The organism is Rhodocyclus gracilis (assembly GCF_009617575.1).
Classification (GTDB): domain Bacteria; phylum Pseudomonadota; class Gammaproteobacteria; order Burkholderiales; family Rhodocyclaceae; genus Rhodocyclus; species Rhodocyclus gracilis.
Genome location: NZ_WIXJ01000003.1, coordinates 169,501 through 227,171, shown reverse-complemented (window position 1 = coordinate 227,171; position 57,671 = coordinate 169,501). Strand labels below are relative to the sequence as shown.

The window sequence follows — 57,671 nt, the reverse complement described above, 5'->3', positions numbered from 1 at the left end:
GCCCGGCGTCGACGTCGGCTCCCATTGCTGCACCCACTCGGCCAGTGGCGCCGACGTCAGCCCATCGAGAACGCTACTGATCTCGAAGACGACAAACAGCACCAGCGCGAACACCGCGAGGCTACCCAGCAAGCCCCAATGCGGGCTGAGAAAAAGCTGATCGAGCCAGCGCCGCCAGCGCACGCCCTGATCGGGGCCACGCGCACTGGTGACCGCCTCGAAGAGCAGCGCCGCGCGAAAATGCCGGTCGGCGTGCAACTCGTCGGACAAGGGGCGCGGCAAAGAGGCGTCGGCCTCGGCGCGAATCGCCCGCAGGGGCGCTTCCAGCGCAGGAAAATGGGCGTGCAGCTCGGGCAGGAAGTAGTCGTCGTTCTCCGCCAGTTGCGCCACCAGCAAGGCGGGCGGCATCTGGAACGCCGCTTCGACCTCCGGCTGTCCGACCAGCTGGCTGATGCGGGCCAGGCTGTCGAGCAAGTGCTTGCTCGGCGCCTGCGGCAAAGGACAGCGCGGCTCGCGGGCCGCCGCCACCGCCTCCTCGAAGAGCGCGGCAATGCCCTTGCCCATCGGCGCAACCGTCGGCACCACCGGCACGCCGAGCCGTTCGCTGAGCAGGCGCACGTTGATGAACAGCCCTTTGCGCCGCGCCTCGTCGAGGTGATTGAGGGCGATCACCATCGGCCGCCCGAGCAGGCTTAGCTCCTGACTGAGTTCGAGATCGAGTTCGAGGTTGGTCGCATCGACCACCTGAATGATGACGTCGGGCGCCGGAAAGGCGCTGAGCGGTTGCTCGCCCTCATGACGAGCGATCAGCGGCCACTGGTCGCCCCACAGCAGGTACATGAGGACGACGCGGTCTTCTTCGCGCAGATGTTGCAGCGAACGGATCGACGGCAGGTCGACCAGGGAAATCTGATCGAGGCCCACCTCGACGACGCACTCCTGATAGGCGCCGCCGAGCCCCGCCAGACGCTCATGCCGCGCTGCCGGACTGGCGGCCGCTTCAAAGAGGGTGGTCTTGCCGGTACGGTGCCGGCCCACCAGCGCCACGCGCGGACGACGCTCGCCACGGAGCAGCGGACCACGCAGCGGAATGCTAGCGATTTTCGTTTGGGAGGCTTTTTTCACTCCCCGAAGCTTAATCGAAAGCGCGGCACTCCGCCGGCTTTCGTGCACATGTCAGCCGCCGGCGGACCGCCATGGATGCGCCATGGACACTCTACAGTCCTGCCTCAGTAGAGCAGGAAGGGACGGCGGCGCGCCTCCCAGGACTGCTCGTCGGCAAGCGCCAGCACCTCCAGATCGGCCGGCGTCGCCGTCGGCGAATCGACCCATTCGCGCAGCAGCGGGCTGCCGTTGATGAGGTCAATCGCCAGCCGGTCATGCTCGTACTCGTAGGCGAAATCGCGCCACAACGGATAGTCGGGCGTAAGCCGCCGCAGTGCCTTGAAGGCCAGCGCCTGCAGCCGCCAGGGGCGGAAGGCGGCGTGCACGTAGAAGGCCGGATCGTCGACGTGAATCTGCACGCCCTGGCACAGCTGGCCGGCATGTTTGTGAAAGGTCGGCTCGAAGCAGCAGGGACGCAGCACAGCGCCCGCCAGCCAATGTTCGGCGCCATCCGCGGCCAGCCGGCGCATCTCCGCCAGCAGCGCCGTCGCGTCGATGTCCGGAGCACCGAAGAGTTCGAGCGGCCGGGTCGTGCCGCGCCCTTCCGAGAGCGTCGTGCCTTCGAGCATGACGGTACCGGGATAGGCGCGCGCCATGAAGAGACTGGGGGCATTCGGGCTGGGGTTGATCCAGCTGCGCTCGCCCAGCGGCCAGCCAAAGCCGGGCGCGGCGTCGGCTTGCCAGCCGTTCATCGTCACCACGTGCAACTCGAGGTCGAGCCCGAGTTCGGCAACGAACCAGCGCGCCAGCTCGCCCAACGTCAGGCCGTGGCGCATCGGCAGGGCACCGGCGCCGACGAAGCTCTCCCATCCGTCGCGCAGGAGAAGTCCTTCGACCGGCCGCCCGACCGGATTGGGGCGATCGAGCACCCATACCGCCTTGCCATGCCGGGCGGCCGCCTCGAGCACGTAGCGCAGCGTCGTGACGAAGGTGTAGATACGGCAACCGAGATCCTGCAGATCGACAAGCAGGACATCGAAACTCGCCATCATCGCCGGCGTTGGCCGACGCACCTCACCGTAGAGGCTAAAGACGGGAATGCCATGACGCGGATCGACGTAATCCGGCGACTCGACCATGTTGTCCTGCTTGTCGCCGCGCAAGCCATGTTGCGGGCCAAAGGCCGCCGTCAGCTGCAGATCGGGCAACACCGCCAGCACGTCGAGCGCGTGCGTGAGATCCCGCGTCACCGACGCCGGGTGCGCCAGCAGCGCCAGGCGGCGCCCCGCCAATGGGCGGCGCAAGGAAGGATCAGAGAGAAGACGTTCGAGACCGTTCTGCATGAGGCACTCTTCGGCAATCGGCGCTCAGGGCGCCAGAACAAGGGCGAAACCGCGGCGGTCGTGAAAGTCGGCCTGCGCGCCGGCTTGCGCGAGCGCCAACCACGCCACCTCACCGCCCCGACCGAGCACGACGGCCGTCAAGCCCAGATGCAGCGCGCCCTCACCGACCGGCACGGCGGCCGCCGGCAGAGTGACACGCAGCACCAGCCGCGCATCGGCATCGGCATCGGCATCGGCATCGGCATCGGCATCGGCATCGGCATCGGCATCGGCATCGGCATCGGCATCGGTTGCGGTTGCGGTTGCGGTTGCGGTTGCGGTTGCGGTTGCGGTTGCGGTTGCGGTTGCGGTTGCGGCAATAGTATGGGCCGGGCCGGCAACAGTCTCCGCCCAGCGCCACCAGTCGCATGTCGGTGCAGGCAAAGGCGCTGCTGCAGCGTCGCGCTGCCGGTAACGAAAGAAGCGCCAGGCCGCCCATTGGCCGCTCGGGGAAAAGTTGTATTCGTGGTAAGCGTCCGCCCCGGCACGCGCGACGAAAAGCTCAAAGCAGGTGAAGGCCCAGAGCCTGTCAGCGGGCAGGCGCTCGCCCGGCGCCGGAATCGCCAGGCCGCAGGCGGCAGCGCGCGTGGCGCCAAGGCGAAACTCGGCCTGAAGTCCGCCGTCGTCGCTGCGGCACGCAGAGGCCGACACCCGTGCGCCAAACAGCACGCTGGTCGGATGCGGCGAAAGCACGTGGCGCTGTACGCCCGGCGACGGCGTCTCAGTCACCGCGGGCGACGGCGCTCGCCTCGGCGCCTGCGGCGACGAGCCAGTTGGCCAGTCGCGCATAGTCGCTGATCGGCAGTTCTTCGGCGCGCCGAGTCGGATCGATGCCCAGCGCGGCGAAAGCGGCGTCGGGGATAACCGCTTTCAAGGTGTTGCGCAGCATCTTGCGGCGCTGTGCAAAGGCGGCCGCGACAACGCGGGCAAAGACCGCTTCGTCGACGGCCTGCCGTTCGCTCGCCGGGCGGGGGATCAGGCGCACCACCGCCGAGTGCACCTTCGGCGGCGGGTCGAAGGCTTCCGGCGGCGCGTCGAGCAACCAGTCGATGACAAAGCGATAACCGAGCATCACCGACAAACGCCCGTAATCGCTGCTACCGGGTTCCGCTACCATGCGCTCGACGACTTCGCGCTGCAGCATGAAATGCATGTCGCGCACGCTCTCGGCGGCGTCGGCCAGATGAAAGAGCAGAGGCGTCGAGATGTTGTAAGGCAGATTGCCGACAACCTTCAGCCGCACGCCGGTCGGGCGTGGCAGGGAGGCAAAATCAAAGGCGAGCGCATCGCCCTCGTGCACACTGAGACGCTCCGCCGGGAAACGCCGGCGCATGCGCGCGACGAGATCGCGGTCGATTTCGACGACGTGCAGATGATCGAGGCGGTCGAGCAGGGGTGCGGTCAGGGCGCCGAGGCCGGGGCCGATTTCGACGACGCAGTCGCCCGCCTGCGGCGCGACGGCGTTGATGATGTCGCCAATCAGGCCGCGGTCGACGAGGAAGTTCTGCCCGAAACGCTTGCGGGCGCGGTGGCCGTTCATGCGGATTCCCCGACATTGGCCACCGCAGGAGACAAAGCGGCAGCGCGCCGGCTCATCTCGATGGCCTGCTCGACGGCAACGAAGAGGCTGCCAGGATCGGCCGTGCCGCGCCCGGCGAGATCGAGCGCCGTACCGTGATCGACCGAGGTGCGAATGACGGGCAAGCCCAGAGTGACGTTGATGCCGGCGCCAAAGCTCGCGTACTTGAGCGCCGTCAACCCCTGATCGTGGTACATGGCAAGAACGCAGTCGCCGCGCGCGAGTTGCGGCGGCGTGAAGAGCGTGTCGGCGGGCAAGGGGCCGATCAGCGTCATGCCCTCGGCGCGCAGGGCGTCGAGCGTCGGCGTGATGACCTCGATCTCCTCGCGCCCCAGACAGCCGTCCTCGCCCGCATGCGGGTTGAGGCCGGCGACAAGGATGCGCGGCTGCGCGATGCCAAATTTTCGGCGCATGTCAGCGTGAAGGATGTGCAACGTCTCGCGCAATGAAGCGGCGGTAATCGCCGCCGGCACGTCTTTCAGCGGCAGGTGCGTCGTCGCCAGCGCGACGCGCAAGCCGCCACCGGCAAGCATCATCACGACGCGCGGCACGCCGCAGGCCGCAGCAAGATATTCCGTGTGGCCGGTGAAGGGGATGCCGGCCGCGTTGATGACCGCCTTATGCACCGGCGCCGTCACCATCGCCGTGAATTCCGGCGGTGCACCCGGCGCCCGCGATTGCGCGCGACACCCTGCCAGCGCGTGATCGAGCAACGCCAGCACGTAGCGGGCATTGGCCGGATCGAGCTGCCCCGCCCGCGCCGGCACCGCCAAAGGCACATGCAACACGTCGAGAACGCCCGGCAGGGGCGGCAGACCGCTGGCCACCGCCGCATCACGCAACACACCGGCAAAACCGGTGGACGCGGCACGTTCGGCCAGCAGGTCGCGGTCGGCGAGCACTACCAGACGCACGCCATAGTCGCCCGCCCAATCGCGTTCGGCGAGGCGCAGACACAATTCCGGACCGACCCCCGCCGGCTCGCCGGAGGTGACGGCGATCAGCGGCAGTTGTCCGGTCGTGCGGACCGATGCTCCGCTCGCTTCGGTGATGACGGAGGATGTGGAGGTGGAAGCCCGCGGTACAGACGATTCGCTCATCGTTCAGCGATCTTCGAGACGCAGCTCGACGTAGGCGCGATCACGCGCCTGACGCAGCCAGTCCTGATAGGCGTCGTCGAATTTGCGCTCGCGCAGCGCCTGCCGCGCGGCCATGCGCTGGCGGTCGCTCGACACGTCCTGAACGCGCCGTTCCAGCACTTCGATCAGGTGGAAGCCGAAGGGCGACTGCACCGGCTGACTGACTTCGCCGGGCTTGAGCGCATCCATCGCCCGCTCGAATTCGGGAACGGTGTCGCCCGGATAGATCCAGCCGAGATCGCCGCCCTTGGGCGCCGAGCCATCCTGCGAGTAGAGGCGCGCCAGTTCGGCGAAATTGCCGCCGTTGACCAGCCGGTCGCGCAGCCCCTCCAGCTTGTGCCGCGCCTCGGATTCGGAGACCACCTCGTTGACCTTGATGAGGATGTGCCGCGCGTGCGTCTGCTGCACGGAGGGGACTTCCGCGCCGCCGCGCTTGGCAACGAGCTTGAGCAGGTGGAAGCCGTTGGCGCTGCGCAGGACGGGCGACAGTTCGCCGACCTTCAGACGCGGCAGCGCGTCAGCAAAGACCGCCGGCAGGCGGTCCGGCGAACGCCAGCCGAGATCGCCACCCGACAGGCCATCGGGCGCGTCGGAGTAGGAGGCGGCGAGCTGCGCGAAGTCTTCGCCCTTGTTCAGGCGCTCGGCGATCTGCTCGGCGCGCGCCTTCAGCTTCTGAATCTGTTCCGGCGTCGCCGATTCGGGCGCCCGCAGGAGAATGTGCGCCAAACGGTATTCCTCGTTCCGCCCGCCTTGCGCGCTATCGCCGGCGAGGTAGTTGTCGATCTCGCCTTCGGACACCGTCACCTTGTTTTCCACTTCGCGTTCGCGGATGCGGGCAATCGTCATTTCCTCGCGGATTTCCTCGCGGAAACGGGCGTAGGGAATGCCGTCCTTTTCCAGCGCCTCGCGGAACTGGGCCGGCGACATGCGGTTATTCGCCGCGATACGCTGCAAGGCTTGCTCCAGCTGGCCGTCGTCGATACGCAGCCCCGTGTCGCGGGCGTATTGCAGCTGGATGCGGTCCATCACCATGCGATCGAGCATCTGCCGTTGCAGCACGTCGAGCGGCGGCAGCGGCGTGCCTTGCCGCTTCAGTTGTCCGAGCGCCGAATCGAGGCGGGCGCGCAATTCGTTCTGGGTGATGACCTCGTCGTTCACCACGGCGACGATGCGATCGGCGAGAGCCGGTTCGGCGCGCGCAGGCGCTGCCTGCGCCGGCGACGGCGTGATGGCAGCAAAGAGCGAAAACGCGCCGAAAGCCGCCATGGCGAAAACGGCCGCGAAGCCGCCGCGCGCCGGGGCGTGGCGGGACGAAAAGCGAAGCGCAGATGTCATGCAATCTTCCTCATTGACCGAAAACCGGGTTGGCGGTCGGCTGGTTGATGATGCCGTAACCCTGGATGCTGCGTTTGAGAAGATCGAGCGGATTGGAACCGATGCTCGAGAAATCGTTGAGTTCCAGTTGCACAAAGAGCGCGGTGGAAGAGGTGCCGGACGTCGTCGCCAGACGCTGACCGACAAAACGCACCACCCAGCAGCCGCCGTTGTACTCAAAGCCGGCGATGTTTTCGATCGGCTGCTTGTCCTGCAAAGAGTAGTTGACGCGACCGACGGCATACCAGCCGCCATGCAAAGGCCACTGCCCGGAGAAGTCGACCTGCTTCACCTGATCCCGGTTGAAGCGGTAGGTAGCGTTGAACACCTTGCCCGGCTCCGGCAGATAGCGCGCGCCCAGATTCAGGCGTTCGGTGCGTGCGGCATCGACGTTGTATTGCAGCGCCGTATCGGCATAAACCTTCGGCGCAACTTCGCCGGAGAAGGCGGCCAAAAGATCGGACTTGCTCCAGACGCGCTGCGTCTGATCCGGCAAAACCACCTGCTGATCGCGGAAATAGAAGCGCTGGCCGACCATCGCCCGCATGATTTCGCGGCCGCTTTCCGGCGCGATCAGGCGCGAGCTGACGGCGGCCGTCAGCTGATTGGCATCGTTGAAGCGATCCTGACCGGTGAACTGGTTCTCGGCAAAAATCTGCGCGAAGTTGAAGTCGGCCAGACCGCTGTCGAATACCGGGATCTTGCTCTGATCCTGATACGGCACGTTGAGGTAGTAGAGCCGCGGTTCCAGCGTCTGCGTGAAGCCTTTGCCAAAGAGTTCGAGCGGGCGCTCGAAAGTCATGCCGGCGTCTACCGAGAACACCGGCAGCGTGCGGCTGTAAGAATTCGCAGCGCCCGGCAAGGCGCTCGCGTCCTGACGCGACAAAGACCAGTTCGTCGCATGCAGGCCAAGCTTTGGCGTCACGTACCAGGCGGAGTTGACGATGGGCAAGGCCATTTGCGGATAGACGACGACCCGCCGCCCCTCGGCCTTGCTCGTATCCGTCGTCGTAAACGACGTCACCTGACCGAAAAGGGAACTGTCGGTGTTGTACCAGTCGGGCTTGCGCGCATTGAAAGTGATCTGCGGCAGCAGGTTGTATGGCCTGGCGACCGCCACCGTCGGATCAGGCTGCAAGGTCTGATAGGACTGCACGTTGAACGTCGTATTCCACCAGCCGCTCGGCGCCCACGAGAGTTGCCCCTGCCGCAGCAACTGTGTCTGCGAGGTGTTGGCGATGCGGCTCGACAAGTCAGTGTAGTAGTTGTCGTCGGAGACGCGGTTGTAGTTGATCGCCCCCGTCAGTCCCGGCGCCAGCGTCTGCGTATGCTGCAAGGTCAGGCCATAGCGGTTTTCGTTGCGGACCTTGTCGTTGGGCAGCATTTCCAGCTGTACCGTACCGACGTAGCCGGGGTTGAGGTAACGCACCTCGGTATTGAGCTGCATCCCGCGTTTGCTGAGGATGCGCGGCGACAGCGTCGCGTCGTAGTTGGGCGCGATGTTCCAGTAATAAGGAACGGTAAAGTCGAGGCCGCTCTGGCTGGTCGAACCGAAGGTCGGCGCAAGGAAACCCGACTTGCGCTGATTGTTGAGCGGGAAGCTCAGCCAGGGCGAGTAGAGGATCGGCACATCCTTGAAGTAGACAACGCCATCGTGACCTTCCGCCTCACTGTGGTCGTAATCGAGCTTCATGTCGCTGGCCCGGGCGAACCAGTCGTTGTTGCCGGGCTTGCAGGTCGTGTAGGTGCCATCGGTGATGCGCACCTGATTCTTGCCCTCGAAATCAATCCGCGTGGCCTCACCTCGCCCTTCGACGGCGAGGCGCGGCACGGTGCGCGTCGCGGCGCTGGTCGTCAGCGTCGCGCCGGGCAACGAGAGAGCGCCGGCGACGAGCGGACTATTGCCGGTCGCGCCGAAGGCATTCGCGCCCGACGCCTTGCTCGCCGTTTGTTCCCACTCCGCGTCGGCATCCGCATCGGGATTGGACGGTGCGTAGGCCGAGGCGCCTTGCCCGAAGGGGATCGCCACGGGCGGCGGCTGCCGCTTCAGCGTGTACGCGGCCTTGTCGAAATAGCCAACCTGATCCTGCAGACGCAAGCGCAGATGCGGCCCGGTTACGACATCGCTACCCTGCTCCAGACGGACGGAACCGACGGCGTCGAGTTCGTCCTCGACCGGCCAATACGTCAGCGTGTCGGCGTTGATGACGGTACCGATCTTGCGCAGCTCCGCATCGCCTTCGGCAATCGCCTCCGTGTCGGTCTGCCCGTACAGGCGCTCGCCCGTGATGAAGACCGGGTGCGGATCGTCGTTGGCCGAAAGCGGCGTCATGCGGCGCGAAGCGCGCAAGGCGAGCGGTGGCAGCGCGTCGACCGTCGTTTCGTCTTCGCGCTCGGTGTTCGCAGACGTTACCAGTGGCGCCAGCGCATCGACGACGCCGGCGGGAGCCCCGCTACCCGCCACGGCGGAGACGCGCGGATCGCCGGCGACCGCCCCCGACGACGACGCGACACGCGGCACCTGCGACGAGGTGGCGGCCGGCACGGAGGAGGAGGAGGACAAGGAAGCCGCAGCAGAAGCAGCCGCTGGCGCCGATCGTGGCAACAGGAACGCATACTCGGAGTCGAGGATCGACGACGGCGCGCGATTGTTGCTGACGAAGGGACCGGTCACTGGCTCCTGGCGCAACACCTCCTGCGGCGCCGGCACGGACTGCGGCGTCGGCGTGCCGATAGGCACGCCCTCCTTGCCCAGCTCCCACTTCGCCCAGAAGAAGAAAATATTGCCGTTGCCCTTACCTCCGGGGACATACGCCGTCTCAAGGCTGAGATTCTTGTAGCCGATCGACGCCAGCGGCAGGATCCCCGGGAAGGGAATGTAGTGGAAGACGTCGGCCCGCATCATCAGGAAGGCGGTGTAGCCGAGCCCGAGGCGCAGGTCCTCGGTCGGCCGCCAGAAGGTCTTCCAGGCATAGCCGGCCATCCACTGCGGCATAAAGTGCGAATCCTGGAAGCCCATCGTATAGAGGCCTTCCCAATCGCCCTTCTCGTTATACAGCCCGCGCCCGACGCCGAGGCCGAACGGCTTTTCCTGATACCGCGCAATCTGCTCGGAGGTGTAGAACTGGCGCAGATGGTAGGTGTGGAACGGCAGGTATATTTCTGGCGAACCGACCTCCCAGATGTTTTGCACGGGCGACCAGATGCGCTCGTACCAAGGCTGTTTCGCGGCGGGCGCCGTACCGCGCGTGACGGCAGACGCAGCACCGAGGGGCGCATTCGCCGCCACAGGCGAGGCTGATCTGGCGACAGGCAGTTCCGATACCGGCCGCGCTGCCCCCACCGCACCGGCCGCCGCCGGGGCACTCGAACGCGACGACAAGGCATCGCCGCCACTCACCGGCGGACGACGCGGGGGCGCCGCGGCGACTGCCGGCGTCGGCAGCACATCGGACGCATTACCGAGCAGGGCCGGATCAACGCGCAAGGTTGGCAAACCCGCTGACGCGCGGCGCGGCGTATCGCCCGCCGCCGGAGCGACGAGCGGCACAACCGTTGCCGCAACGCCCCCATTGCCAGCCGGGTCAGCGGTACGCGCCGGCGGCGCCACGGCAGGCGCAGGGGAAGGTGACGTATCGGATCTATCGGTTACGGTGGCGGCCGGCGACGAAGTCGTCGCAACGGAGGTCGTCGCGGCAGTGGCGGCCCCGTCCGCGTCAACAGCCGACGCAGCAGGCGCCGTAGTGGCACTCGACGCCGATGAGGCAGCGACAGACGCGCCAGTATTCGCCGAATCCGCCGCCCGCGCGGCTACCGGGGCAACAGCCTCCGGCGCAGGACGGGGCGGTCGCACCGCGACTTCCGACGCCTCGTCCGATCCGCGCACAGCACTGGCCGACGAGCGCGAGGGTCGTGAAACCGCCGCCGGCGCGACAGGCGGAGTCCGGGGCGCCGCCGGCGCGCGCGCAGCAGACGCAGCTGGAGCAGCGGATACGGACTCATCCCCTGTGGGCACCGCCGGCACATCGGCGCGTACCGGCGCCGGCCGTGGCAACTCGGCAGGTGGCAGGCCGAGCAGCACCGGATCGACGCGCAGCGGCGACAGGCCTTCGGCAAACGACGGCAGCGCGACCCCGCCAGCGAGCGCCGCAGATAAACCGTAGCAGACGAAAAGCGCCAGGGGCCGTGCTCGAAAAGGGATGCTCATCCGGAAATTCCGCCGTTCTGGAGTCCTGAAGGTTCGGAGCGGCAGAGCCGCGCGGCGACTGAGCGCGCGCAGATGACGACCGTACAGGCGGTGTAAAATCGGCGCATTTTAGCATCATCGTTCGTCTATCCGTTGCGGCGCTTGGCCGTAACGTCCATCCGATGCTGCCCCTGCGGAGACTCCCCATGACCCAGCCCACCCCGGCGCCACGCACGGCACAGATGTACGCCTGGATCGCCCAGCACCTTGGCGCTTTCGCGCTCGGCGCCGACGGCCTGCGCATCGAACCCGCCTCATCCGACGCCAGCTTCCGGCGTTATTTCCGCGTCACGCTCGACGACGCGACGACGCGCATCGTCATGGACGCGCCGCCGGAACACGAAGACTGCCGCCCTTTCGTCAAGGTCGCCACACTCTTTCGCGCCGCCGGCGCGCGTACGCCGGAGATCCTCGCCGCCGATGTCGAGCAAGGCTTTCTGCTGCTCTCCGACCTCGGCAGTTCTACTTATCTCGACGCCCTCATCGCCACTCCGGCCAACGCGCCCAAGCTCTACGCCGACGCCCGTAACGCCTTGCTCGCCATTCAGCGCGCCAGCCGCCCCGGCGTATTGCCGAACTACGACCGCGAACTGTTGGCGCGCGAACTGGCGCTCTTTCCCGACTGGTATCTGGCGCGGCATCTGGGTGTCGACGCCGAAGCCAAACGCGCCGCGCTCGAACCGGTATTCGCCAGGCTGCTCGACTGCGCCCTCGCCCAGCCGCAGGTTTTCGTCCACCGCGACTACCATTCGCGCAACCTGATGGTGAGTGGCGAGGGCTTCCCGGCCTCGCCCGGCGTGCTGGATTTTCAGGATGCCGTATTCGGGCCGCTGAGCTACGACCTCGTCTCGCTCTTCCGCGACGCCTACATCGACTGGGAAGAAGAGCAGGAGCTCGACTTCGTCATCCGCTACTGGGAAGCCGCACGCGGCGCGGGCTTTCCGCTCTCCGCCGACTTCCACGAGTTCTACCGCGATTACGAATGGATGGGCGCGCAGCGCCAGCTCAAGGTGCTCGGCATCTTCGCCCGCCTCAAGCACCGCGACGGCAAGGACGGCTACATCAAGGACATGCCGCGCGTCGCCACCTACCTGCGCCGCACGGCGGAACGCTACCGCGACCTGCTCCCGCTGGCGCGCCTCCTCGACGAACTCGAAAACCGGCAGAGCGTGCTCGGTTTCACCTTCTCGTAGTCACGTGAAAACGCTCATTTTCGCGGCTGGTCGCGGCGAACGCATGCGACCACTCACCGACACGACGCCCAAGCCGCTGCTCAGCGTTGGCGGCAAGCCGCTGATCGTCTGGCACCTCGAACGACTGGCCGCCGCCGGCCTGAACGAGATCGTCATCAACTGCGCGCATCTCGCCGACACTTTGTACGCGGCCCTCGGCGATGGGCGTCGCCACGGCGTCTCGATCACCTGGTCGCGCGAACCGGCGGGGGCGCTCGAAACCGCCGGCGGCATCGCCTGGGCACGCGAAGCACTGGGCGACGAGCCTTTCCTCGTCATCAACGGCGACGTCTGGTGCGACTGGAACCCCGCCCACGCCCACCGTCTCGCGCACGCACTGGCCGAACGGCAGGATCTGGCGCATCTCGTCCTCGTCGACAACCCGGAACACCACACGCGCGGCGATTTTTGCCTGTGCGACGGCCGCATCCGGCACGCCAGAGAAGACGCTGGCGACGCTGAAAACGGCACCGACACGCTCACCTACGCCGGAATCGGCGTCTTTTCGCCCGCCTTGTGTGCCGGCGTCGAACGCGGCCAGACCATGAAGCTGCGGCCGCTGCTCGATGCCGCCATCGACCGCCAGCGCCTGTCGGGGGAACGCCACACGGGCCGCTGGGTCGACGTAGGAACGCCGGAGCGTCTGGCCGACCTCGACCGCACCCTGCGTGACGCCACGCCCTGAGCACAGCGCACCGCCGCCTGCACACCTCGTCGCGCGCTGACACACTCGCACCGATCACCGACGTTCCCCCCTTCTCTTCGCCCCCTCCTACGACGCCCCATGACCGCTTCCACGGCAAGTCCGACCACCGCCCGCGCCTGCTTCGCCGCGCGCCGCCAACGCCTGCTGGCGCAACTCGGCGACGGCGTTGCCATCATCCCGACGGCGCCCGAGCGCATCCGCAACCGCGACGCCCACCACCCGTACCGTTTCGACAGCTACTTCTGGTATCTCTGCGGCTTCCCCGAACCGGAAGCGGTGCTCGTGCTGCTCGGTGCGCGTGCCGGCGAGCCGGCGCGCAGCGTGCTTTTTTGCCGCGAAAAAGACAGCGAACGCGAAACCTGGGACGGTTTTCGCTACGGCCAGGCGGCAGCCAAAAGCGCCTTTGCCGTCGACGCAGCGCATCCGATCGGCGACTTCGACCGCCTGCTGCCCGACCTCATCGCCAATCGCGAAACCCTGTGGCATTCCTTCGGCGACGACGCCAGCTGGGATGCGCGCATCTTCGCTGCCATGGGCGCCGTCCGCGCCCAGGCGCGCAACGGCCGCAGCGCCCCGCGCGCCTTGCGCGACCTGCGCGCGCCGCTCGACGCCATGCGCCTCATCAAGGACGAGGCCGAGGTTGCGCTGATGCGCCGCGCCGCCGACATTTCCTCGGCCGGACACGCGCGCGCCATGCGCGCCTGCCGCCCCGGCATGGCCGAGTACGAACTGGAGGCCGAGCTGAGCTATGAATTCCGCCGGCGCGGCGCCGACAGTCACGCCTACGCGCCCATCGTTGCCGGCGGCGCCAACGCCTGCATCCTGCATTACGTCGACAACCGTCGTCTGCTCGCCGACGGCGCGCTGGTACTCATCGACGCCGGCGCCGAGGTCGAAGGCTACGCCGGCGATATCACGCGAACCTTCCCGGTCAACGGGCGCTTCTCCGCCGCCCAGCGCGACGTTTACGAAATTGTCCTCGCCGCGCAGACGGCGGCCATCGCTGCCATCCGCCCCGGCGCGTCCTTCGCCGACTACCACGAGGCCGCGCTGCGCGTACTGACGCAAGGGCTGATCGATCTGAAAATCCTCTCCGGCAGCGTCGACGGCGCGCTCGAAAGCGAAGCCTACAAACCCTGGTACATGCATCGCACCGGTCACTGGCTCGGCCTCGATGTGCACGACGCCGGCGATTACAAGCAGGGCGACGCGTGGACAACCCTGCGCCCCGGCATGACCCTCACCGTCGAACCCGGCCTCTACCTGCGCCCCGGCGACGGCGTGCCGGCGGCACTCACCGGCATCGGCATCCGCATCGAAGACGATGTACTCCTCGGCAGCGACGCCACACAAGGTGCCATCGTCTACACCACGGCTCCGAAGACCGTCGCCGAGATCGAATCCGTCATGCGTCGCGAGTAGCCCCGCGCTCGCGCAACGTGCACTCACGCTCCCCAAACACTGAGCCCGCCATCACTGTGCCCTCCACTCCAGCCGCGACGCACCCCGCTGCCGACAGCCAGTCAACGACAACGCCCTCGGCTGTCGACATCCTGATCGTCGGCGCCGGGCCGGCAGGTATGGCGCTCGCCAGCGCCCTGCTCGCGCAGGGTCGCGCGGACGATGCGATGCCGCGATCGATCCTGCTCATCGACCGGCGCACGCAGAGTAGCGACGACGACCCGCGCGCACTGGCGCTCGCCGAAGGCTCGCGGCGTCTGCTGCGCGCGCTCGGTGCCTGGCCGGCGGACGCCGCGACGCCGATCCGGCGGATTCACGTCTCGCAACGCGGCGCCTTCGGGCGCGCCATTCTCGACGCCGCCGATGGCGCCGACGCCCCCTTCGCCCGCAGCTCGCGTCAGCACGGCGGCGATGCGCTGGGCCATGTGTTGCGCTACGGCGCGCTGCACGCGGCGCTGGCGAAAACGCTGGCGCCATCGGCGACAACGCGCGCGCCCAGCTCACCGCCGTCGGCGACGCATCTGCAGCAGTTGGGCGGCTGCCAGGTGCGTACCATTCGCGCCGGAGGCGACAGCGCCGTTGTTACGCTCGATATCGCCGGTCGGCCGCATACGCTCACCGCACGCCTCGTCGTCCACGCCGAGGGCGAAAGCGACGCCGCCGCAACGCGGATTCGCGACTACGGGCAGTGCGCCATCGTCGCCGAAGTCGGCTTGCCGCGCGGGCAGACGCACGGCGGCGTGGCCTGGGAACGCTTCACCCGCGACGGGCCTCTGGCGCTGCTGCCCATGGGCGAGGGCTTTTCGCTCGTCTACACCGTGCGCGCTGAGCGGCTTGCAGACTTGCTGGCGGAAGACGATTCGCGCTTTCTTGCCCGCTTGAATCGGGACTTCGGCGGTCGTTTCGCACTGTCGACGATCAGCCCACGACACGCTTTTCCGCTCGCCCTGCGCCTGCGCCGCGCGGTGCTGGCGCCGCGCGAAGTCTGGATCGGCGCCGCCGCGCAGACGCTGCATCCGGTCGCCGGCCAGGGCTTCAACCTCGGACTGCGCGACGCCTGGACGCTGGCGCACGCCATCGGCGCCTCGCGCGACGACGATGGCACCACTGGCGACCCCGGCGACGCCCGGCGTCTCGCCCGTTGGGCGCAGCAGCGCCGCCAGGACCGCCTCGGTACAGCCGCCATCACTGACGGGCTGATCCGCGTTTTTGGCAGCGCCCTGCCGCCGGTGGCGCTGCTGCGCGGGGCCGGCCTCGCCACCCTCGACCTTTGCCCACCGCTACGCCGCGCACTGACGCGCCGCATGATGTTTGGCGCCGACCCGGTCGCCGCTACGCCGACGTCGCCGACCGATCCGGCTACGCCGGCGTAGTCGCGACGAAGCATTCCACCGCCGACACGCAGCGGCCGCGACACGCCTCTTTCGCCCTCAGCATGACAGCGGTGTTGTATCGCCGCCACGCCCGCCCTCGGCGGCAATAATTGACTATTTTTTAGGCGCCGAGAAGGGTAGAATTCGCGCCTTCCCCCGCTCGACCGACAGGCATTACCGCTGTCTTACGCCCTGCTGCTGATTGCTTTGTGCCTGATTTGGCGCGACTTTCGCGTCCGTTTTTTGACCCTGTCTTCTCCCGGCCTCTCATGGAATACCTCGGTTTTACGCTGAGAAATGCACTCTTCGTCGCACCGATGGCCGGAGTCACGGATCGCCCGTTCCGGCAGTTGTGCAAGTCGATGGGCGCGGGTCTGGCGGTCTCGGAAATGGTGACGTCGAATTCGCTGCTCTACGGCAGCGCCAAGACGCAGCGCCGCGCCAACCACGAGGGCGAGGTGGCGCCCATCGCCGTGCAGATCGCCGGCGCCGATCCGCGCATGATGGCCGAGGCCGCCCGCCACAACGTCGACCGCGGTGCGCAGATCATCGACATCAACATGGGCTGCCCAGCGAAGAAGATCTGCAACGTCATGGCCGGCTCGGCCCTGCTGAAAGACGAAGCGCTCGTCGGCCGCATTCTCGAAGCCGTCGTTACGGCGGTGCCGGAAACGCCCGTCACCCTGAAGATCCGCACCGGCTGGGACAAAACCAGCCGCAACGCCCTTAATATCCTGCGCATCGCCGAAGCCAGCGGCATCCGCGCACTCGCCGTGCACGGTCGTACGCGCGCCTGCGGCTACACGGGCCATGCCGAGTATTCGACCATTGCCGCCGTCAAAGCCGCTGCGCGCATTCCGGTGGTCGCCAACGGCGACATCACCTCGCCGGAAAAAGCCCGCGCCGTACTCGACGCCACCGGCGCCGACGCACTGATGATCGGCCGCGCCGCGCAGGGCCGCCCGTGGATCTTCCGCGAGATCGAACACTACCTCGCCACCGGCGAGAAGCTGCCGCCGCCGAAAGTCGCCGAAATTCACGCGATCCTGCTCGCCCACCTCGAAGACCTTTACTCGTTTTACGGCGTCGACACGGGGGTGCGCGTCGCCCGCAAACACATCTCCTGGTACACCAAGGGGCTGGTCGGCTCGGCGGCTTTCCGTCACGGCATGAACCAGCTGCCGACCATCGCGCTCCAACGCGCGGCGGTCGATCAGTTTTTTCTGGCGTTGCAGGCTCAGGGGGAGCTTCTGCACTACGCCGATCACGAGGACGGCGACGCGCCACGCGTGGCCGCCGACATTCACTCTGCTGCACTGAACCTGCACGACACCACGCACATAGAACAGCCTGGGGAGGGCTGGCCGCATGAAGAAAAGTAACGATGTTTCCGCGTGCGTTTCCAGCGCGCTGGAAACGTATTTCATTGATCTGGACGGTGAGAAGCCGGCCGGCATCTACGACATGGTGCTTAAAAGCGTTGAGCGTCCGATGCTCGAAATCGTCATGCGACAGGCAGGAGGCAACCAGACCCTCGCCGCCGAAATGCTGGGCATCAATCGCAACACGCTGCGCAAGAAGCTGGTCGATTACCGCCTGCTTGCGTAAACGAACGCGGCGCGCCCGTTGCCTGTTCGCCGTCGCTGCACCAGGTGGTGCAACCGAAGACCGCCCGACAGACAACGCGCCGCTCACTGACCTTTCTCTGACCATTCCCGACTGCCGACTCCCATGAAAATCCGTCAAGCCCTGATCAGCCTCTCCGACAAACGCGGCGCACTCGACTTCGCCCGCGGCCTCGCCGCGCAAGGCGTCGCCCTGCTGTCGACCGGCGGCACCGCCAAACTGCTGCGCGACGCCGGCCTCGCCGTCACCGAGATCGGCAACTACACCGGTTTCCCGGAAATGCTCGACGGGCGCGTCAAGACGCTGCACCCGAAGGTGCACGGCGGCATCCTCGCCCGCCGCGACCTGCCCGAACATCTGGCGACGATCGCCGCGCACGACATTCCGCAGATCGACCTCGTCTGTGTGAACCTCTACCCCTTCCGCGAAACCGTCGCCAAGCCCGGCGTGACGCTCGCAGAAGCCATCGAAAACATCGACATCGGCGGCCCGGCGATGGTCCGCTCGGCGGCGAAGAACCACGCCGCCGTCGCCATCGTCACCGACCCCGAAGACTACCCGACGCTGCTCGCCGAAATGGCCGCCAACGACGGCGCGCTCTCCGCCGCGACGCGCTTCAATCTGGCCAAGAAGGCGTTCACGCACACCGCGCGTTACGACAGCGCCATCGCCAACTGGCTGACCTCGCTCGACGACGCCAACGTGCCGCAAACCTTCCCGAAGGCGCTGCAGTTCGCCTTCGACCGTGTCGAAACGCTGCGCTACGGCGAAAACCCGCACCAGCAGGCGGCCTTCTACCGCGACACCGCGCCGGTCGCCGGTGGTATCGCCAGCTACGTGCAGTTGCAAGGCAAGGAACTCTCGTACAACAACATCGCCGACGCCGACGCTGCCTGGGAATGCGTCAAGACCTTCACCGCGCCGGCCTGTGTCATCGTCAAGCACGCCAACCCCTGCGGCGTCGCCATCGACGGCAAGCTGCTCGGCGCCTATGAAAAGGCGTTCAAGACCGACTCGACCTCGGCCTTCGGCGGCATCATCGCCTTTAACGGCACGGTCGACGTCGACGTCATCGCTGCCATGAGCGAACGCAAGCACTTCGTCGAAGTGCTGATCGCGCCGGCCTTCACGCCGGCAGCGCGCGAACTCGTCGCCAGCAAGCAGAACCTGCGCGTGCTCGAAGTCCCGCTCGCCCGCGCCCTGCAACCGTTTGAACTGAAGCGCGTCGGCGGTGGCCTGCTGGTGCAAACGCCGGACGCCTTCAACGTGCAGGCGTCCGACCTGCGCGTGGTGACCAAGAAGGCACCGACCGACGCACAGATCGAAGACCTGCTCTTCGCCTATCGCGTCGCCAAGTTCGTCAAGTCGAACGCCATCGTCTTCTGCGGCGGCGGCATGACGCTCGGCGTCGGCGCCGGGCAGATGAGCCGCGTCGATTCGACCAAGATCGCCAGCATCAAGGCGCAGCACGCCGGCCTTGAACTCACGGGCTCGGTGGTCGCCTCCGACGCCTTCTTCCCCTTCCGTGACGGCGTCGATGTGCTCGCCGCCGCCGGTGCCGCCGCGGTGATCCAGCCGGGCGGTTCGATGCGCGACGAGGAAGTCATCGCCGCCGCCGACGAACACGGCCTGGCCATGGTGCTCACCGGCGCCCGCCATTTCCGCCACTGATGCTCGCGGGGAGACAGGACGCGGGATGCGCCCCACCGCCTGACTCCCCTTCACTTTTTTCCAGGAACACTCCATGAAATTACTCGTTATCGGCTCCGGCGGACGCGAACACGCACTGGCCTGGCGACTGGCGCGGGCATCCGGACTCAAGAAAGTGTTCGTCGCCCCCGGCAACGCCGGCACCGCGCATGAGCGTGAAGTCGAAAACCTGCCCATCACCGACCCGACGGCGCTCGCCGATTTCGCCGAGCGCGAAAAAATCGCACTCACCGTCGTCGGCCCCGAAGCGCCGCTGGCAGCCGGCGTCGTCGATATCTTCCGCGCCCGCGGGTTGAAGATTTTTGGCCCGACCAAGGCCGCCGCGCAGCTCGAAAGCTCGAAGGACTTCGCCAAGCGCTTCATGGCCCGGCACAAGATTCCGACCGCCGCCTTCGAGACCTTCTCCGACGCCACCGCCGCGCACGCCTACATCGACGCGCACGGCGCGCCGATCGTCATCAAGGCCGACGGACTCGCCGCCGGCAAGGGCGTCGTCGTCGCGCAAACCCTCGACGAAGCGCACGCGGCTGTCACCGACATGCTCGCCGGCAACCGCCTCGGCGACGCTGGCGCCAGGGTCGTCATCGAAGAATTCCTCGACGGCGAAGAAGCGAGCTTCATCGTCATGGTCGACGGCAAGAACGTGCTGCCGCTGGCCTCGAGTCAGGATCACAAGCGCATCGGCGACGGCGATACCGGCCCCAACACCGGCGGCATGGGCGCCTATTCGCCGGCGCCGGTCGTGACGCCGGAAATGCACGCACGCGTCATGCGCGAGATCATCCTGCCGACGGTGCGCGGCATGGCCAGCGACGGCATCCCGTTCACCGGCTTCCTCTACGCCGGCCTGATGATCGGCAAGGACGGCTCGGTGAAGACGCTCGAATTCAACTGCCGCATGGGCGACCCGGAAACGCAGCCGATCATGATGCGGCTCAAGTCCGATCTCGTCAGCCTGCTCGAGCACGGCATCAACGGCACTCTTGACCGCGTCGAAGCCGAATGGGACCGCCGCGTCGCCCTCGGCGTCGTCCTCGCCGCCGCCAACTACCCGGAAACGCCGCGTCAGGGCGACGTCATCAGCGGCCTGCCGGCCGGTGAAGAACGCAATGCCGAGGATGTGCACGTCTTCCACGCCGGCACGCGTCTCGTCGGTGACGACGTGGTGACCGCCGGGGGCCGCGTTCTGTGTGTCACGGCACTCGGCGACAACGTCCGGCAGGCGCAGAAACGCGCCTACGAAGCCGCCAGCCGCATTCACTTTGACGGCATGCAGCTGCGGACCGATATCGGCTATCGGGCGCTGACGCGATGACGGGCGACGGCTTGCCCGCTGGCGGGCTACCCGCCGGCTCGGCGGTCGATACCTACTTCCGTACTCTGCAAGCGCAGCTCGTCGCTGCCTGCGAAGCGCTGGAAGGCGAATCCGGCGCCCGCTTTTGCCGTGACGCCTGGGAAAAGGTGCCCGCCCCGGCGAGCGCCACCACCGCCGGCAAGGCATTGCGCGGCGGCGGACTTACCTGCGTCATCGAAGGCGGCCGCGTCTTCGAGCGTGGCGGCGTCGCCTTCTCGCGCGTCAGCGGCGATGCATTACCGGCCGCGGCCACAGCGGCCCGCCCGCACCTCGCCGGCGCCCCGTTTTCTGCCATGGGCGTCTCGCTGGTGCTGCACCCGGAGAATCCCTACTGCCCGACGGCTCACCTCAACGTGCGCGCGCTTGCCGTCACCCCGGCCGAGGGCGAACCGCTATGGTGGTTCGGCGGCGGCTGCGATCTCACGCCGTATTACCCATTCGAGGACGACATACGTCAGTTTCACGGCACGCTCAAGAGCGCGCTGATGCCCTTCGGCGAGGATGTCTATCCGCGCCTGAAGAAGGACTGCGACGCCTACTTCACGCTGCCGCACCGCAAGGAGCCGCGCGGTGTTGGCGGCGTCTTCTTCGACGACCTCGACGCTGGCGGCTTCGAGCGTTGCTTCGCGCTGACCCGCGCCGTCGGCGACAGCTTCGCCGCCGCCTATCTGCCGCTGCTTGAGCGTCGGCACGAGACGCCCTACGGCGAACGCGAACGCGATTTCCAGGCCTACCGCCGTGGCCGCTACGTCGAATTCAACCTGATCTGGGACCGTGGCACACTCTTCGGCCTGCACGGCGACGGTCGCACCGAATCGATCCTCATGTCGATGCCGCCGCTGGTGCGCTGGCGCTACGACTGGCAGCCCGAACCGGGATCGCCGGAAGCCAAGATCTACGAGTTGCTGACGCCGCGCGATTGGGTTTGATGTCCGTCGGCCAAGGCGAGTAAGCGCCTCTCGCCGACGGCGACGCGGGCACACCGCCCGCAGATCTCCCCCGTTACCCCTGCGCGCCCAAGGCTCCGAGCGTCGCGGCCGTCACCCCACCAACTGCGCCGCCGCCCGATAGTGCGGCATGGCCTCCGCCGTTCGCTGCGTCGCTTCAAAGAGACGCGCCAGCGACAGACGCGCGCAGCGCTGATCGCCGAGGGTGAGAAAGTCGGCGCGCAGCAGGGTGGCTTCGAGGTAGCTCTGCGCCTTGCCCCAGAGTTTTTGCGCCAGACACAGCTGGCCGAGCGTCAGCAGGAGCCGCACATCCCCGGGGTGACTGACCAGCCAGGCTTCGGCGCGGGCGATGCGGGCCGTCAGGTCGCCGCCGCTGATTTCGCCATAGAGGCGCAAAAGCGCCGCACCGGCGTCGGCATCGATCGCTGGCAGCCGCCCCTCGGCCGGCCACTCGGCATCCAGCTGGCTTTCCAGAATGAACGTCGCTTCGTCGGCTTCACCAACGGCGGCGAGCGCCTCGGCAAAGACCCGCGCGACACGCGGGTTCATTTCACTGCGCGGCAGTTGCCGGCGGTAGGCCAGTAGCTGCGCCGCGTCGCCGGCGCGCAGCGCGATGTTCTCGCGGTGCGCGTGCAGACGGATTTCCGCCGCTGCCTCGGCCGACATGGCTTCACGTTTTTCCAGCAGACGAACCAGACGCAAGGACTCGTCCCAATGCGCCAAGGCTTGCTGCGCGCGCAGTTCAAGGCGCAGGGCGGCGAGATGGCGCCCGGCAATCTGCTGCAGGCGATGCAGCACGGCGATCGCCTCGGCCGGCCGCTGCGCGCTCAGGTGCATTTCCGCTTCGAACATCAGGCGTGCTGCCATCAGGTGCGTGTCCGGCGTGCCGTGCAGGTCAGCCTGATCGAGCCGCGCCAGCCACTCCTGAACGCGCAGCGGCTCACGCAGCCGCTGCGCCGCGCGCGCCGCCAGCAACACGGAAAGCGCCGCGAGAGAAGCGGCGGCGGATGACGCAGGAGATGCCGCACTCACCGTACTCGCCGCGCTGGCCGCCTCGACCGCGCCAGCGGCCTGTTTTTGCGCCTGACCAAAGCGCCCCTCGAAGAGCAGACGCACGGCGTCATGGAAAGCGTCATTGGCCTTTTGCAACTGCGTCCGCAGACGAAATTCGCGCGCACGCTGCGGCAAAGAAACTGCCAGCGCCGCTGTGCGCAGGATGACGTAAAGCACGACGAAAGCGACGACGAGGAGAACGATGGCGAGGTTGAGCGAAATCTCGGCGCGATATGGCGGAAACACCAGCAGCACGTAGCCATCGTTGAAATGCGCCGCCACCGAGGCGCCGACGGCCAGCGCAAAGAGGGCCAGCAGCCAGAACAGCGCTCTCATTTGCGTTCCCGTGCCATTTGCAGCGAACGGATCGCCGACAGCGATTCGTTCAGCGACGGCAACTCAAGGCCGATCTCGGCGCCAGAGAGCGATTTGAGCGTCGCCTGCGCCTCCTGCACGACGGCCGCGCGCGCGTCGAAGTGGCGCCCGAGCCACTCGCGCGCCTGCTGCAACTCGTTGAGGAAGGTCGTCTGATCGCGCGCGAGGAGCGCCAGACGCGCGTTGAGCAGACGCAGCTTGAGATTCTCGCGCAGGAAAAACGCCTGCCCCGGTGCCAGGAGTACCGGCTCGTCGCGGTCGAAGCGCTGAATCCGCACCAGCCCGCGAAACTCCTGCCAGATATCGGCGGCGAACTGGCGCAACACGCCAGCCACGGCATTCGTCTCGGCACGCTCGCTCACGGCCGGCGGCGGCGCCTCGGCACGCGGCCGCGCGTCGATGGCAAGCGGCAGGCTGTCGACAGCGACGATCACCGACTCCAGACGCAGGTTCATTCCCGGCAGATCGACCAGCGGCAAGGCCCGCAAGCGCTCGAGATCGCGGCCGATCGCCTTGCGCAGCGCCAGCAACTGCGGCCGCCCGCCGGCCGCCAGCCGGCTATCGGCCGATTGCAGCGCGGCGACGGCGCCCGGCACGTTGCCCGACAACTGCAACTGCTGCGAAGCCAGCGTCACGCTCTGCTCGATCTCGGCGAGCGCCCACTCATCGCGGTTACGCGCCAGATCCTGAAAGAGCTTTTCGAGCGTAGCCTGCTGACTCTGCGATTCGGCGATGCGCGCTTCCAGCGCGCCAAATCGCTCCTGCAAGCTGGAAGTGCGTTCCTCCGCCTGACGCGCCAAGGCACGCGTCTCGCTCGCAGCGGTATCGCTCTCCGCCAAGCGCCGCGCGAGCTCCTGCTGCGTGCCGGCGAGCTTGTGCCGGGTTTCCAGCCACTGCCAGGCGGCGACACCCAGCGCGACGACAGCGACGAGCAGCCACGGATTGAGCCAGTCGGCGCCAACGCTCAAGCGCTGCGCGCGGCGCGGCAAAGGAGGTGACGGCGGCAGAGGCGGCGGCGAAGATGAAGCGACCGGCGGGGAAGAAGCCGCGGACGCCCCCGCGGGTACGGATTCAGAGGACGACGAAGGGGAAGGTGCGTCGGCACCGGCCGGGGATCGGGAAGAATCGTCCTCGCTCATCGTCACCAATTATAGGCACACAAACCCGCGATGATGCCGGCATCGGCCGGTGCGGTGAGCTTGGTGCGGCGCAGGCCCAGGGCGCGCGCCGCCTCGGCGATACGCTGGTGCGGCACGAACAATGGCGTCTGAGCCAGATGCTGCCGGTCGTCGGCGGAGAGGAGGTCGACGAGATTGCGCAGCCCCTCGCTCGACGAAATCGCGATGGCGTCGAGCCGCCCCGCCTCCCACAGCGCCCGCAAGGGTGCCGCGCCACCGGCCGGTGCCGAACGGTGGTAGCAAGTGATGCAATCGACGGTCGCGCCGCGTGCGCGCAGGGTGTCGGCAAGCAACTCACGACCGCCATTGCCGCGAAAAATCGCCACGCGTTTGCCGGCCAGCGCATCAGCTTGCAATTCGGGCAGTTCGAGCAAGGCTTCGGAGTCGAAACGGTGACGTGGAGCAATGGCGTTGGCGACGCCATGCTCAGCCAGCGCCGCCACACTGCCACCGCCAACCGCCGCCGGCGTCAGCCCCTTCGGCCAGGCACGCTGGGCGAGGATGGCCGGTACGCTGTAGGCGACGGCATTGGGGCTGATGAAGATCGCCAGCGCGTAGCTGTCGAGCGCCGCGATGGCGGCCTGCAACGGCGCCGGGTCGGTGGACGCGCTGATTTCCAGTACCGGGAAAATCAGCGCCTCGCCACCCTGGGCTTCGATCAGCGCGGCAAGACCGGCCGCCTGTGCGCGTGGCCGGGTGACAACGACAGTCTTGCCGCGCAGCGCCCCCGTCATTGGCCGGCGGAAGCGTGCGCGAGTTGCGCGAGGATGGCGTCGGCGCCCTGTGCACGCAGCATGTCGGCCAGCTGCAGACCGAGCGCTTCGTCGTCCTGCGGCGCGCCACGCACTTCTGCGCTGACCATCTGCTTGCCGTCGGCGGTAGCAACGAAACCGCGCAGCCAGAGCTGGCCGTTGTCGAAAATGGCGTAGCCGCCGAGCGGAACCTGACAGCTGCCGCCCAGCGCGCGCGACAGCGCACGCTCGGCACGCACGCAGTGCGCCGTTTCGGGATCGTTGAGCACGGCGACGAGCGCGGCAGTTTCCGGACGATCGGCCGGCGTCTCGATGCCAAGCGCGCCTTGTCCCGGCGCCGGCAGCGATTGCTCCGGCGTCAGCAGCGAGCGGATGCGCTCCTTCAGGCCCAAGCGAATGAGACCGGCCGCCGCCAGGATGATCGCGTCGTATTCGCCGGCGTCGAGTTTGCGCAGACGCGTATCGAGGTTGCCGCGCAGGCTCTTGATGACGAGTTGCGGATAACGGGCACGCAGCACCGATTCACGACGCAGGCTGGAGGTGCCGATAACGGCGCCGGCCGGCAGATCGTCGAGGGCGGCGTATTTGTTGGAGACGAAAGCGTCGAACGGCGTCTCACGCGCCGAAATGGCCGACAGCACGAAACCTTCGGGCATCACCATCGGCACGTCCTTGAGCGAATGCACGGCGAGGTCGGCGCGGCCTTCCTGCATGGCGACTTCGAGCTCCTTGATGAACAGGCCCTTGCCACCGATGGCGGCGAGCGGCTTGTCGAGGATCTGGTCGCCCTGCGTCGTCATGCCGAGAATCTCGACCTGACTTTGCGGAAACTGCGCAGCGAGACGTCCTTGCACATGGACAGCCTGCCACATGGCAAGACGCGATTCGCGCGAAGCGATGACGATGCGGGAAGGGGTGGAAGTAGAGGAGTCCAAGGCGAGTTCTCTTTAAGTTCGTCGGAAATCGGGCGCGACAGCCAGCGGGGGTTGTGCGAGTGCTACGCGTTGTACGGGAATGCCCCTCTGACGACTGTCAAACGCTTGCCGGCAGGGGCGGCGCGCGCGAGATTCTACCACGCTCGCCGAGGCAGCCTGCGCGACGGCAGACGCTGCCGGATACACCAGCCATCCCCACCACTCCGCTCCTAAGCCCGCCGCTACGCCAGCGCGAAGAACTCGCGGATGCGCTCCAGGATCGCCGCTGCCCCGCCCGTTGCCTCCGGCACGCTTGCCTCGCGCTGCAATTGCGCCTGCATGCTGGCGATCTGACGTTCCCGCTCGGCGAGAATGTGCGACATCGCCTCGGCGACCTGCGGGCGCGCGCGGATGATGCTCTCGAAGCCCGATTTATCGAGCCGGTAGCACTCAACATCGGCACGCGCGACGATGGTCGTCGAGCGTGGCGCGCCGGTCATCAGCCCCATTTCGCCGAACACCGCGCCCGCCGGGATGACGCCGATCTGGTGCCGCGAGCCATCCGGCGCATCCCACAACACCGCCGCCTCGCCGCTGACGACGATGTAGAGCCAGTGCGCCAGCGCGCCCTGATGCGTCATCGTATCGCCGGCCGCAAAGGGCGCCGGCCGCAGATGCTCAGCCAGCGCCTGCCGTTCGGCGTCCGACAGCGGGGCGAAGAGATCGATGGCCGACAAGGCCTGTAGACGGCGAGCCATCTCGCGCTCGTGGACGCGCTCGTCGTGCGCCTCGCTCTCCTTGACGACATGCACGATCTGGTCGGGCAAAGCGATGCGCCAGCCGGCGCGGGCGAGCGCAGCGAAGATGTGCACCCGCACCGCCGAATCGGTCGGATCGTCCTCCAACGGATCGCTCAACCAGTAGCGCACCGCGTAGCGTACCGACCCCGGCACGAAATCCATCGCCACACACGAGGGCGGCGGCACTTTGGCGACGTGCGCGATCTCCGCGCCGGCAAGCGCCCGCTCGACCGCTTCGATCACCTGCGCCGGCGGCACCGCGTAGTCGACGTTGAACCAGACCCAGCGCCGCCAGCCATCGACGCTGAGATCGCTATCGAGGAGCACGGCAAAGCGGCTCTTCATCAGCTGACTGTTCGGCACCACCAGCTTTTCGCCGTTACGCGTCAGGATGGCAGTATAGCGCCACTGGATATCGACCACCCGCCCGCTCAGATCGTCGATACGCACCCAGTCGCCGACCTCCAGGGAGTTGTCGAGCTGTAAGGCGAGGCCACCGAGCACGTTACCGAGCGTGTCCTGCATGGCGAAGGCAAGCACAGCGGTGATCACCGCCGACGTCGCCACCAGCCCGGACACCTCGACGCCGACATAGCTCATGCGCACCAGGGCCCACAGCACATAGCCGGCGATGACGAGAATATCCTCGAGAATGCGCGGCGGGCGCACATGCGCAAACGGCAGCAGGACGCGAAACAGCGCCAGCCCCGACAGGCGGATCAGAACCAGCCCGAAACCGAGCAAGGCCACCTGATGCACGCCATCGGCGATCTTCAGCTCGCCGCGCACGGCAAACAGCGCCGCCGCCACGTCAACGAGGAACCAGAAGGCAAGAAACAGCAGCGTGTGTTTGAGAATGGCCCGATTGCCGGCCAGCGCGCGAAAGAGCAGCAAGGACAGGACGAGCGCCGCACCAAAGACGTACGGCGTCTCGTCGCGCCACAGGTGCTGCATGACGCTATCGATCATGCCGCCACTCCCGATCGACTGCCAGACTGTCAGCGCCCCCGGCCGCACTGGCCGGCACGGCTCGGCGCAGCGGGTTTTGCCGTATACTCGCGGCTCTTCCGACACCCGCCGAATCGCCGTCTGTGCGGCCTTTCGCACGCTCAAGCGCACTCATCATGACCGCCTCCGACACGTCCGCCGCCCCCCTTTCCGAAGCCACCGCCGCCTCTGCCGCCGGCACCACCAATTACACCTGGGCTGGCCGCTTTTCCGAGCCGATGGCCGAGCGCGTCAAACGCTACACCTCCTCGGTTGATTTCGACAAGCGCATGTGGCGACAGGATATCCGCGGCTCGCTGGCGCACGCGCGCATGCTGGCGCGGCAGGGCATCATCGCCGCTGCCGACCTCGCCGACATCGAACGCGGCATGGCGCAGGTGGTGACGGAAATCGAATCGGGGCAGTTCGCCTGGTCGCTCGACCTCGAAGACGTTCACCTCAACATCGAAAAGCGCCTGACGACGCTCGTCGGCGACGCCGGCAAGCGCCTGCACACCGGCCGCTCGCGTAACGATCAGGTAGCGACTGACATCCGCCTCTACCTGCGCGACACCATCGACGAGATCCTCGTGCTGCTCGGCGACTTTCGCCGCGCCCTGATCGAACTGGCGGACAAGGAAGCGGCGACGCCGATGCCCGGCTTCACCCACCTGCAAGTGGCGCAGCCCGTCACCTTCGGCCACCACCTGCTCGCCTACTTCGAAATGTTCGGCCGCGACGCCGAGCGCTTCGCCGACTGCCGCAGGCGCACCAACCGGCTGCCGCTGGGCGCCGCCGCACTGGCCGGCACGACCTACCCGATCGACCGCGAATTCGTCGCCGAGCAACTCGGCTTCGAAGGCGTCTGCGAAAACTCGCTCGACGCCGTTTCCGACCGCGACTTCGCCATCGAATTCTGTGCCGCCTGCGCGCTGACCATGACGCACATCTCGCGCCTGTCCGAAGAACTGGTGCTGTGGATGAACCCGCGCGTCGGCTTCGTGCGCATCGCCGACCGCTTCTGCACCGGCAGCTCGATCATGCCGCAGAAGAAAAACCCGGACGTTCCCGAACTGGCGCGCGGCAAGACCGGCCGCGTCACCGGCAGCCTGATCTCGCTGCTCACCCTGATGAAGGGCCAGCCGCTCGCCTACAACAAGGACAATCAGGAAGACAAGGAACCCTTGTTCGACGCCGCCGACACCGTCACCGACACGCTCGCCATCTTTGCCGAGATGATCGCCGGCGTCAGCGCGCGCCCCGACAACATGCGCGCCGCCCTGACGCAGGGCTTTGCCACGGCAACCGATCTCGCCGACTACCTTGTGCGCAAGGGGCTACCCTTCCGCGACGCCCACGAAGCCGTCGGGCTCGCCGTACGCCGCGCCGAAGAACTCGGCGTCGATCTGCCGCAACTGCCGCTCACCGAACTGCAAGCCTTCTCGCCGCTGATCGGCGAAGACGTCTTCGCCGTGCTGACCGTCGAAGGCTCGCTCGCCGCGCGCAACCACATCGGCGGCACGGCCCCCGAGCAAGTACGCGCCGCCATCGCCCGCGCCCGCAGCCGCCTCTGAGCCGCTGCGCGCTCCGCGCCGACGCCCCACCACAGCGCCGGCGCGGAAATTCTGAACTGCCATTGGCATAATCGGTCTCATCCGGCACCTATCGCCGCGGTAAACATGAAGTCTGGACTGGCCGTCCTCACCGCAAGACTTCGGAGACCTTGATGAACCAACTGTTTGGCCCCGCGATCGCCTTCCTCGGTCGCCTGCGCTTTGCCGCGCGCTTTGCCCTCATCGGTGTCGTCACCGCCCTTCTCACCGGCGCGCTGCTGGCGCAATTTCTCCTCCAGGTCGGCGAAAAGATCACCGTCACCGAACAGGAAATCGACGGCACGGTGACGCTCGTTCCGCTGCGCCAACTTGCCCTCGCCATCGACCAGCACCTCATCGCCAGCAGCCTCGTCGCGCTTGGCGACGACTCGGCCAAAGCGCGGGCAGACGCCGCCGCACAAAAGATCGACACGCTGTTTGCCTCGCCGACACCGGCCGACGCCGGCCTCGCCGACGGCTGGAAAGCTCTCGGTGACGAATGGCAGACGCTCAAGAAGTCTCTGCCCAACATGACCGCGCCAGAAATCCGCGCCGCGCACGGCCTCTTGCTCACCCATCTTTCGACACAGAAGCGTCTGGTCAGCGACGTCTCCGGGCTGATCCTCGACCCCGAAGTCGACTCGTACTATCTCGTTGCGACGCAGATCAATCTGATGCCGCAACTGGCCGAGACGCTGACCAACCTGCGCCTGAAGATCGCCAGTATCGCCGCCGTGCAGATGATGGACGCCGCCGACAGCACGCGCATCGAGCGTCTGAACAGCGATGCCACCGCGCAAGCCGCGCGCATCCGGGCCGACCTGAACAAGGTCACCGCCGCCGTACCGCTACACAAGGAGTCGCTCGAGACGAGCATGAGCGCCGTCGACAACGCCCTGAAGGAAATCCGCCAATTGGTCGACAGCCGCCTGATCGCGGGACGCGCGGTCTCGCTCGACGCGGAAACCGCCTGGCAGAACACGCAGGCGGCGACGCAGGCGCTCGACGAACTCGACGAAGCAATCAGCCGTTCGCTCGCCGAACGGCTCGATCTGCGCGCGCAGGCGCTCATCCAGCAGCGCCTGCTCAACATTGCCATGGTGATCGTCGGCATCCTGCTCGCCACCTATCTCGTCGGCGGCTTCTACTTCTCCCTGCAACGCGGCGCGTCGACGCTCATTGAAGGCGGCCGGCGTCTCGCCGACGGCGATCTCGGCCATGTCATCGACGTCGGCTCGCGCGACGAGCACGCAGACATCGCCGAGAGCTTCAATCGCATGGCGGCGTCGATCCGCGACGTCGTCGGCTCGCTACGACAAAGCGCCGTCTCGGTGCTCGAATCGGCACGCACCCTCGCCAGCGCGACCCAGTCGGTCGCCGAACTCTCGGCACAACAAAGCACCCTGACACAGAGCACCGCCTCGTCCGCCGAGCATCTGGCGCAAAGCGTCGAACAGGTACAAGCCAGCGCCGGCCAACTCGACGGCATGGCGCGCGACAGCCAGCGACAGGCCGAAGAAGGCAACGCCGGACTGCGCCGCATGCTCGAAGAGATCAAGGTAGTCAGCGAAGCCGTCGGCCAGATCGGCGCTACGGTCGACGAATTCGTACACACCACGCTGGCGATCACCAGCATGACCGGTCAGGTGCGCGAAATCGCCGAGCAGACCAACCTGCTGGCCCTGAACGCCGCCATCGAAGCAGCGCGGGCAGGAGAATCCGGACGCGGCTTTGCCGTCGTCGCAGACGAAGTGAGGAAACTCGCCGAAAAATCGGCGCAGTCAGCCAATGAAATCGACCGTCTGACGCAGGCTCTCAACGGCCGCTCGGAAGGCGTCACCAGCGCCATCCAGCGTGGTCACGATGCGCTCGCCGCCAGCGAAGGCTACCTGCAAACGGTAGCCGGGCAACTGGCCGGCGCCAGCGGCTCCGCCGCCACGACCTCGCAGGGAGTCGAGGAAATCACGCAGGCGGTCGACGCGCAAACGCGGACGATTCAGGAAATTCACGCTTTCGTCAGCCGCATCGCCGAGATGGCCGCACACAATGATCGCTCCGTCACCGAAGCGGCCGAGCAGGCCGTGCAGCTCGAAACGCTCTCCAACGAACTGCAAGGCGCCATCGGCCGCTTTCGCCAATGACGCCGGCGCCCTGGTGAACAAATCACCGGCGCCGAATCAGCCGCGCGCCGGCCAGAATAAGGGCCAAGACCGGCGCGCCGCCCAGATCAGTTCGGGCCAAGCCCGCCCAGCAACTGCTGCAACTCACCACTCGCGTACATCTCGCGCATGATGTCGCAGCCGCCGACGAACTCACCCTTCACGTAGAGCTGCGGAATTGTCGGCCAGTTGGAAAAATCCTTGATGCCCTGCCGGATTTCTGGCGATTCGAGGACGTTCACGCTGACAAACTCGCGCACCCCACACGCACGCAACAACTGCACCGCCGTCGACGAAAAGCCGCATTGCGGCATCGCCGGCGAACCCTTCATGTAAAGCACCACCGGCGACTGGGTAATCTGCTCGCGAATCTGTTCCTGTGCGTCCATTAAAAGCCTCATCAAAAGGTGAATCGAAAGATCGGTATCCGCTGCCGTGTCTCGCCGCCCCGCCAGCGATTCGGCGGGCAAGGCGAAGACACAGTCCCTTGGACAGAAATTCCCGAAAAAAATGCAGTGATGGCGAGCAAGGGCGAATGGCAGCGCATGACGGCAAACCGGCCTCGTCCGCGCCGACCACGGCAAACCAGTCGGCCGCGCTGGCTGACTTGCCGGCAGCCCCGCACTCAGACCGCGCTCAAGGTCTGCCGCGTGGGTAGCGGCCGCCACTGACGCGTTCGATCCCGCCCAGATCGCGCCAGCTGGCGACATCCACAAAGCCTGCGGCCGTCAGCAGCGCGCGCACGGCGGCGGCCTGATCGTAGCCATGCTCGAGCAGCAACCAGCCGTCGTTGCGCAGATGCGCCGGCGCGCCGGCAATGATCGCCCGCAAACACTCAAGCCCGTCCCCCCCATCGCTCAGCGCCTCGGGCGGCTCGAACGGCAAACCGTTCTGCTGCAAATGCACATCGCCCGCCGCGATATACGGCGGGTTGGAGACAACGATGTCGAAGCACTCGTCCGCCAGCGGCGAAAACCAGTCGCCAAGCGCAAAGGCGACGGGCGCCGCATGCCGCGCGGCATTGGCTCGCGCCACCTCCAGCGCCGCCGCCGAACGATCCACCGCCTGCACGCGGGCGTGCGGCAGATGCACCGCCAGCGCGACGGCAATCGCCCCCGAGCCGGTGCCGAGATCGAGCACTCGCAGCGGGCGGGCTTCTCTGGCGACGGCGCCTGAGGCAGCAGCCGATGGCACAGGCCCGGCAACGGACGCTAAGGCAGCGCCCAAGGAGCCATCAGCCGGCTGCGCAGACGCGTTGACGGACGAGGCTTGCGCCAGCAGATCGCCCCCCGCCGCCAGCGTCCGCGCGAGGTCGACGAGCAATTCGGTATCCGGGCGCGGGATCAGCACGGCCGGGGAAACCGCAAATTCCAGCCCGTAAAACCCGGTCTGCCCGGTGAGATACGCCAGAGGCTCACCGCCCTGCCGGCGCGCGATGAGACGCAGCAGTCGCTCGGCGGCGGCGACGGGCAAGGGGCGCTGCGGGTCGGCAATCAGGGCCGTATGCGAGCAGTCGGCGACATGCTCGACCAGCAGCCGGGCATCGAGGCGGCCAATCTGCGCCGAGGCATGGCGCCATGCCTCGGCGAGCGTCGCCGGCAAGGTGGCACCCGCGAACGGAGCGCCCGCGCCCTCATCGGTGGCGGCTGCCGAGGCGGCTGGCGTCTTCGAGGGCGGAGTCGCCACGCCGCTTAATCGCCGCCTTCGGCGAGTTGCGCCAGTTGCTCGGCCTGATGCTCGGAAGCGAGCGCGCTGATCAACTCGTCGAGCTCACCGTCCATGACGGCGTCGAGCTTATACAGCGTCAGGTTGATGCGGTGATCGGTGATGCGGCCCTGCGGGAAGTTGTAGGTGCGGATGCGCTCGGAACGGTCGCCGCTGCCGATCAGGCTCTTGCGCGTGGAGGCGATCTGCGCGTGCTGCTCGCGCTCCTGCGCATCCTTGATGCGGGCAACGAGAACGGACAAGGCCTGCGCCTTGTTTTTGTGCTGCGAGCGGTCGTCCTGGCACTCGACGACGATGCCGGTCGGCAGGTGAGTCACCCGCACCGCCGAGTCGGTCTTGTTGATGTGCTGACCGCCCGCCCCCGAGGCGCGGAAGGTGTCGATGCGCAGGTCGGCCGGATTGAGCACGACATCGGCGATATCGTCGGCTTCCGGCATGACGGCGACGGTACAGGCCGAGGTGTGAATCCGCCCCTGCGCCTCGGTCGCCGGCACGCGTTGCACACGGTGACCACCGGACTCGAACTTGAGCTTGGCGTAAGCGCCGGCGCCAATGACACGCGCGATGATTTCCTTGTAGCCCCCCAGTTCCGAGGCGTTGGAAGAGACAACCTCGACCTGCCAGCGGCGACGCTCGGCGTAGCGCGAATACATGCGGAAGAGGTCGCCCGCGAACAGCGCCGACTCGTCACCACCGGTGCCAGCGCGAATTTCGAGAAAAAGATTGCAGTCGTCGTCCGGATTCTTCGGCAACAGCAGGGTCTGCAACTCGGCTTCGAGCAGTGGCAGGCGCGCACGCGCGGCGAGCATCTCGGCTTCGGCCAGCTCCTTCATCTCCGGATCGGCCAGCATTTCCTGCGCCTCGACGAGATCGCCCTCGCACTGCCGCCATTCCTGATAGCGCTCGACCACCGGCGCGACGTCGGCGTGTTCGCGCGTCAGACGACGGTACTGGTCGATATCACGCGTCGCGTCACCGCTGGCAAGCAGACGATCCAGCTCTTCCAGACGGCCGCACAGGCGCTCTAGTTTGTCGACAATGCTCTGTTTCATGGCGGGGCCGGACGCAAAAAGGACGGATAAGCGAAGGACGAGAGGGAGGGCAAGCGGCGACCGGGACAGTCAGCCGCGCACGCGGCGGCAGCCAGGCTGCCGCTCGGCGCTACTCGTGCTCGCGGTGCAAGTGGAAGAGACGCGCGGCGATGGCGTTCAGTTCGGCGCGTTCTTCATCGGAAGACTGGTTGAGCGTCTGCGTCGGCGCGTGCAGGAACTTGTTCATCAGGCGCTGCGACAACTGATCGAGCACACGCGCCGGATCTTCCCCCTTGGCGAGCATCTTGGTGGCGTGCTCGATTTCGTGGCGACGGGTGCGTTCAGCCGTATCGCGGAGCGAACGGATCAGCGGCACCGTATCGCGCGACTGCATCCACTGAATGAAGTTGTCGACACGCGCGACGATGATGTCTTCCGCCTCGACGACAGCCGCCTTGCGCGACTCGATGCCGCTGGCAACGACTTGCGCGAGGTCATCGACGGTGTAGAGGAAGACGTCGTCGAGATCGCCGGCTTCCTGCTCGATATCGCGCGGCACGGCGAGGTCGATCATGAACATCGGACGGTGCCGGCGCAGCTTGATGGCGCGCTCGACCATGCCAAGGCCGATGATCGGCAGCGGGCTGCCGGTGCACGAGACGACGATGTCGAACTGCGACAGGCGGTCGGCGATGTCATCCAGACGGATGGCCGTGCCACCGTAGCGTTCCGCCAGCGCCTGACCGCGCTCGACGGTGCGGTTGGCGACGACGACCTGCTTCGGATTCTGGGCACAGAAATGCGCCGCACACAGTTCGATCATCTCGCCTGCGCCGACGAAGAGCACGCGCTGATCGGCAATGCGCTCGAAGATGCGCTCCGCCAGATGCACAGCGGCCGCGGACATCGACACCGTATTGGCGCCGATCGCCGTCGTTGTGCGGACTTCCTTGGCCACCGAGAAGGAGTGCTGGAAGAGCTTGTGCAGCGTCGTCCCCAGCGTTCCCGCTTCTTCCGCCGCGCGCACCGCGTCTTTCATCTGCCCGAGAATCTGCGCCTCGCCAATCACCATCGAATCAAGACCGCTGGCTACGCGGAAGGCGTGGCGCACGGCGTCGCGATCGGGATAGGTAAAGAGGTACGGCTGAATCTCGTGGCGGCCGATGCTGTGGTACTCGGCCAGCCAGTCAGCCGCTGCTTCCGGCGCGTCGGTCGCGCAGTAAAGCTCGGTGCGGTTGCAGGTCGAGAGAATGGCAGCTTCGCGCACCGGCTTGGCACGAATCAGATCGGCCAGCGCGTGATCGATTTTCTCGGCGTTGAACGCCACCTGCTCGCGAACCGAAAGCGGTGCGGTATGGTGATTGATGCCGAAAGTGAAAAGCGCCATTGGCGGGGGAATTTAGGATCGAACCGGAGGCGGATTATAGCACCGTGACAGCCGGCGGGCGGAAGGTGATCCGCGGCGCCTCAGATCCCCGAGCCCGAAACGAACTCCTCGCCGCCCGACGGCACGGCAAAGACGCGGACCTGCCGCGGGCTCAGCCAGACCTGCTCGCCCTTGCGCAAGGCAAGGATTTCGGCACGCTCCCGCGTCAGTTCGACTTCGATCAATTCGGATTCATGAGCCAGCTCGACGCGTACGGACGGGCCGATGGCGTGCACGTCCTGAATCGTCGCCTGCAAAGCCCCCGCTTGCGGGGCGCGGACGATATCGATGTCGTGCGGCCGTACGAACGCGAGCGCGGCATCGTCATCCGTCGCCACGGGAGCAGCGATGCCGCCCTCCGCAGCGGCGCCGCCAGACCCGGCCGATGCCGCCGCCGCACCGCCGGACGGCGGCCGGCCGATCTCCGCCCAGACGCCTTGCAGGCGGCTATGGAAGACATTGACGTCACCGAGGAAGCGGTAAACGAAGGGCGAGGCCGGATTCGAGTACACCTCGTCGGGCGTGCCGATCTGCTCGATGCGGCCACGGTTCATCACCACCACACGGTCAGCGACTTCGAGGGCTTCTTCCTGATCGTGCGTGACGAAAACGCTGGAGATATGCACTTCGTCATGCAGGCGCCGCAGCCAACGCCGCAATTCCTTGCGCACCTGCGTATCGAGCGCGCCGAAAGGCTCGTCGAGCAGGAGCACTTTCGGCTCGACGGCCAAGGCGCGGGCCAGGGCGATCCGTTGCCGCTGCCCGCCGGAGAGCTGCGTCGGATAGCGATCCGCCAGCCAGTCGAGCTGAACGAGTCCGAGCAATTCCATGACGCGACGGCGGATTTCCGCTTCCGCCGGCCGTTCGCGACGCGGCTTGACGCGCAAGCCGAAGGCGACGTTCTCGAACACCGTCATGTGGCGGAACAGGGCGTAGTGCTGAAAAACAAAGCCCACCTGACGCTCACGCACATGCAGATGCGTCGCCTCTTCGCCAGCGAACAGCACCTGCCCGGTATCGGCCGACTCCATGCCGGCAATGATGCGCAGCAACGTCGTCTTGCCGCAGCCTGACGGCCCGAGCAGGGCGACGAGTTCGCCGGTGGGAATGGTGAGGTTGATACCGTCGAGGGCGACGAAATCACCAAAACGCTTGCCGATGTCGCGGATTTCTATGCTCATGGTCGCTCAGCAGAGGGATGGGTGGCGCCGGCCGTCCGGCCGCTCGCAGGCGCCGGCACACGCTCCGGCGACAGTTCGGCAGACAGCATGGCCGTCTCGCGGCGCATACGCCATTCGACGGCGGTCTTCGCCAGCAGCGTCACCAGGGCCAGCATCGCCAGCACCGACGCCGCCGCAAAAGCGCCCACCTGGTTGTATTCGTTGTAAAGAATCTCGACATGCAGCGGCAACGTATTGGTCTCGCCACGAATATGGCCGGATACCACCGACACCGCGCCGAATTCGCCCATCGCGCGGGCATTGGCGAGGATCACGCCGTAGAGCAGCCCCCACTTGATATTGGGCAGCGTCACCCGCCACAGCATCTGCCAGCCCGAGGCGCCAAGCGAGATCGCCGCCTCTTCCTCCTCGCGCCCCTGCGCCTGCATCAGCGGAATCAGTTCGCGCGCGATGAACGGGAAGGTAACGAACAAGGTCGCCAGCACGATCCCCGGCAAGGCGAAGATGATCTTGATGTCGTGCGCCATCAGCCAGGGGCCGAACAAGCCTTGCGCGCCGAAAATCAGCACGAAGACGAGGCCGGCAACGACCGGCGAGACGGCGAACGGCAGGTCGATCAGCGTGATCAAGGCCGCCTTGCCGCGGAACTCGAACTTGGCAATCACCCACGCCGCCGCCACGCCAAAAACAATATTGAGCGGCAACACCCCCAGCGCGACGATGACGGTCAGGATCACGGCCGAACGCGCCTCCGGATCGGCCAGCGCGCGCAGATACGCCGGCACACCGGCCGCGAAGGCCTCCGCGAACACCGACAGCAACGGCAGACCGAGGAAGAAAGCGAGGAAGAGCAGAGCCAGCGTCGTCAGCGCAATGCGCACGATGGGCGGCTCGGCGAGCGCCGAATGCCGAGGTTTCATGCGCGCGCTCCCGCCCGCCGGCTATTCGCCAGGCGCCATTGCAAGCCATTGACCGCCAGCAGCAGGACAAAGGAAATCACCAGCATCACCACCGCCAGCGCCGTCGCACCGGCAACGTCGTATTGCTCCAGCTTGGAGACGATCAGCAACGGCGTGATTTCCGAGATGAGCGGCATGTTGCCGGCGATGAAGATCACCGAACCGTATTCGCCAATGGCGCGCGACAGCGCCAGCGTGAAGCCCGTCAGCAGCGCCGGCAACATCGCCGGAAAGAGCACCCGCGCAAAGGTCTGCCAGCGCGTCGCGCCCAGTGTGGCGGCAGCTTCTTCCAACTCAGGCTCGATATCTTCGATCACCGGCTGCAGGGTGCGCACGACGAAGGGCAAACCGATGAACGTCAATGCGACGACGATGCCGAGCGGCGTGAACGCGACTTTGACGCCGAGCGGTTCGAGATAGCGGCCGATCCAACCATTACCGGCGTACAGCGTCGCCAGCGTGATGCCCGCGACCGCCGTCGGCAGGGCAAACGGCAGATCGACCAGGGCATCGACAAAGCGCTTGCCGGGGAAGGGGTAGCGGACGAGCACCCAGGCCGTCAGCACACCGAATACCGCGTTGATCATCGCCGCCAGCAGCGAAGCGCCGAAGGTGATGCGCAGCGAGGCGAGCGCCCGCTCACCGCTGGCAATCGCCCAGAACTGGGCAGCCGTCAGTTCGGTCGATTTGAACACCATCGCGGCCAGCGGCAGCAGGACGATCAAGGACAGATAAAGGATCGTGTAGCCCATGCCCAGCCGGAAACCGGGCAACACGTGACGGGCAGCAGCAACAGACATCGACGGCGTCTACTTGACCTGATAAATCTGGTCGAAGCTGCCCCCGTCGCGGAAGTGCGCGGCAAAGGCCTTGCTCCAGCTACCGAACACCTCATCCACCGTGAAGGTACGGATGGCAGGGAACTGCGCGGCGTATTTCTTCAGCACCTCGGGATCGCGCGGACGCTGATAGTTTTGCGCGGCGTTTTCCTGACCTTCCTTCGACCACAGGTAGTCCAGATAGGCCTGCGCCTGACGACGCGTCCCCTTCTTGTCGACCACGCGGTCGACGATGGCGACAGGGAATTCAGCGAGGATCGACTGCGACGGATAGACGACCTCAAACTCGCCGCGGCCAAACTCGCGGGCAATCAACTCCGCTTCGCTCTCGAACGACACCAGCACGTCGCCAAGCTTGCGCTGCATGAAGGTCGTCGTCGCGTCGCGACCGCCGGCGGCGAAAAGCGGCGCATTCTTCAGGACACGGCCAACGAATTCCAGCGCCGTCTTGTCGTTACCCCCTGGCTGGCGCAGCGCATAACCCCACGCTCCCAGATAGCTGTAGCGGCCATTGCCGCTGGTCTTCGGGTGCGGCAGGATCACCTGGATGCCGCTCCGGCCCAGATCGCTCCAGTCGTGGATGCCCTTCGGGTTGCCACGCCGCACGATGAACACCATTGTCGAGGTATACGGCGAAGCGTTATTCGGGAATTTCTTCGTGTAGTCGCGAGCGACGAGCCCTTTTTCTGCCAGAAAATCGACGTCGGGCGACTGATTCATGGTCACCACATCGGCTTCCAGCCCATCGGCAACGGCGCGCACCTGCTTGCTCGAGCCGCCGTGCGACTGCTTCACCTCGACCGACTCGCCCGTTTTCGCCTTCCAGTATTTCTGGAAGAGCGGGTTGTAGTCCTTGTAGAAATCGCGCGCCACGTCGTAGGACGCATTGAGCAGCGTCACGTCGGCCGACGCCATCTGCGGCACGGCGGCAAACGTCCCCGCCAGAGCAATCGCGGCGAACAGCGGTCGGCAAGATCGAAGCATGGAAAGACTCCTGACGGGCGGAATGAGCGGCCACTATACGCAGGCCATCTATAACGCCAAAGTCTTTCGGATTATGTTGTTATGCCTCGATCGAATAACAAAGTGGCGAGCTTAGTCGACAGGCCGACCGCCACCGCCCTCGGTGCAAACAGCCCCCCTTCCGCTGGCGAGCCAGTTACCTACTGAGCGGACCATCCACACTCCGACCGGAACGCCCGCCCCACCTCACTCACCAGCCGCCGCCTTGAGGACGCCATAACGCGCCAAGGTGCGCGTACGCGCCGCCGCGTGATCAACGCAGGGCGCGGGATAGTCGCGACCGATGACGACGCCGCACGCCGACTGCTCGGCCGCCGACATCAGCCAGGGCGCATGCAGATGACGCACAGGGACGGCGTTCAACTCCGGCACATAGCGGCGGATGAAACGCCCCTCCGGATCGAAGCGCTGCGACTGCGTGACCGGATTGAAAATGCGGAACCACGGCTGCGCATCACAGCCCGTCGACGCCGACCACTGCCAGCCGCCATTGTTGGCCGCCAGATCGAAGTCATTGAGGTGCTCGGCAAAAAAAGCCTCGCCTCGCCGCCAGTCGATGCCGAGATCCTTGCAGAGAAAAGCGGCAACGACCATGCGCAGACGGTTGTGCATGTAGCCGCTGTGCGCCAGCTGCCGCATCGCCGCATCGACCAGTGGATAGCCCGTGCGCCCCGCACACCACGCAGCAAAATCAGCCTCGGCGGCGGCCCCCGTCTCCCACACGACGGCATCGCATTCCGGCTTGAAGGCCCGCGCGACGACCTGCGGAAAGTGATCGAGGATCATGAAGTAGAAATCACGCCAGACCAGCTCGCTCAACCAGACCCGCCCGCCTTCGGCTGCCTCCGCCGTCGAGGCCAGCCCATACTCGCCGCCACGCCCCAGACGCACGGCATTGGCCAGCGACACCAAATGGCGGATCGACACCGTTCCGAAGCGCAGATGCACCGACAGGTAAGACACGCCGCGCACTGCCGGGAAATCACGCTGCTCGTGGTAGCGGGCCAGTCGCGGCAGAAACGCCGCCAGCGTCGCACGCGCCCCCTGCATCCCCGGCTGAATGCCCAAGTCGGCGAGCCCGGTCGGCGCAAAGCCCAAGTCGACCAGTGTCGGCAAGGGGGGCAGCGCTGGCGCACAAAGCGTCCCGCATTCCGCGCCAGCGTCGGCCGCGCGCAGATCGTCCTCGCCCAGCCGCTTGAGCCAGGCCGTGCGATACGGCGTGAATACCCCGTACGGCCGCCCGCCCTGCGTCAGCACTTCGGCGCCATCGAAGATCACCTGATCCTTGAAATCCTCGAAGGCGATGCCGTCAGCCTGCAAACGCGCCGCCACCGCCGCATCGCGCGCCTTGGCCGCCGGCTCGTAATCGCGGTTGGCGAACACTGCCGCAACGCCCAGTTCACGCGCCAGACGGGGGATCTCATCACGCGCGCTCGCCTCGCGCACGATCAGGCCGCCACCGCGCGCGCGCAAGGCCGCCGCCAACTCAACGACGCTGGCGTGGATGAACTCGACGCGCCGATCCGCCTTGCGCGGCAAGATATCGAGAATGTCGCGATCAAACACGAACACACAGTAAACACGCCGCGCCCGCCGCAAGGCCTCCGCCAGCGCAGTGTTGTCGACGTCGCGCAAATCGCGACGAAACCAGACGAGGGCAGCATCCAGCCGGGGCAAAGAAGACTGATCAGACATCGTATCCACCACATTCAGCAAAAAAAACGCGCATTCAACGGCCAGCATTATCGGCGAGAGTATCGGCCGCGCGCATCTCGTCGCACCTCGCGCCGCGCGCCACGGCCAGCAATGACAGCGGCGGCAACGGAGACCAACGTCACGCGCCGATGTCATCAGGCGCTACGCCAACGTGCTCTTGCCACGCGGAAAACCCGACCAAAATGCCGGGTTGTTGCAATGCGACGAAATTTCTATAATGCACGCCTCACGAACGTTGCGGACCCACAGAAGTCCGTCGCGTCTCAGTCCCGGGATGCCGCAAGCCGCTTCCCGCCATGCAGGCCGGACCATACCCCGGCCGCGCCGTGACCGGTCTCGCGGCCCGTGCCCTAAAGGTGGCGGACGAAGAGACCGGGCAAGATCGCGAATCAACACCCCGACTGCTGCGCCGCAATATCGGCCCGGCGGGATGTGCGTCGCGAGCGTGTCACTTGTTGTTGGCGAAAACATGGAACCCCATGCCGTCTGCGCATCGGGGTGGAGCGCGCAATGGAATCGGTATCGACACTGGCGGTGGCAGGCGGCTTCATGGCGGCCCTGGGAATTTTCCTGGCGGCGATGCTGGCGGCTGCCAATCGCAAGCTCTACGTCTGGGAAGACCCCCGCATCGGCGAGGTCGAAGACCTGCTCCCCAAATCAAACTGTGGTGCCTGCGGGCAAGCCGGCTGCCGCGCCTTTGCCGAAAAGGCCGTCGACGGCGAAGTCGTGCCGGCGCAATGCACGGTCAGTTCGCCGAAGCAACGCGAAGACATCGCCAATCTGCTCGGCGTTGACGCCGGCAGCATCGAGCGCAAGATCGCCCGCCTCGCCTGTGGCGGCGGACGCCACGTCGCTTTCCTGCGCGCCCGCTACGCCGGCCTGAAGACCTGCCGCGCCGCGACGGTCGTGGGCGGTGGCGGCAAGGAATGCGCATGGGGCTGCCTCGGCCTTGGCGACTGTGTCAGCGTCTGCCAGTTTGGCGCGCTGGCCCTCGACGCCCACGGCCTGCCGGTTGTCGATGCTGAAAAATGCACCGCCTGTGGCGATTGTGTCGACGCCTGCCCGAAAGGCCTCTTCTCCATTGAGTCCGTCAAACACGCACTCTGGGTCGCCTGCAAGAACCGCGCGGAAGGCGACGTCGCCGAAGCGGCCTGCGAAGTGGCCTGCACGGCCTGCGGCAAATGCGTTGCCGATGCCGCCCCCGATCTCATCCGCATCGACCAGAACCTCGCCGTCATCGACCCGGCGCGACGCGATCAGGCGAAACGCTCCGACATCGAGCGCTGCGCCTCCGGCGCCATCGTCTGGTACGCGACGCCAGACCGCCCGATCAAGGGTATGGCCGCCCGCCGCATCCTGCGCACCAACGATCTGCCGCTGCTGCATTCCTGACGCCAGCGTCGCCCATGCCCATTCTTCTCTCCCCGACACACCGGCCGGCGTTGCACGCGCCCCTGTGCCGGGGAAATCACCGCATTCATTGATCCGGAGCATCCTGCCATGTTGAAGAAGCTGTTTCATTTCTCGTTACTGGAAAGTAGCACCTCGGGCACCAAGGAAGGCCAGTCGGTGAAATACCCCGGCGTGCGCGAAGCCGTTGACGGCAACAGCGCGGTCATCCACGTCGAACGCGAAGCGTCCGACGCCGCGGGCGCCTACCCGATCACGCCGTCGACGCAGATGGGCGAATACTGGGCGGAAGAGGTCGCCGCCGGCCATCTCAACGTCTCCGAACGGCCGCTGATCTTCATCGAGCCGGAGTCCGAACACGCCGCCGCCGGCGTCACCGCCGGCATGGCGATGACCGGCCTGCGCGCCGTCAACTTCTCATCGGCACAAGGCGTCGCCTTCATGCACGAGTCGCTCTACGGTGCCGTCGGCAAACGCCTGCCCTACGTGCTGAACATGGGCTGCCGCGCCATCACCAAGACCAGCCTGAACGTGCACTGCAGCCACGACGACTACCACTGCGTCGACGACACCGGCTTCATTCAGGTGATGGCGAAGAACGCGCAGGAAGCCGCCGACCTCAATCTGATCGCACGCAAGACCGCCGAACTGTCGCTGACGCCGGCCATCGTCGGTCAGGACGGCTTCCTGACGACGCACCTGATCGAATCGGCCCGCCTGCCCGAGCGCGAACTCGTCGCCGAATTCCTCGGCCGCCCGGACGACATCATCGACACGCCGACGCCGGCGCAGCAGATGATCTATGGCCCGACGCGCCGCCGCGTGCCGGCCATCTGGGACGTCGACGCGCCGATGGTCTCCGGCGTCGTGCAAAATCAGGACGCCTACATGCAGGCGGTCGCCGCGCAGCGCCCCTATTTCTTCGCCCACATCTCGGACCTCTCCGAAAAGTGCATGGCCGAGTACGCCGAGCTGACCGGCCGTCGCTATAACCGCGTTTCCGCCTACGCCGCCGCCGATGCCGACTACCTGATCGTCGGCATGGGTTCGATGCTGGTGCAGGCCGAAGCCGTCGCCGACTACCTGCGTGCAACGCGTGGTCTCAAGGTCGGCGTGGTCAACATCACCATGTTCCGCCCCTTCCCCGGCGACCTGCTCGGCCATGTGCTGCGCGGCAAGAAGGGCGTTGCCGTCCTCGAACGTACCGACCAGCCTCTCTCCGAAGACTTGCCGCTGATGCGCGAAGTGCGCGCCACCGTCGTCAAGTGCATGGAAAACGGTCTCGCCGGCGGCAGCAGCGCCTACACCGACTACGCCGCCTACGGCCCCGGCGACATGCCGCGCCTGTACTCCGGCTGCTATGGCCTCGGTTCGCGCGACATGCAGCCGGAAGCCATCATCGGCGCCATCGAAAACATGCTGCCGGACGGCGCCCAACGCAAGTTCTTCTACCTCTCCGTCGACTTCCAGCGCGAACCGCTCAATCCGAAGGACGAAATCCACCAGCAGGAAATCGTCGCTGCCTACCCGCGCATCAAGGAACTGTCGGTGCGCGGCTCGGAAAACCCGAACCTGCTGCCGCAGGGCGCGATCACCGTGCGCATGCACTCGATCGGCGGCTGGGGCGCCATCACCACCGGCAAGAACCTCGCCGTCACCCTGTTTGAGCTGCTCGGTTACGACATCAAGGCGAATCCGAAGTACGGCTCCGAAAAGAAGGGCCAGCCGACGACCTACTACCTGTCGGCCGCGCCGGAACCGATCCGCGTCAACAGCGAATACCTCTTCGTCGACGTCGTTCTCTCGCCCGACCCCTCCGTTTTCGGCCACAGCAACCCGCTCTCCGGCCTGAAGAAGGGCGGCGTTTTCATCATCCAGTCCAACCTCGGCGCCGACACCTGGGCGCACTTCCCGCTGTGGGCGCAAAAGCAGATCGTCGAACAGGACATCCGCGTCTTCTATCTCGACGCCTTCCAGATCGCCCGCGACGAAGCCGGTAGTGCCGAACTGCAACTGCGGATGCAGGGCATCGCCTTCCAGGGCGCCTTCTTCGCTGCCAGCCCGGTGATGCAGAACGCCAAGCTGAGCGAAGAGTCGCTGTTCAAGGCCATCGAAGACCAGCTGCAAGCGAAGTTCGGCAGCAAGGGTAAGAGCGTTGTCGCCAACAACCTGCGCGTCGTCGAGCGCGGCTTCCGCGAACTGACCGAGATCACCGAAAAGGTCGTCGGCGTCACGCGCAAGGGCGGCGCCGTCAAGGAAGCCGGCCTGCCGGCCCTGCTCAAGCTGCAACCGCAAGGCGACGGCCGCCAGCTCGACATCCACCGTTTCTGGGAACAGACCGGCCATTTCTACGCCACCGGCCACGGCTCGGACAACCTCGTCGATCCGTTCATCGGCATGTCGATCATGCCGGCCGCGACGGGCGTCTTCCGCGACATGACCGGCATTCGCTTTGAGCAGCCGGAGTGGACCGCCGAGAACTGCACCGCCTGCGGCAAGTGCTACACGGTCTGCCCGGACAGCGCCATCCCCGGCCTCGTGTCGACCATCGCCGACGTCTTTGCGACGGCGATCAGCCGTATCGAAACCGGCGGCCAGCCGACGCGCTTCCTGCGCCGCGCCGTGCGCACGCTGGAAAAGAAGCTGCGCGAACAGATCGCCAGCGACGGCGCCAACATCGCCGCCGCCCTCGAAACGGCCATCGCCGCGACGCTCGCCGAAGCGCCGGAAGCCGAACGCGAAAAGACCGCCGAAGAACTCGGCTGGCTGCGCGCGCAGGTCGGCGACTTCAAGTTCGCCACCACCAAGCCCTACTGGTCGCAGCGTGAGAAGAAGGCCAAGGGCAGCGGCGGTCTCTTCTCGATCACCGTCAATCCCTACACCTGCAAGGCCTGCGGCCTGTGCGTCGAAGTCTGCGACGACCAAGCGCTGGCGATGACGACGCAAACCGACGACACCATCGCCAAGATGAAGCGCGACTGGAGCCTGTGGATGGACCTGCCGACGACGCCGGCCCAGTTCTCCCGCATCGACAGCCTCGACGAAAAGATTGGCGCGCTCGACACGCTGCTGCTCGACAAGCGCAACTACAACTCGATGACCTGCGGCGACGGCGCCTGCCTGGGTTGCGGTGAAAAGACGGCCATCCACCTCTTCACCTCGACCGTCACGGCGCTGATGCAACCGCGCGTCAAGACATTCGTCGACCGCCTCGACACGCTGATCGCCAGCCTCGAAAAGCACCTGCGCATGAAGCTCACCGAGTCGATCGACATCGCCGACACGCGCGCCATGGTTGCCGCCGTCGATGCCGCCAGCGACCGCGATCTGACGCTGGCCGAACTCTCGGCGCAAGTCATGGCCGACAAACCCTCGCGCCCGCTCGATCCGCAGTGGGTACGCTGGGTCGCGCAACTGCTCGAGAAGCTCAAGGATCTGCGCTGGCGCTACGTCGAAGGCCCGAGCAAGAAGGGCCGCGCGGAAATGGGCATGATCAACTCGACCGGCTGCACCTCGGTCTGGGCCTCGACCTACCCCTTCAGCCCCTACCCCTTCCCGTGGACCTCGCACCTCTTCCAGGATTCGCCGTCCGTCGCCATGGGCATCTTCGAAGGCCACATGGCGAAGATGGCCGAAGGCTTCAAGGCTGTGCGCATGGCCGAACTCGAACTCGCCGGCCAGTACTCGGCCGAGAAGCACGAGGACTTCTTCCGCCGCTTCAACTGGAACCAGTTCAGCGAGGACGAATGGCACCTCTGCCCGCCGGTCGTCAGCCTGGGCGGTGACGGCGCCATGTACGACATCGGCTTCCAGAATCTGTCGCGCGCCATGATGTCCGGCATGCCGATCAAGGTACTGGTGGTCGATACGCAGGTGTACTCCAACACCGGCGGCCAGGCCTGCACCTCCGGCTTCATCAGCCAGGTGTCCGACATGGCACCGTTCGGCAAGGCGAAGAAGGGCAAGAGCGAAGCACGCAAGGAAATCTCGCTGATCGGCATGGCGCACCGCACCGCCTACGTCATGCAGAGCACCGTCGCCAACGTGAACCACCTGCTCGAAGGCTTCATCGACGGCCTGAACAGCCGCCGTCCGGCGCTCTTCAACATCTACGCCGTCTGCCCGCCGGAACACGGTGTCGGCGATGACCGCACGACTGCACAAAGCAAGCTCGCTGTCGAAGGCCGCGCCTACCCGCTGTTCAAGTTCGATCCGGACGCCGGCACGACCTTCAGCGAATGCGTCAGCCTCGAAGGCAACCCGTCGCTGGAAACTGACTGGCCGACCTACACGCTGCGCTATGTCGACCCGAAGGGCGCCGAGCGCACCCTGACGCTGCCGATGACCTTTGCCGATTTCGCCGCGACGGAAGCCCGCTTCGGCAAGCAGTTCAAGCGCGCCCCGGCCGAGACGTGGAACGGCGACATGATCCAGCTCGCGGAATTCCTCGAAATGGACGCCGACGAACGCGAAGGCAAGTACCCCTTCATCTGGGCGACCGACCGCAAGAATCAGCTGACGCGACTGCTGGTCGCCGAAGAGTTGGTGCTGGCCGCCGAAGAACGCCTGCGCTACTGGCGTCAGCTGAAGGACGTCGCCGGTCTGACGCGCACGCCGGAAGATGCCGAAGCCGTTGCCGAACGCGTCCGGACGGACCTCATCCGTCGCATCAGCGAAAGCCTCGGCGTCTCCGCCGCGGTGGCTCCCGTCGCTGCGGCCACGGCCACGACGGTCGCTCCGGTCGCTACGGCAACCGCCGCGGTCGCCGCCGATGGCTACGAGGCGATCTGGATCGACAGCCCGGAATGCACCGCCTGCGACGAATGCATGAACATCGCGCCGAAGGTCTTTGCCTACAACGACCAGAAGCAGGCTGTCGTCGCCGACGCCAAGGGCGGCAAGTTCGCCGATCTCGTCAAGGCCGCCGAGAAGTGCACGGCCGGCTGCATCCATCCGGGAACGCCCTGGAACACCAGCGAGGCCGGCATCGACAAGCTGATCGCGCGCGCCGCGAAGTTCAATTGACGCGGTACTGAACCGGAGAGGCCGGCGAGGCGCCGCCCGCGCCGGGACAGGATGGTCCGCCATCCTGCGCCCGGCGGGTGTCGTTACTCGCGGCCGCGAAGCGAGCCATGAATTTTCTATCCTATTTCCGCAACGAAGCCTTCGAGCGCGGCATTCACCCGCCGTCGTGCAAGCTGACGGCGGACACGCCGATCCGGCGCCTGCCGTTCGCGCCGCGACTGGTCGTGCCGCTGTCGCAGCACATCGGCAAGCCGGCGCTGCCAGTCGTGCGTGTCGGCGAAGAAGTTCAGCGCGGGCAACTCATCGCCCGCGCCGACGATGGCCTGTCGGTGCCGCATCACGCGCCGGCCACCGGCGTCGTCGAAGCCATCGAACTGCGGCCGAGCGCCCGCGGCCCGTGGGCGCCGGCCATCGTCATCCGCGTTCATCCCGGCTCCAGCCAGGAAGACCTCTGCGCCAATCCGCGTGATCTTGCCAAGGCCAGCAGCGACGAGTTGCGCCAGGCGATCCGCGACAGCGGCATGGTGGGCCTGGGCGGCGCCGCCTTCCCGACCTACGCCAAGCTCGCCATCCCGGCGGGCGCCAAGGCGCATACGCTGGTCGTCAACGGCTGCGAATGCGAGCCCTACCTCACCTGTGACCATCGCGTCATGGTCGAGGAAGCCGACGACCTGATCGCCGGTATCCGCTACGGGCTGCGCGCCACGGGCGCCGTGCGCGCGATCATCGGCGTCGAAGACAACAAACCAGCCGCAGTCGCCGCCATCAAGGCGGCGATTGCCCGTCACGAAGCTGCAGGCCAGCCCGACGGCGCCATCTTCGTCGAAGCCGTGCCGACCAAGTATCCGCAGGGCTCGGAAAAGATGCTGCTGATGGCGCTGTTCGGCGTCGAAGTCCCCTCGGGCAAGCTGCCGATTTCGCTCGGCATGGTGGTCAACAACGTCGGCACGCTGGCGGCGCTCGGCCGTCTCCTGCCCAGCGGACGCGGCCTGACCGAGCGCGTGGTGACAATCACCGGCCCCGGCGTCAGCCGCCCCGGCGACTACCGTGTGCCGCTCGGCACGCCGCTGCGCTTCATCCTCGACTACGCCGGCGCACCGGCCGGCATGAACGACGCGCGGCAGGTCATTCTCGGCGGACCAATGATGGGGCAAGCGCTGCCCTCGCTCGACATCCCGATCACCAAGGGCGTCTCCGGCGTGCTGGTCTTCCGTGGCGAAGACCTCGCGCAGCGTGAGAACGTCACCACCTACCCGTGCATCAAGTGCGGCGAATGCGTCGGTGCCTGCCCGATGGGGCTCAACCCCTCGCAACTCGGCATGCTGGCGGCCAAGCGCGAATACGACGCGATGGCGGAAGGCTACTTCCTCGGCGAGTGTTTCGAGTGCGGTTGCTGCACCTACGTGTGCCCGTCGAACATCCCGCTGGTCCAGCAATTCCGCGTCGCCAAGCAGGTTCTGCGGGAGAAATCGGCCAAATGAGCAGCAAAATGACACCCACCGTCGAGATTCGCAGCGCCCCGCACGTCAAGGCGCCCCGCAGCGTTGAGCAGATCATGCGCAACGTCGTCTACTCCTTGCTGCCGGTCTGCGCTTTCTTCATCTTCCAGTACGGCATCTCGGCCGCCGCCTTGCTGATCGTCGTCACGGGCGCCTGCCTGCTGACGGAGCGTTTCTTTCTCGCCACCGGCACGCAGGCCGGCCGCCTCGCCGACTGGTCGGCGACGATCACCGGCATCCTGCTGGCGCTGTCGCTGCCGCCCGGTTTCCCTCTGTGGATGGGCTTCGTCGCCGGCGCGGTAGCGATTGCGCTGGGCAAGGCCATTTTCGGCGGCATCGGCTTTAACGTCTTCAATCCGGCGCTCGTCGGCCGGGCGTTCGTTCAGGCGGCCTTCCCCACGGCCATCGCCACCTACACGCCGTCCTTCCTGCCCGGCCGTTTCAGCGAGTTCGTTCCCTCCTCGCTGGCCATGCCGCTGATGATGCCGGCCGACGTCAGCGTCTGGCTGCATGAGCGTCAGCTCGATGCGCTGGCCGGCGCGACGCCGCTGGCGAAATGGAAGTTCGAAGGCGTGCTGGCCAATGCTGTCGATCTGCTGACCTCGCTGTCCGGGCACATGGCGGTCGGCCCGGCGCCCCTGCTGATCCTGCTCTGCGGTGCCTATCTCGCCGCCCGACGCTTCCTCGACTGGCGCATTCCGGCGTCCATTCTGGGCAGCGCGACGGCGCTGGCGCTCGTCCTCTACTCGATCAATCCGGAGCATTACCCGAATCCGCTCTTCATGCTCTTCTCGGGCGGGCTGATCATCGGCGCCATCTACATGGCGACCGACATGGTGAGTTCGCCGGTGACGCCGCGCGGCATGGTGCTGTACGGCGTGCTGATCGGCGTGCTGACGGTCGTCATCCGCTACTACAGCGGCCTGCCGGAAGGCGTCATGTACGCCATCCTCATCGGCAACGCCTCGATGCCGCTGATCGAACGCATCTCGCAACCGACGCCGTTCGGCAAGGGTGTATTCAACCGGCAGAAGCGTCCGGCCAGCTTCACGCTGGACCCTGACTTCATTGCACCGGAAATCACCCGCGCTCCGACGCGCACCTCGCGCTTTTCGCGCAAGAAAGACGGGGCCGACGCATGAACACGCCCAATTCCGCTCAACAAGCCACGCCAACCGGCGCCATGATCAAGGCGCTGGGCCTCGTTTCCGCCGTCTGCGGTCTGATCATCGTCGGCTCCTACCAGGGCACGCTCTCGGCGGTGGCTGACAACAAGCGCATCGCCCTCGAACGCGCCGTCTTCAAGGTGATTCCGCACGCCAAGACGGTCAGCGAGTTCTACGCCCTGCCCGGCGCCCGTATCGAACCCGTCAAGGCGGGCGATCCGCCGGCCGGCGCCGTCAAGTTCTACGCGGCCTACGACGAAAACAACGCGCTCGCCGGCATCGCCGCCGAGGCCGCCGCCAAGGGCTACGCCGACATCGTCCGCGTTCTCTTCGGCTACTCGCCGGAGTGCCAGTGCATCACCGGCATCGGCGTCGTCTCCATGCGCGAAACGCCGGGCATTGGCGACAAGATCCTGATCGACAAGGACTTCCTTGCCAACTTCAAGGAACTCGACGTCAAGCTCAACGCCGATCTGTCGGCGCTGGCCAACGAGGTGAAGACGGTCAAGCACGGCAGCAAGACGCAGCCCTGGCAGATTGACGCCATCGCCGGTGCCACCGTGACCTCGCGCGCCGTCGGCCGTGGCATCAACGATTCCGCACAAGCCCTGCTGCCCCGCCTCGTACCCAACCTCGAACAACTGAGGACGAAACCATGATGAACACCAATGTTCCCTCGACCTGGGAGGAGTTCACCGAAGGACTGTGGGAGCGCAACCCGATCTTCGTCATGGTCCTCGGCATGTGCCCGACTATGGCCGTCACCGTCTCGGCGATCAACTCGATCTCCATGGGACTGGCGACGACCTTCGTGCTCGCCGCCTCCTGCTGGCTGGTGTCGCTGCTGCGCCACGCCATCCCGAAGGAAGTGCGCATCGCCAGCTACATCGGCATCATTGCCACCTTCGTGACCGTCACCGACTACGCCATTCAGGCGCTCAGTCTGTCGCTGTACGAAGCGCTCGGCGCCTATATCCAGCTGATCGTCGCCAATTGCCTGGTGCTCGGCCGCGCCGAAGCGCACGCAGCCAAGGTCTCGCCCTGGCCGGCGACGGTCAACGCCACCGGCATGGGTCTTGGCTTCACGCTCGGCCTGACGATGATCGGCGGCGTGCGGGAAATTCTCGGTAACGGCACGTTCTTTGGCCTCTCGCTGTTCGGCGAACACTTCCAGCCCTGGGTGGTGATGGTGCTGCCACCGGGCGGTTTCTTTGTCATGGGCGGCTGGCTGCTGGTGTTCGCGCTGTGGCGCGCGCGCAAGGCCCGTCTGGCCGCCGCATCTGCGGAAGGAGTCCAGCATGGTGCGTGAATCTCTCGGGCAAATCCTGCTCAGCACGATCCTCTCGGGCAATTTCGTGCTGGCGATGTTTCTCGGCATGTGCCCCTTCCTCGGCGTAACGCATAGCGTCAGCCTCGCCTTCCCGCTCGGTCTGGCGACGACCTTCGTCATCGTCATCGCCTCGCTGTCGGCCTACGTGCTGAACATCATCCTCTCCATGCTGCATCTGGAGTTCCTGCGCCTCATCTGCTACATCGTCGTCATCGCTTCGGCCGTGCAACTGGTCGAAATGTTCGTCAAGAAACGCAGCCCCGCCCTCTTCCGCGCCATGGGCATCTACCTGCCGCTGATCACGACCAACTGCGCCGTGCTCGGTGTCGCGCTCTTCCAGACGGCGCGCGACTACGATTTCGCGCAGTCGATGACGTTCGCCCTCGGCGGCGGCGCCGGCTTCACGCTGGCGCTGGTGATGCTCGCCAGCGTCCGCGAACGCGTGCAACTGTCCAACGTTCCCGACATGATGCAGGGCACGGCGCTGACGCTGATGCTCGCTGGCATCCTGTCGCTCGGCTTCATGGGCTTTGCGGGACTCGGAGGCTGAAATGCTCACCTACCTCGTCACCGTCAGCGCGATCTTCTCGCTGCTCGTCGGCATGATCCTCGTGCAGCGCATCTACCGGCACTTTGCCGCGACGCATCCCGAACTCGGTCCTTTTCGTCAGGAAGGCTGCTGCGGCTGCGGCAGCCTCAAAAAGGACTGCAGCTCGGGCAGCAACTGCAAGAGCGCCGAGCACTGAGGACGAAGGAGGGCCGCGCGGCGGCGGCGGGCCCTTGCTGCGACGCCGACTCCTTTGACTCCGGCGAGGTCGCCGATAGAATGCCCCCATGCAGAGCATCGACCTCACCGACCACTTCCTGATCGCCATGCCGGCGATGGGCGATCCGTATTTCGCCCGCGCGCTCGTCTACATTGCGGAGCACAACGAACGCGGCGCGCTGGGCCTCATCGTCAATCGTCCGACGGACATGAGCCTTGCCTCGCTCTTCGAGAAGCTGGAAACGCCCCTCGCTGTCGACGAGTTGGCCGGTCAGCCCGTGTACTTTGGCGGCCCGGTGCAGACCGATCGCGGTTTCGTATTGCACCGGCCGGTGGGGCACTGGCAATCGACCCTCGTCGTCAATGAGCGCATCGGTCTGACGAGCTCGCGCGACATCCTGCAATCGGCCGCCAGGAACGGCGAACCGAAAGACCTGATCATCGCGCTAGGCTACGCCGGCTGGTCCGCCGGCCAGCTCGAACAGGAGCTGGGCGAAAACGCCTGGCTCACCGCCCCGGCCAACGAGGCCGTGCTCTTCGATCAGCCAAGCGAAACCCGGCTCGCCTCGGCGCTGGAAATCCTCGGCATCGATTTCACCCGTCTTGCCGGCGCCGCCGGGCATGCCTGAGTCGCACGCCACCGCCAATCCGCGCATGGGAGCCGTCCTCGCCTTCGACTTCGGCGAACGCCGCATTGGCGTCGCCGTCGGCGAGTCGCTGCTCGGTCACGCCCACCCGCTGACGGTCATCGACAGCGCCGCCAACGCCGAGCGCTTCGCCGCCATTGCCGCGCTGATCGAGGAATGGCAGCCGAGCCAGCTGGTCGTCGGCCTGCCCCTGTCGCTCGACGGCGAAGAGCACGCCATGACCCTGCGCTGCCGCCGCTTTGGCAATCAGCTGCGCGGTCGCTTTGCTCTGGCGGTAGACTATGTGGACGAACGCCTGAGCTCCGTCGAAGCGGCCGGGCGCCTGCGTGACAACGGTGTCAATGCTCGCAACGCCCGAGGGCGCATCGACGCTGTCGCCGCGCAGATCATCCTGCAATCGTACTTCGACGCGCACCCCGCGCCCGCCAGCCCTCTTACGCCACCCACGACTTGAACGACGCCGGAACGGCCACGCCTGCCGGCCCCCACAGGACTTCCCGACCATGCTTCCCGCTGACCTTCCCGACGCCGAGGCGCACTGTGCGCAACTCGCGTCACTGATCGCGCCCCATCTCGCCGCCGACACGGCACTCATCGGCATCCATAGCGGCGGTGTCTGGATTGCGCGCCGGCTGCGCCAACTGCTCGGCCTCGAAGAAGAGATCGGTCTCATCGACGTCTCGTTTTACCGCGACGACTTCGGCGAGAAAGGCCTGCACCCGCAGGTGCGGCCGACGTCGATCCCGTTTTCCGTCGAAGGCCGCCCGCTGATCCTCGTCGATGACGTGCTCTACACCGGGCGCACGACGCGGGCCGCAATCAACGAACTTTTCGACTACGGGCGTCCGGCGCGCATCGATCTCGCGGTGCTCGCCGACCGTGGCGGTCGCGAACTGCCTATCGAGCCGCAATTCTGCACCTGGCAGGCGGCGCTCAGCGACAGCGAAGAGCTGATCCTTGAAGCGAACGATGATGGACTTCTGGCGTGGAGGCTTGCCCGTCATGCATAACCCGCAACTCAACGCCGCCGGCGAACTCACGCACCTGCTGTCGACCGACGGTCTGCCACGCGACGTCATCACGCAGATTCTCGACACGGCGTCGAGCTTCCTCGAAATCTCCGACCGCGATGTGAAGAAAGTGCCGCTCCTGCGCGGCAAGAGCGTCTTCAACCTCTTCTTCGAAAACTCGACGCGCACGCGCACGACCTTCGAAATCGCCGCCAAGCGCCTGTCGGCCGACGTCATCAACCTCGACGTCTCGCGCTCGTCGACGGCCAAGGGCGAGACGCTGCTCGACACCATCGACAACCTCGTCGCCATGCACGCCGACATGTTCGTCGTCCGCCACGCCTCGTCGGGCGCGCCCTACCTCATCACCGAGCACCTGCACCGCGTCGGCCGCACCGACGTGCACGTCGTCAACGCCGGCGACGGTCGCCACGCGCACCCGACGCAGGGCCTGCTCGACATGTACACGATCCGTCACTACAAGAAGGATTTCTCGCCACTGACGGTCGCCATCGTCGGCGACATCCTGCACTCCCGCGTCGCCCGCTCCGACATCCACGCGCTGACTACACTCGGCACCGGCGAAATCCGCGCCGTCGGCCCGCAAACACTGCTGCCCTCGGCGGTCGAATCGATGGGCGTGCGCGTCTGCCACGACCTCGCCGACGGTCTGCGCGACGCCGACGTGGTCATCATGCTACGACTGCAAAACGAGCGCATGAATGGCGCCCTGCTGCCCTCGGCCGGCGAGTATTTCCGCTGCTACGGGCTGACGCCGGCGATGCTGGCTCTCGCCAAACCCGACGCCATCGTCATGCACCCCGGACCGATGAACCGCGGCGTCGAGATCGACTCGGGCGTCGCTGACGGCGCGCAGGCCGTGATCCTGCCGCAAGTCACCTTCGGTATCGCCGTTCGCATGGCGGTCATGAGCATTCTGGCGGGGAACTGAAAACATGCGCACACACATCACCAACGGCCGCCTCATCGACCCGAAAAACGGCATCGACGCGACGCTCGACCTCTTCATCGCCGACGGTCGCATCGCCGCCATCGGCAAGGCTCCAGCCGGTTTCACAGCGGAGCACACCCTGGATGCACGCGGCCTCGTCGTCTGCCCTGGCCTGGTCGACCTGTCGACGCGCCTCTCCGGCATCGAAACCGAGCTGGCCGCTGCCGTCGCCGGCGGCGTCACCTCGCTCGCCTGCCCGCCCGACACCAGCCCGCCGCTCGACGAACCCGGGCTGGTGGAGCGCCTCGTCCGGCGCAGCGCCGCTGCCGGTCTGGCCCGCGTCTACCCGATTGGCGCGCTGACCACCCAACTCGCCGGCGAGCGCCTCGCGGAAATGCACACGCTCAGCCGCGCCGGCTGCATCGGCTTCTCGCAGGCGAAAAAGCCGATCCCCGACCGCCTGGTGCTGCTGCGGGCGATGCAGTACGCCACCACGTTCGGTTACGCCATCCGCCTGCAGCCGCAAGACCACCAGATCGCCGCCGACGGCGTCGCCCACGATGGAGAAGTCGCCTCGCGTCTCGGTCTGGCGGGCATCCCGGTCTGCGCCGAGACCGTCGCCATCGCCTCCAGCCTCGAACTCGCACGGGCGACGGGCGCCAGCCTGCATCTGGCGCGAATCTCCTCCGCCGCCGGTATCGCGCTGATCCGCGCCGCACAACAGGCGAAGATGGCCGTCACCTGCGACGTCTCGATCTATCACCTGCACCTCTCGGATAGCGATATCGGCTTCTTCGACAGCAACGCCCGCTTCGACCCCCCGCTGCGCAGCGCCGCTGACCGCGACGCCCTGCGCGCCGCCGTCGCCGCCGGTGTCGCCGCCATCAGCTCCGACCACACGCCCGTCGACGAAGACGGCAAGCAACTGCCCTTCGCCGAAGCCGCGCCAGGAGCGACGGCGCTCGAACTTCTGCTGCCGCTCACCCTGCAATGGGCGCGCGAGACGGCGACGCCACTACCCGTCGCGCTGGCACGCATCACCTGCGATTCGGCCGCCATCCTCGGCGTGAGTGCCGGTGCGCTGACGCCCGGCGACGCCGCCGATATCTGCCTCTTCGACCCGGAGGCGCGCTGGCAAGTCAGCGCCGACGCCCTGCGCAGCCGCGGCAAGAACACGCCGTTCATCGGCCGCGAGGTACAAGGACGCGTGCACAGCACGCTCGTCGGCGGCCGCGTCGTCTTCCAGCGCTAGGCCGGAGCGTTCCCCGCAGGAGGCGGCCGGCACGAGCAAGCACTCGCCGCTCGCCTGCCGGCCGAACGGCCAAGGGATGGCGCAAGGAAAAGATCGCCCGGCAAAACGGGCCGGGCCGGACCGTTCCGCCGCCGTACGCTAGTTGCCGAGCAGACGCGCCGCCACGGACGCTGGCGTCAGGCCACCGGCAGCGCTGACGACTTCGACGCGTTTGCGCCGGCTCGATTGGCCGCTCTTCAGCGTCAGCGCCGCCTTCGGCAGCGCCAGGCGCGCGGCGAGAAAGTCGAGAAGCGCGGCATTGGCCCGCCCGTCGACCGGCGGCGCCGCCAGCCGGATTTTCAGCGCATCACCGTGCTCGCCGGCGACCTCGCTTTTCTTCGCTCCCGGCTGAATATGCAGGGTCAGGATGACGCGCAACCGCGCGCTATCACACTCCGACTCGGCGGCCGCGTTTTGCAGCCAAGCGGTCATCAGAGGAAAAACAGCAGAAGCTGAACGATCACCAGCGCCAGCAAGGGCGACAGATCGATGCCGGCGACCGGCGGCACGACCCGACGGATCGGCCCAAGGATGGGGCGCGTCACCTGCGCCAGCGGTTGCGCCAGTGGCGAGTACGGCGCCACCCACGAGAGTATCGCCTGCACCAGCAAAGCGCCGACGAGCAGGTAGAGCGTCAGCCGCAACGTTGCCAGCACGCCCTGCCAGATGACGACTAGCGCCAGCGTTTCGGGCGGTATGGCCACCAGCCCGCCGCGCAAGGCCACCGTCGCCAGCACCAGGAGCATCTGCGCCACCAGCACCGGCAGGAGGCTCGCCAGATCGAAGCCAAACAATCCCGGCAGGACACGCCGCAAGGGCTTGACCAGCCAGTTCGTCAATTGCACGACGAAAGCGCCGATCTGGTTGGCGAACGAAACGCGAAACGCCTGCATGAAAAAGCGCAGCAGCAAGGCCGCGCTGAAAAAGCCGAGCAGCGTGTCGAGCAGGAACATCCCCGCCTGCGACAGGGCGCTCATGCCGCCTCGCCTTGATGGCCCAACTGGTCGCCCAGTTCGCGGCTGCGCTCATCGGCGGCGAGCACGCCGGCGACGATGCCTTCCTTGACGCAACGCTCCGCCATGACGGCCAGAGCGGCAGCGGTCGTGCCGCCCTTGGACGTCACGCGCTCACGCAGGACGCTGGCCGGCTCGCCGGTCTGCGCCGCCAACTGCGCCGCGCCCAGCACGGTGCCGACCGCCAGCCGACGTCCCGCCTCGGCGCTGAGGCCCAACTCGCTCGCCGCCTGCTGCATCGCTTCGACCAGCAGGAAGAGATACGCCGGGCCACTACCGGAAACTGCCGTCACCGCGTCGATCTGTGTCTCGTCGCGCACCCACAGCGTTTCGCCGGCCGCTGCCAGAATGCGCTCGGCCAGCGCACGCTCGTGCGGCGTCACCGCTGCCGACGCGTACAAGCCGGTGACGCCCGCACCGATCAGCGCCGGCGTGTTCGGCATGGCGCGCACCACGCGCGAGTGACCACCGAGCCAGCGCGACAGATCGGCAACGCGAATGCCAGCGGCAATGCTCACCAGCACGGTCTCACCGAGAAAGGGCGCCAGCGTGGCGCAAACCTCGCGCGCATGCTGCGGCTTCACCGCCAGCAGCACGACATCGCCGGCAAGCGCCGCCG

The 57,671-nt window shown here is 66.6% G+C and carries 48 protein-coding genes (2 of these 48 only partly in view); 24 read left to right on the top strand and 24 right to left on the bottom strand.

Translation table 11 applies throughout. The features are described from left to right. From GHK24_RS06875 to pagP, 7 genes are all read right to left on the bottom strand, one after another. On the bottom strand, positions 1 to 1,125 hold the 5' portion of the coding sequence (locus tag GHK24_RS06875; RefSeq protein WP_340666129.1) for a FeoB small GTPase domain-containing protein. The gene continues 933 nt to the left of window position 1, outside the view; the window shows 1,125 of its 2,058 coding nt (coding positions 1–1,125); it begins with the start codon at positions 1,123 to 1,125; its stop codon lies off the left edge, out of view. 104 nt (positions 1,126 to 1,229) lie between these two features. Further along, entirely contained in the window at positions 1,230 to 2,447 is a 1,218-nt protein-coding gene (locus GHK24_RS06870) for an exo-beta-N-acetylmuramidase NamZ family protein (RefSeq protein ID WP_153471037.1), read from the bottom strand. Positions 2,448 to 2,471: 24 nt separating this feature from the next. Next, entirely contained in the window at positions 2,472 to 3,215 is a 744-nt protein-coding gene (locus GHK24_RS06865) for a DOMON domain-containing protein (protein WP_153471034.1), read from the bottom strand. After that, positions 3,208 to 4,026: a 16S rRNA (adenine(1518)-N(6)/adenine(1519)-N(6))-dimethyltransferase RsmA gene (rsmA, locus tag GHK24_RS06860; protein ID WP_153471031.1), complete on the bottom strand. Its 819-nt coding sequence runs from the start codon at positions 4,024 to 4,026 to the stop codon at positions 3,208 to 3,210. Before rsmA ends, GHK24_RS06865 begins: the two co-directional genes overlap by 8 nt. Then, positions 4,023 to 5,165 carry a 4-hydroxythreonine-4-phosphate dehydrogenase PdxA gene (gene pdxA / locus GHK24_RS06855; protein ID WP_153471028.1) on the bottom strand — a complete coding sequence of 381 codons (1,143 nt, stop codon included), beginning with the start codon at positions 5,163 to 5,165 and terminating at the stop codon, positions 4,023 to 4,025. The genes rsmA and pdxA overlap by 4 nt, the downstream gene beginning before the upstream one ends. Before the next feature lie 3 nt (positions 5,166 to 5,168). After that, positions 5,169 to 6,470 (bottom strand): peptidylprolyl isomerase, encoded by a 1,302-nt coding sequence (locus GHK24_RS06850; RefSeq protein WP_153471272.1) that lies wholly within the window; start codon positions 6,468 to 6,470, stop codon positions 5,169 to 5,171. Positions 6,471 to 6,549: 79 nt separating this feature from the next. Continuing rightward, on the bottom strand, positions 6,550 to 10,188 hold the full coding sequence (gene pagP, locus GHK24_RS06845) for a lipid IV(A) palmitoyltransferase PagP (RefSeq protein ID WP_194286389.1): 3,639 nt from the start codon (positions 10,186 to 10,188) through the stop codon (positions 6,550 to 6,552). Positions 10,189 to 10,970: 782 nt separating this feature from the next. Between pagP and GHK24_RS06840 the strand changes: the two genes are divergently transcribed. The 9 genes from GHK24_RS06840 (at position 10,971) to hemF (ending at position 21,215) form a co-directional block, all read left to right on the top strand. Then, positions 10,971 to 12,017: an aminoglycoside phosphotransferase family protein gene (locus GHK24_RS06840; RefSeq protein ID WP_422917821.1), complete on the top strand. Its 1,047-nt coding sequence runs from the start codon at positions 10,971 to 10,973 to the stop codon at positions 12,015 to 12,017. A gap of 4 nt (positions 12,018 to 12,021) precedes the next feature. After that, positions 12,022 to 12,741: an N-acetylmuramate alpha-1-phosphate uridylyltransferase MurU gene (murU, locus tag GHK24_RS06835; protein ID WP_340666128.1), complete on the top strand. Its 720-nt coding sequence runs from the start codon at positions 12,022 to 12,024 to the stop codon at positions 12,739 to 12,741. 99 nt (positions 12,742 to 12,840) lie between these two features. Then, entirely contained in the window at positions 12,841 to 14,184 is a 1,344-nt protein-coding gene (locus GHK24_RS06830; RefSeq protein ID WP_153471018.1) for an aminopeptidase P N-terminal domain-containing protein, read from the top strand. A gap of 56 nt (positions 14,185 to 14,240) precedes the next feature. Then, the gene (locus GHK24_RS06825; RefSeq protein WP_340666127.1) at positions 14,241 to 15,596 is read left to right on the top strand and encodes an FAD-dependent monooxygenase; all 1,356 of its coding nucleotides are present in this window, start codon (positions 14,241 to 14,243) and stop codon (positions 15,594 to 15,596) included. A gap of 269 nt (positions 15,597 to 15,865) precedes the next feature. Continuing rightward, positions 15,866 to 16,978 carry a tRNA dihydrouridine synthase DusB gene (gene dusB / locus GHK24_RS06820; RefSeq protein ID WP_153471015.1) on the top strand — a complete coding sequence of 371 codons (1,113 nt, stop codon included), beginning with the start codon at positions 15,866 to 15,868 and terminating at the stop codon, positions 16,976 to 16,978. Then, positions 16,965 to 17,204 (top strand): helix-turn-helix domain-containing protein, encoded by a 240-nt coding sequence (locus tag GHK24_RS06815; protein WP_153471012.1) that lies wholly within the window; start codon positions 16,965 to 16,967, stop codon positions 17,202 to 17,204. The genes dusB and GHK24_RS06815 overlap by 14 nt, the downstream gene beginning before the upstream one ends. A gap of 123 nt (positions 17,205 to 17,327) precedes the next feature. Further along, positions 17,328 to 18,893: a bifunctional phosphoribosylaminoimidazolecarboxamide formyltransferase/IMP cyclohydrolase gene (gene purH / locus GHK24_RS06810; protein ID WP_153471009.1), complete on the top strand. Its 1,566-nt coding sequence runs from the start codon at positions 17,328 to 17,330 to the stop codon at positions 18,891 to 18,893. Positions 18,894 to 18,966: 73 nt separating this feature from the next. Further along, positions 18,967 to 20,247 carry a phosphoribosylamine--glycine ligase gene (gene purD, locus GHK24_RS06805; RefSeq protein WP_153471006.1) on the top strand — a complete coding sequence of 427 codons (1,281 nt, stop codon included), beginning with the start codon at positions 18,967 to 18,969 and terminating at the stop codon, positions 20,245 to 20,247. After that, positions 20,244 to 21,215 carry an oxygen-dependent coproporphyrinogen oxidase gene (gene hemF, locus GHK24_RS06800; protein ID WP_153471003.1) on the top strand — a complete coding sequence of 324 codons (972 nt, stop codon included), beginning with the start codon at positions 20,244 to 20,246 and terminating at the stop codon, positions 21,213 to 21,215. Before purD ends, hemF begins: the two co-directional genes overlap by 4 nt. Before the next feature lie 111 nt (positions 21,216 to 21,326). Here the strand turns inward: hemF and GHK24_RS06795 are convergent, their stop codons facing one another. The 5 genes from GHK24_RS06795 to GHK24_RS06775 form a co-directional block, all read right to left on the bottom strand. After that, the gene (locus GHK24_RS06795; RefSeq protein ID WP_153471000.1) at positions 21,327 to 22,622 is read right to left on the bottom strand and encodes a heme biosynthesis HemY N-terminal domain-containing protein; all 1,296 of its coding nucleotides are present in this window, start codon (positions 22,620 to 22,622) and stop codon (positions 21,327 to 21,329) included. Then, positions 22,619 to 23,629: a uroporphyrinogen-III C-methyltransferase gene (locus GHK24_RS06790; RefSeq protein WP_228384574.1), complete on the bottom strand. Its 1,011-nt coding sequence runs from the start codon at positions 23,627 to 23,629 to the stop codon at positions 22,619 to 22,621. The genes GHK24_RS06795 and GHK24_RS06790 overlap by 4 nt, the downstream gene beginning before the upstream one ends. Positions 23,630 to 23,802: 173 nt before the next feature. Further along, positions 23,803 to 24,573 (bottom strand): uroporphyrinogen-III synthase, encoded by a 771-nt coding sequence (locus GHK24_RS06785; RefSeq protein ID WP_153470994.1) that lies wholly within the window; start codon positions 24,571 to 24,573, stop codon positions 23,803 to 23,805. Then, a complete protein-coding gene (gene hemC / locus GHK24_RS06780) occupies positions 24,570 to 25,526 on the bottom strand; it encodes a hydroxymethylbilane synthase (protein WP_153470992.1) in 957 nt (318 codons plus the stop codon). Before hemC ends, GHK24_RS06785 begins: the two co-directional genes overlap by 4 nt. A 221-nt stretch (positions 25,527 to 25,747) precedes the next feature. Next, positions 25,748 to 27,274, bottom strand: coding sequence for a mechanosensitive ion channel family protein (locus tag GHK24_RS06775; protein WP_153470988.1), 1,527 nt, complete (start codon positions 27,272 to 27,274; stop codon positions 25,748 to 25,750). 155 nt (positions 27,275 to 27,429) lie between these two features. Here GHK24_RS06775 and argH point away from each other — a divergent pair, with 155 nt between their 5' ends. Together argH and GHK24_RS06765 are read left to right on the top strand one after the other, a co-directional pair. Then, the gene (gene argH / locus GHK24_RS06770) at positions 27,430 to 28,866 is read left to right on the top strand and encodes an argininosuccinate lyase (protein ID WP_153470985.1); all 1,437 of its coding nucleotides are present in this window, start codon (positions 27,430 to 27,432) and stop codon (positions 28,864 to 28,866) included. Between the two features lie 152 nt (positions 28,867 to 29,018). After that, positions 29,019 to 31,025 (top strand): methyl-accepting chemotaxis protein, encoded by a 2,007-nt coding sequence (locus tag GHK24_RS06765; RefSeq protein WP_153470981.1) that lies wholly within the window; start codon positions 29,019 to 29,021, stop codon positions 31,023 to 31,025. 86 nt (positions 31,026 to 31,111) lie between these two features. Here the strand turns inward: GHK24_RS06765 and grxD are convergent, their stop codons facing one another. The 9 genes from grxD to GHK24_RS06720 all read right to left on the bottom strand — a co-directional run bounded on the left by grxD (position 31,112) and on the right by GHK24_RS06720 (position 40,922). Then, entirely contained in the window at positions 31,112 to 31,432 is a 321-nt protein-coding gene (gene grxD, locus GHK24_RS06760) for a Grx4 family monothiol glutaredoxin (protein ID WP_153470978.1), read from the bottom strand. Between the two features lie 247 nt (positions 31,433 to 31,679). Continuing rightward, positions 31,680 to 32,729, bottom strand: coding sequence for a HemK/PrmC family methyltransferase (locus GHK24_RS06755; RefSeq protein ID WP_340666126.1), 1,050 nt, complete (start codon positions 32,727 to 32,729; stop codon positions 31,680 to 31,682). A gap of 5 nt (positions 32,730 to 32,734) precedes the next feature. Then, positions 32,735 to 33,820, bottom strand: a complete 1,086-nt coding sequence (gene prfA, locus GHK24_RS06750) for a peptide chain release factor 1 (protein ID WP_153470975.1) — start codon at positions 33,818 to 33,820, stop codon at positions 32,735 to 32,737. 109 nt (positions 33,821 to 33,929) lie between these two features. After that, positions 33,930 to 35,186, bottom strand: coding sequence for a glutamyl-tRNA reductase (gene hemA / locus GHK24_RS06745; protein ID WP_153470971.1), 1,257 nt, complete (start codon positions 35,184 to 35,186; stop codon positions 33,930 to 33,932). A gap of 80 nt (positions 35,187 to 35,266) precedes the next feature. Next, positions 35,267 to 36,406, bottom strand: a complete 1,140-nt coding sequence (locus tag GHK24_RS06740; RefSeq protein ID WP_153470968.1) for a sulfate/molybdate ABC transporter ATP-binding protein — start codon at positions 36,404 to 36,406, stop codon at positions 35,267 to 35,269. After that, on the bottom strand, positions 36,403 to 37,326 hold the full coding sequence (gene cysW / locus GHK24_RS06735; protein WP_153470965.1) for a sulfate ABC transporter permease subunit CysW: 924 nt from the start codon (positions 37,324 to 37,326) through the stop codon (positions 36,403 to 36,405). Before cysW ends, GHK24_RS06740 begins: the two co-directional genes overlap by 4 nt. Further along, on the bottom strand, positions 37,323 to 38,165 hold the full coding sequence (gene cysT / locus GHK24_RS06730; protein WP_153470962.1) for a sulfate ABC transporter permease subunit CysT: 843 nt from the start codon (positions 38,163 to 38,165) through the stop codon (positions 37,323 to 37,325). The genes cysW and cysT overlap by 4 nt, the downstream gene beginning before the upstream one ends. Positions 38,166 to 38,174: 9 nt before the next feature. Next, complete coding sequence (locus tag GHK24_RS06725; RefSeq protein ID WP_153471259.1) at positions 38,175 to 39,119, bottom strand: sulfate ABC transporter substrate-binding protein; 945 nt, start codon at positions 39,117 to 39,119, stop codon at positions 38,175 to 38,177. A 294-nt stretch (positions 39,120 to 39,413) separates the two neighbouring features. Continuing rightward, entirely contained in the window at positions 39,414 to 40,922 is a 1,509-nt protein-coding gene (locus tag GHK24_RS06720; protein ID WP_194286388.1) for a cryptochrome/photolyase family protein, read from the bottom strand. A 531-nt stretch (positions 40,923 to 41,453) separates the two neighbouring features. On the opposite strand from GHK24_RS06720, the gene GHK24_RS06715 reads away from it, so the two are divergent. From GHK24_RS06715 to GHK24_RS06655, 13 genes are all read left to right on the top strand, one after another. After that, positions 41,454 to 42,335 carry an RnfABCDGE type electron transport complex subunit B gene (locus GHK24_RS06715; protein WP_153470959.1) on the top strand — a complete coding sequence of 294 codons (882 nt, stop codon included), beginning with the start codon at positions 41,454 to 41,456 and terminating at the stop codon, positions 42,333 to 42,335. 108 nt (positions 42,336 to 42,443) lie between these two features. Continuing rightward, positions 42,444 to 47,378 (top strand): 2-oxoacid:acceptor oxidoreductase family protein, encoded by a 4,935-nt coding sequence (locus tag GHK24_RS06710; RefSeq protein ID WP_153470956.1) that lies wholly within the window; start codon positions 42,444 to 42,446, stop codon positions 47,376 to 47,378. A 107-nt stretch (positions 47,379 to 47,485) separates the two neighbouring features. Next, a complete protein-coding gene (rsxC, locus tag GHK24_RS06705; RefSeq protein ID WP_153470953.1) occupies positions 47,486 to 48,859 on the top strand; it encodes an electron transport complex subunit RsxC in 1,374 nt (457 codons plus the stop codon). Next, a complete protein-coding gene (locus GHK24_RS06700; RefSeq protein WP_228384573.1) occupies positions 48,856 to 50,019 on the top strand; it encodes an RnfABCDGE type electron transport complex subunit D in 1,164 nt (387 codons plus the stop codon). Before rsxC ends, GHK24_RS06700 begins: the two co-directional genes overlap by 4 nt. Beyond that, positions 50,016 to 50,702: an RnfABCDGE type electron transport complex subunit G gene (locus tag GHK24_RS06695; RefSeq protein ID WP_209022614.1), complete on the top strand. Its 687-nt coding sequence runs from the start codon at positions 50,016 to 50,018 to the stop codon at positions 50,700 to 50,702. The genes GHK24_RS06700 and GHK24_RS06695 overlap by 4 nt, the downstream gene beginning before the upstream one ends. After that, positions 50,699 to 51,352 carry an electron transport complex subunit RsxE gene (gene rsxE / locus GHK24_RS06690; RefSeq protein ID WP_153470950.1) on the top strand — a complete coding sequence of 218 codons (654 nt, stop codon included), beginning with the start codon at positions 50,699 to 50,701 and terminating at the stop codon, positions 51,350 to 51,352. Before GHK24_RS06695 ends, rsxE begins: the two co-directional genes overlap by 4 nt. Further along, positions 51,342 to 51,923: an electron transport complex protein RnfA gene (locus GHK24_RS06685; RefSeq protein ID WP_153470946.1), complete on the top strand. Its 582-nt coding sequence runs from the start codon at positions 51,342 to 51,344 to the stop codon at positions 51,921 to 51,923. Before rsxE ends, GHK24_RS06685 begins: the two co-directional genes overlap by 11 nt. A 1-nt stretch (position 51,924) precedes the next feature. Beyond that, complete coding sequence (locus GHK24_RS06680) at positions 51,925 to 52,119, top strand: hypothetical protein (RefSeq protein ID WP_153470943.1); 195 nt, start codon at positions 51,925 to 51,927, stop codon at positions 52,117 to 52,119. An 88-nt stretch (positions 52,120 to 52,207) separates the two neighbouring features. Further along, entirely contained in the window at positions 52,208 to 52,768 is a 561-nt protein-coding gene (locus GHK24_RS06675) for a YqgE/AlgH family protein (RefSeq protein WP_153470940.1), read from the top strand. Further along, a complete protein-coding gene (gene ruvX / locus GHK24_RS06670; RefSeq protein WP_153470937.1) occupies positions 52,761 to 53,240 on the top strand; it encodes a Holliday junction resolvase RuvX in 480 nt (159 codons plus the stop codon). Before GHK24_RS06675 ends, ruvX begins: the two co-directional genes overlap by 8 nt. Positions 53,241 to 53,289: 49 nt before the next feature. After that, positions 53,290 to 53,796 carry a bifunctional pyr operon transcriptional regulator/uracil phosphoribosyltransferase PyrR gene (gene pyrR / locus GHK24_RS06665; protein ID WP_153470931.1) on the top strand — a complete coding sequence of 169 codons (507 nt, stop codon included), beginning with the start codon at positions 53,290 to 53,292 and terminating at the stop codon, positions 53,794 to 53,796. Next, positions 53,789 to 54,748, top strand: coding sequence for an aspartate carbamoyltransferase catalytic subunit (locus GHK24_RS06660; protein WP_153470928.1), 960 nt, complete (start codon positions 53,789 to 53,791; stop codon positions 54,746 to 54,748). The genes pyrR and GHK24_RS06660 overlap by 8 nt, the downstream gene beginning before the upstream one ends. A 4-nt stretch (positions 54,749 to 54,752) precedes the next feature. After that, on the top strand, positions 54,753 to 56,000 hold the full coding sequence (locus GHK24_RS06655; protein WP_153470925.1) for a dihydroorotase: 1,248 nt from the start codon (positions 54,753 to 54,755) through the stop codon (positions 55,998 to 56,000). Between the two features lie 138 nt (positions 56,001 to 56,138). On the opposite strand, the gene GHK24_RS06650 is transcribed toward GHK24_RS06655, so the two are convergent. The 3 genes in view from GHK24_RS06650 to proC are tightly spaced (each overlapping or abutting the next) and all read right to left on the bottom strand, a layout consistent with a single transcriptional unit that may run on beyond the window. Next, positions 56,139 to 56,471: a DUF167 domain-containing protein gene (locus tag GHK24_RS06650; protein WP_153470922.1), complete on the bottom strand. Its 333-nt coding sequence runs from the start codon at positions 56,469 to 56,471 to the stop codon at positions 56,139 to 56,141. Further along, positions 56,471 to 57,016, bottom strand: a complete 546-nt coding sequence (locus GHK24_RS06645; RefSeq protein WP_153470919.1) for a YggT family protein — start codon at positions 57,014 to 57,016, stop codon at positions 56,471 to 56,473. Before GHK24_RS06645 ends, GHK24_RS06650 begins: the two co-directional genes overlap by 1 nt. After that, positions 57,013 to 57,671 carry the 3' portion of a pyrroline-5-carboxylate reductase gene (proC, locus tag GHK24_RS06640; RefSeq protein WP_153470916.1) on the bottom strand. Its footprint extends 166 nt past the window's final position, so 659 of the gene's 825 nt are visible here — the last part of the coding sequence; the start codon falls outside the window, past its right edge; it ends in the stop codon at positions 57,013 to 57,015. Before proC ends, GHK24_RS06645 begins: the two co-directional genes overlap by 4 nt.

Excerpts from the sequence above, each read along its gene's own strand:
- hemF (WP_153471003.1), top strand. The coding sequence starts at position 20,244 with ATGACGGGCGACGGCTTGCCCGCTGGCGGGCTACCCGCCGGCTCGGCG.
- prfA (WP_153470975.1), bottom strand. The coding sequence starts at position 33,820 with ATGAAACAGAGCATTGTCGACAAACTAGAGCGCCTGTGCGGCCGTCTG.
- GHK24_RS06840 (WP_422917821.1), top strand. The coding sequence starts at position 10,971 with ATGACCCAGCCCACCCCGGCGCCACGCACGGCACAGATGTACGCCTGG.
- dusB (WP_153471015.1), top strand. The coding sequence starts at position 15,866 with ATGGAATACCTCGGTTTTACGCTGAGAAATGCACTCTTCGTCGCACCG.
- GHK24_RS06870 (WP_153471037.1), bottom strand. The coding sequence starts at position 2,447 with ATGCAGAACGGTCTCGAACGTCTTCTCTCTGATCCTTCCTTGCGCCGC.
- purD (WP_153471006.1), top strand. The coding sequence starts at position 18,967 with ATGAAATTACTCGTTATCGGCTCCGGCGGACGCGAACACGCACTGGCC.
- pyrR (WP_153470931.1), top strand. The coding sequence starts at position 53,290 with ATGCTTCCCGCTGACCTTCCCGACGCCGAGGCGCACTGTGCGCAACTC.
- GHK24_RS06740 (WP_153470968.1), bottom strand. The coding sequence starts at position 36,406 with ATGAGCATAGAAATCCGCGACATCGGCAAGCGTTTTGGTGATTTCGTC.
- GHK24_RS06775 (WP_153470988.1), bottom strand. The coding sequence starts at position 27,274 with ATGATCGATAGCGTCATGCAGCACCTGTGGCGCGACGAGACGCCGTAC.
- GHK24_RS06720 (WP_194286388.1), bottom strand. The coding sequence starts at position 40,922 with ATGTCTGATCAGTCTTCTTTGCCCCGGCTGGATGCTGCCCTCGTCTGG.
- GHK24_RS06815 (WP_153471012.1), top strand. The coding sequence starts at position 16,965 with ATGAAGAAAAGTAACGATGTTTCCGCGTGCGTTTCCAGCGCGCTGGAA.
- GHK24_RS06700 (WP_228384573.1), top strand. The coding sequence starts at position 48,856 with ATGAGCAGCAAAATGACACCCACCGTCGAGATTCGCAGCGCCCCGCAC.
- cysW (WP_153470965.1), bottom strand. The coding sequence starts at position 37,326 with ATGAAACCTCGGCATTCGGCGCTCGCCGAGCCGCCCATCGTGCGCATT.
- rsxC (WP_153470953.1), top strand. The coding sequence starts at position 47,486 with ATGAATTTTCTATCCTATTTCCGCAACGAAGCCTTCGAGCGCGGCATT.
- cysT (WP_153470962.1), bottom strand. The coding sequence starts at position 38,165 with ATGTCTGTTGCTGCTGCCCGTCACGTGTTGCCCGGTTTCCGGCTGGGC.
- argH (WP_153470985.1), top strand. The coding sequence starts at position 27,430 with ATGACCGCCTCCGACACGTCCGCCGCCCCCCTTTCCGAAGCCACCGCC.
- GHK24_RS06795 (WP_153471000.1), bottom strand. The coding sequence starts at position 22,622 with ATGAGAGCGCTGTTCTGGCTGCTGGCCCTCTTTGCGCTGGCCGTCGGC.
- GHK24_RS06645 (WP_153470919.1), bottom strand. The coding sequence starts at position 57,016 with ATGAGCGCCCTGTCGCAGGCGGGGATGTTCCTGCTCGACACGCTGCTC.
- GHK24_RS06695 (WP_209022614.1), top strand. The coding sequence starts at position 50,016 with ATGAACACGCCCAATTCCGCTCAACAAGCCACGCCAACCGGCGCCATG.
- GHK24_RS06765 (WP_153470981.1), top strand. The coding sequence starts at position 29,019 with ATGAACCAACTGTTTGGCCCCGCGATCGCCTTCCTCGGTCGCCTGCGC.
- GHK24_RS06850 (WP_153471272.1), bottom strand. The coding sequence starts at position 6,470 with ATGGCGGCTTTCGGCGCGTTTTCGCTCTTTGCTGCCATCACGCCGTCG.
- GHK24_RS06655 (WP_153470925.1), top strand. The coding sequence starts at position 54,753 with ATGCGCACACACATCACCAACGGCCGCCTCATCGACCCGAAAAACGGC.
- GHK24_RS06710 (WP_153470956.1), top strand. The coding sequence starts at position 42,444 with ATGTTGAAGAAGCTGTTTCATTTCTCGTTACTGGAAAGTAGCACCTCG.
- GHK24_RS06725 (WP_153471259.1), bottom strand. The coding sequence starts at position 39,119 with ATGGCGTCGGCCGACGTGACGCTGCTCAATGCGTCCTACGACGTGGCG.
- pdxA (WP_153471028.1), bottom strand. The coding sequence starts at position 5,165 with ATGAGCGAATCGTCTGTACCGCGGGCTTCCACCTCCACATCCTCCGTC.
- GHK24_RS06675 (WP_153470940.1), top strand. The coding sequence starts at position 52,208 with ATGCAGAGCATCGACCTCACCGACCACTTCCTGATCGCCATGCCGGCG.
- rsmA (WP_153471031.1), bottom strand. The coding sequence starts at position 4,026 with ATGAACGGCCACCGCGCCCGCAAGCGTTTCGGGCAGAACTTCCTCGTC.
- GHK24_RS06715 (WP_153470959.1), top strand. The coding sequence starts at position 41,454 with ATGGAATCGGTATCGACACTGGCGGTGGCAGGCGGCTTCATGGCGGCC.
- GHK24_RS06685 (WP_153470946.1), top strand. The coding sequence starts at position 51,342 with ATGGTGCGTGAATCTCTCGGGCAAATCCTGCTCAGCACGATCCTCTCG.
- GHK24_RS06650 (WP_153470922.1), bottom strand. The coding sequence starts at position 56,471 with ATGACCGCTTGGCTGCAAAACGCGGCCGCCGAGTCGGAGTGTGATAGC.
- GHK24_RS06660 (WP_153470928.1), top strand. The coding sequence starts at position 53,789 with ATGCATAACCCGCAACTCAACGCCGCCGGCGAACTCACGCACCTGCTG.
- ruvX (WP_153470937.1), top strand. The coding sequence starts at position 52,761 with ATGCCTGAGTCGCACGCCACCGCCAATCCGCGCATGGGAGCCGTCCTC.
- grxD (WP_153470978.1), bottom strand. The coding sequence starts at position 31,432 with ATGGACGCACAGGAACAGATTCGCGAGCAGATTACCCAGTCGCCGGTG.
- hemA (WP_153470971.1), bottom strand. The coding sequence starts at position 35,186 with ATGGCGCTTTTCACTTTCGGCATCAATCACCATACCGCACCGCTTTCG.
- purH (WP_153471009.1), top strand. The coding sequence starts at position 17,328 with ATGAAAATCCGTCAAGCCCTGATCAGCCTCTCCGACAAACGCGGCGCA.
- GHK24_RS06830 (WP_153471018.1), top strand. The coding sequence starts at position 12,841 with ATGACCGCTTCCACGGCAAGTCCGACCACCGCCCGCGCCTGCTTCGCC.
- GHK24_RS06680 (WP_153470943.1), top strand. The coding sequence starts at position 51,925 with ATGCTCACCTACCTCGTCACCGTCAGCGCGATCTTCTCGCTGCTCGTC.
- GHK24_RS06785 (WP_153470994.1), bottom strand. The coding sequence starts at position 24,573 with ATGACGGGGGCGCTGCGCGGCAAGACTGTCGTTGTCACCCGGCCACGC.
- rsxE (WP_153470950.1), top strand. The coding sequence starts at position 50,699 with ATGATGAACACCAATGTTCCCTCGACCTGGGAGGAGTTCACCGAAGGA.